The sequence below is a fragment of the Luteimonas sp. A537 genome (assembly GCF_054052065.1).
This window is the reverse complement of the sequence record NZ_JBSVRH010000004.1, coordinates 453,232-510,902: the sequence shown is the minus strand read 5'-3', so window position 1 is coordinate 510,902 and position 57,671 is coordinate 453,232. Positions and strand designations below refer to the sequence as shown.

The window sequence follows — 57,671 nt, the reverse complement described above, 5'->3', positions numbered from 1 at the left end:
GAGGCTCGCGTCAGTAGGTGTTGTTCCGCTTTCGGCCAGTAGGGGCTCCCTACCCCGATAACGCGCCCTAATCACTCCTTAGCCTAATACCCGTTTCGCGACCAAAGACGCGTGCGAACCACGTGTTGCTGCCAGTGCACAGGGAACTACCGCGAATGGTTGCCCCGACTATCACACCAACTGCATGCAGACGAAGTCAGGCGCTGCCGCCCGCGCCACATGATGTACCGTCTACCGAAACAGGAAAGGCGCAGAGCCCATGCCGACTCAAGCATTTGATTTCACCGGCGCGGATGGTCAACCGCTTTCGGGTGCACTGGATCTGCCCGATGGCCCCGTATCGTCTTACGCGCTGTTCGCGCATTGCTTCACCTGTACAAAAAGCTCGCTCGCGGCCGTCCGGCTGGGCAAGGCGCTGACGGCGCTGGGCTACGGAGTGCTCCGCTTCGACTTCACCGGCCTGGGCCAGAGCGGCGGCGAGTTCGCCGACAGCAGCTTCAGCGGCAGCATTGCCGACCTGATCGCCGCCGCCGATGCGATGCGTGAGGCCGGGCGGCCGCCTGCGCTGTTGATCGGCCACAGCCTCGGCGGCGCCGCGGTCCTGGCGGCGGCCGGCCAGATACCCGGGATCCAGGCAGTGGCGACGATCGGCGCGCCTTTCGATGTCGAACATGTCACGCATCTCTTCGCCGGAGGCCTCGATGAACTCCGTGAGAAAGGCGAGGCGGAAGTCCGGATCGGCGGTCGACCGTTCAAGCTCCGCCAGTCCTTCGTCGACGATCTTGCATCCCACGATCAGGGAGATCGGATCCGCGCGCTCAGGAAGCCCCTGCTGATCCTGCATTCGCCACAGGATTCAATCGTCGGCATCGACAACGCGACCGCGATCTACAAGGCGGCACTCCATCCCAAGAGCTTCATTTCGCTCGACGGCGCGGATCATCTGCTGACCGATCGCAAGGACGCGGACTTCGTCGCTACGATGATTGCTGCATGGTCATCACGCTCGCTGAAGAGCGCGATGCCGGCGCGGAGCGACGCGCAGTCCGGCGTGGTGACCGTCGCGGAAACCGGTGAAGGGGCCTTCCAGGTGGAGGTCAGTGCCGGCGGCGTCCATTTCCTCGCCGACGAGCCGCCCGAGGTGGGCGGGCTCGGGTCCGGCCCGACGCCCTACGATCTGCTTGCCGCCGGCCTCGGCGCGTGCACGGCCATGACGCTGCGCATGTATGCACAGCACAAGCAGCTTCCACTGGACCGGGTGACGGTGACGGTCGGCCATAGCCGCCGGCAAGGGAACGAGCCCGCGGACGTGTTCACGCGGCGCCTGCTGCTGGCGGGCGAGCTGTCGGACCATCAGAGGCAGCGGCTCGCGGAAATTGCCGACAAGTGCCCCGTGCACCGGACCCTGGAGCGGGGCGCTGCGGTGGAAACCGAACTCGGCGAGACGATGCCGGATGGCGCCGCCGAGAAGCCGGGCCAACACGCAAACGACATGGCCAGCGCCACCGACGCCGAACCGGCATAGCCCCCTCCCCCACCCGGCGCATTGGCGGCATGGGGAGGTCCCCGTCACTCACTCCGCCGGGGCTGGCTGCGGGGTTAGCCGTGAGGCTGGCAGCCTGGCAAGCAGGATCCGCTTGAGCACGGTGATGGTTTCCGGGAGGGTCTGCAGGTCATGGCCGCCACGGACGCGGTACTCGGCACCATCGGGCCATGAGGCGCTCTCCAGCGAGACGACGCCATCGCCGCGCGCCGCATCCTCCGGATCGAGTATGCCGATGATGGAGTGCACGCCTACGCCCGGCGCCGTCGGCAGTTCACTCGCCGCACGACTCACCGGCTGTGCTGGCGACAGCGTCGCCAGGCTGTCCGGCCCGCCGGCCAGGTAGTTGTCGCGCAGCTCGGGCTGGACCTGGTCGGGATGCCCGAGGGTCATCCGGACCAGGTAGTCGAGCACGTCCCGCGGACCACCGATGAACCTGCGGACCAGGCGCGCCATCATCCCTTCCGCCATCAGGCTGCCGCGGTGCGGTGCGGCGATCAGCACGATGTCGTCCACGCCCTCCAAGGGTTCGAACATGAAGAGTTCGCGGGCCGCCTGGATGTCGGCGGCATCGGCCTGCAAGGCATCCGGCGGCACGGTGAATGCCGCGTCCCACAGCGCCGTCCCCGAATCGGTGGCGAGCAGCCGCGTCAGCACGCCGCCCATCGAGTGGCCCACGATCACCATCGGCGGCTGCGGATGATAGGGCGACAGGCGCCCGCGTTCGCGAAAGTCCGTGATGGTGCCAGCCAGGCCCTGGCGGTTGACGAGGAAGGGCAGCCCGGTGGGATAGCGTGCGAGCCAGAACTGGTAGCGGTCGGAAACCCTCGGATCGCCAAGCAGCTCGTTGACCATGTTGGCCCAGGTCATCGGGCTGCTCGCGAAGCCGTGCACCAGCACGACGACGTCCTTGTGGTAATCGATCGGCGCCAGCAGCCTGATCTGGGGCTCGCCATCATCGTCCGGCGCACCGCGGAGCAGGCGCCACATGTCCAGTTCTTCTTCGAACGCGATCGCGGCGCTGGCATAGGCCGCACTCAGGTCGCGTGCAAGCGGGATGTCGCCGAAGACGGTCGCGACCGACTCTTCGCGCGAGGCGTCGGTGGCGAGCAGGCTGGCGTTGCCCTCCGCATCGACGATCAACTGCACCGTGACCGGCAGCGCGAAGGGTTGTGCCGGGAACGCACCCACCGCTTCTTCCGTGCGCCCGAACGCCACGGCAGGCGCACCGATGCCGTCCTTGATCTGGCGGGTGCGAAGCCCTTTCGGCCTCAGCGCCGCGGCCAGCTCGAGCCGCTCCACGGCCGACCGGGGGAAGCGTCGCTCGTCCACCCGCCATCGGATCGACTGGGGTCGGTCGGCAATGTCCTGCACCAGGCCCGAAGTGCAGGCGTTGTGCAGGCGCAGCGCCATCTGCGAGCGCGCATCCAGCGGACCGAAGCGCCCGGGCAGGTTGGGCCCGAAAAGATAGCGATGGGTCAGGACGCCGCAGCGGGTGAGCGCCTGCGTGCGCGCGTCAGCGGTCGCACCGCGGCCATGCAGGAACAGCACATCCGCGGCCGCGATCAGGCGGATTCCCGGGCGCATGGGGTCGGGCGAATCGAGGATCGCGTCCGCGCAGGCCGGGCCCGGGCTGCGGCACGCCTCTTCCAGCCCCAGCATCGAGATGACTTCGCGCGTGGTGGCCCAGGGGCGCGCCGGCAGGCGCAGGCCATCGATCGTGGTGGAGACCTGCAGGCGGGCGTCGCGGTCGAGTCCCAGGGACTGGCAGCCCGCGGCCAGAAGGCACGCGGCCAGGGCGGGCATCCAGGCCTTCCAGAATCGAATTGCCCTGCTCAACCTTCCTCCGGAGCCGCCGCGGTGCCGGGCCATGGTAGCGGCTCCAGTGCCTTCGTGAAGGCGTTCGCGGGGGCTCCGGATGCGCCCTGCCCTTCGCCAATGCAGGACCACAAGGGTCCTGCATCGTGCTTCCGGCAGCCTGGATCAGCCCGCGAGCTTGGTGGCGACCTCGGCCACGAGGCGGCCCTGGAACCGGGCACCCTCCAGCTCGTTCTCGCTCGGCTGGCGCGAGCCGTCGCCGCCGGCGATGGTGGAGGCACCGTAGGGTGCGCCGCCAGTCACCTCGTCGAGCCGCATCTGGCCCTGGAAGCTGTAAGGCAGCCCGACGCACACCATGCCGAAGTGCATCAGATTGGTATGGATGGCCATGAGCGTGGTTTCCTGGCCGCCATGCTGCGTGGCGGTGGAGGTGAACGCCGAGCCGACCTTGCCGTGCAGCGCACCACGTGCCCAGAGGCCGCCGGTCTGGTCGAGGAAATTCGCCATCTGCGAGGTCATGCGGCCGTAGCGCGTTCCCGTGCCAATGATGATCGCGTCGTAGTCGGGAAGTTCGTCCACCTTCGCGAGCGGTGCTCCCTGGTCCATCTTGTAGTGCGATGCGCGCGCGACCTCTTCGGGTACCAGTTCGGGCACGCGGCGGATGTCCACGGTCGCGCCGGCCTCGCGCGCGCCTTCGGCCACGGCCTGCGCCATCTGCTCGATATGGCCATAGGCCGAGTAATAGAGGACCAGAACCTTGCTCATCATCATCTCCGGAGTGCGAAACGTCCGACGCTAGACCTTGGAGACCGCCGCGAATAGTCGCGTCTTTGGAATCTCAATGTTTCCAAACTAGATACAAAGATTCGGTTCCTTGCGGGATACGTAAGAGTGTGGGAACAATGCCCAGCCGTGAATGGAGCTCCAGATGGACCGGATCGAATGCATGCGGGCCTTTGTCGAGGCGGTACGGGCTGAAAGCTTCGCCGCAGCGGCGCGAACGCTGGACGTTCCGCGGTCCAAGGTCAGCAAGCAGGTCCAGTCGCTGGAGGAGGCGCTCGGCGTCCAGCTCCTGATGAGGACCACGCGCAGCCTGCACCTGACCGAAGCCGGCGCCGCCTATTACGAAGATGCCCAGGATGTGCTCGCCGCCATCGATGAGGCGGAGGAGCGGGCCAGGGGAACCTCCGGCATCCGCGGCATTGTCAGGTGCAACGTGCCGGTCTCCTTCGGGATGCGAGTCGTCAGCGGGCTGGTTCCGCGATTTCTCGAGAAGTATCCGGACATCGAGCTTCAGCTGTCGCTGACCGACCACCTGATCGATCCGGTGCGGGGAGGCTTCGACGTCACCATCCGCATCGCCGACCTGGCCGACTCATCATTTGCTGCGCGGAAGATCATGCCGGCTGCCCGCAGCCTGGTGGCATCGCCCGACTATCTCGCGCGCCATGGAGTGCCGGACTCTCCCGATGGCTTGGCATCGCATGCCTTCCTCAATTACGGCTGCCTGCAGGGCGGCATCACCATCCAGCTGACCCGCGGGAAAGAGGTGCAGCGGGTGCGTACACGCGGGCCGGTCATTGCCGACAACGGTGACTTCCTTGCGGTCATGGCCGTTGCCGGGCTGGGCATCACGCTTGTTCCGGACTTCATTGCCCAGGACGATCTGGACACCGGACGACTGGTGCGCGTGCTCGAGGATTGGAGCGCCCCGCCGATCGCTGTGCATGCCCTGTTCGCGCAGTCTCGCAACATGCCGCTACGGCTGCGGCGGTTCGTGGACTTCCTGGTCAGTGAGCTCGGCGACGGTGACACCCCGCCGCCCTGAGACGTACCGGAATTGCGGCGAAACCTGGACGGTCTTACCGGCTTTTGCGGTTGTTCTTGTTGGATATGTTCCTTCAATACGCGGCCCGGTTGAGCCGCAATGACCTTGGAGATACGACCATGCTCGATTGGAACAGCTATCGCGATGAACTCAAGGGCCGCATCGGCGAGATCGGCAAGCTTTCTCCGGACACCGTGCGCGGCTATGCCACCCTCGCGGGCGCCGGCAACAAGACCCAACACCTCGATGCAAAGACACGTGAGTTGATCGGCCTGGCGGTCGCGGTCACCACGCGCTGTGACGGCTGCATCACCGTGCATGTGGACGCCGCGCTCAAGCATGGCGCGACCCGCGAGGAAATCGCGGAGGCACTCGGTGTTGCGGTCGCGCTCAACGCCGGGGCGGCACTGGTGTACTCGGCCCGCGTCATGGACGCGGTGGCCGCCCATCCCGGTTCGTGATTTCTGCCTCTTCAGGCCCGGATTGTATCGAATCCGGAATCAATGAAGTGGCGATCATCCGGTATCTGCGCGGCCCCCGGAGATCTACGCTTCGACCACGTGCTGCCAACGAATGAACTTTCGGGCGCTGGTGCACGGGCAACACGTCCGATGAGCTTGCTCCCGTCATCGTCATTCATTTCGAACGAGAGGCGACAACCATGAAACACTCGAATTTCTTCGGCAATCTCTTCCACACGGTGGCAATGGTCGCGGTGATGTCCATCCCGCTCGCCTATTCGCCCATGGCGAGTGCGCAGCAAGCCAGTTCGCAGGCGCCCATTGAAGGGCTTTCACGCCAGCCGACGCCGGCGGCACGTGCGGCGCTCTATGACCCCAACGATGCCGTTCTCCTCCTCCTGGACCATCAGACGGGTCTTTTCCAGACGGTGAAGGACATTCCGCTCGCCGAGCTGCGTGCGAACACGGTGGCCCTGGCAAAGATCGCCGTACAGGCGGGGATACCCGTGATCTACACGGCATCGGAACCGGGTGGTCCGAACGGTCCCATCATGGAAGAGCTGCTTGAGGCCGCGCCCGATGCGATCTACGTCGGCCGCACCGGCGAGGTCAGCGCATGGGACAACGCCGACTTCGTGAAGGCCGTCGAGGCCACCGGCCGCAAGACCCTGGTCATGGCCGGCGTGTGGACCAGCGTCTGCGTCGCCTTCCCGGCTCTCCAGGCCGAAGCTGATGGCTACAACGTGCTGGCGGTGATGGATGCCTCGGGCGACGTCAGCAAGCTCGCGTCGGACGCGGCCATGCTGCGCATGGCGAACGGCGGCGTCGTACCGGTCACCACCAACACCATCCTCAGCGAAACCCACCGCACCTGGAACCGCAAGGATGCCGCCGCGTGGGGCGCGCTCTACTCCGAGCTCGTGCCGAACTACCGTGCCGTTGCAGAGAGCTACCAGCGGGCCCAGGAAGCGGCGAAGTAAGACTCGCCGTCCGCGCTTCCCTCGGAAGCGAAGTGAACGCGGGGCCGGACCGACCGTCCGGCCCCCGCCATTGAAGGAGGCATCCATGCGGTACTTGATCTTGATCGGCGCGACGCTGATGGCGGCTGCGTGCTCGAATCCGGCGCAGCCACCTGCCACGGCACAGCAGTCCGGGACACAACAGCAAGCGGGCCAGGCCGACCTCATCGTGACGAACGCGAACGTCGTCACCATGGACGCGGAACGCCCCAGCGCCCGCGCGTTCGCGGTGGTGGACGGACGGATCGTGGCGGTCGGCGACGAGGCGGAAATCGCAGCCCGGCGCGGCGACAGCACCCGCGTCATCGACGCGGGCGGCAGGACCGTCATTCCCGGCCTGAACGACTCGCACACCCACGTGGTCCGCGGCGGACGCTTTTACAACCTTGAGCTCCGCTGGGATGGTGTCGGTTCGCTGGATCGCGCCCTGCAGATGGTGCGCGAGCAGGCAGAGCGGACGCCAGAAGGTCAGTGGGTCCGGGTCATCGGCGGCTGGTCGCCGTACCAGTTCCAAGAGAAGCGGATGCCGACGATCGCGGAATTGAACGCGGCGGCGCCTGATACGCCGACCGTTGTCGTATTCCTGTACAGCCAGGGCATGATCAATCGTGCAGCCGTGGAGGCTCTGGGCCTGACCCAAGACACCAAGGCGCCGGACGGCGGCAGGTACGAGTTTGTCGATGGCGGCGCGATCCTGCACGCCGAGCCGAATCCCGCCATCCTCTACGCAATGATCGCAAAGCCGCCGGCGCTCTCGGCCGACGACCAGGTCAACTCCACCCTGCACTTCTATCGCGAGCTCAACCGGCTGGGCATGACCAGCGCCGTTGATGCAGGTGGTGGCGGCCAGCTGTTTCCCGACGATTACGCCACCAGCCTGAAAATCGCGACCGACGGCAAGCTGCCCCTGCGCGTGAGCTATTACCTCTTTGCGCAGACCGCTGGCCAAGAGGCGGCCGATTTCCGCCGTTGGGCCGACGGTTACGGGTTGGACGACAACCAGCACGAAGCGCTCGAGCATGGCTACGAGCTGGAGGGTGCGGGTGAGTTCCTGGCGCACAGCGTTGGCGACTGGGAAAACTTCATGGCGGCAAAGCCCGACCTCGATGAGCGCAAGGCGCGCGGCATCGACTGGGACACCGATCTCCACGAAGTCGCTTCCATCCTGGTCGAGAAGCAGTGGCCGTTGCGGCAGCACGCCACCTACGGCGAGAGCGTGAGCCGGATCCTGGATGTCTTCGAGCGGGTGAAGGAAGAACAGGGCCGGTTCGTGCCGCGCTGGGCGATCGACCACGCGGAAACCGTGACCGACGAAGACCTGCAGCGGATCAAGGACATGGGCGGCGGCATCGCCATCCAGAACCGCATGGGCTTCGCGGGCGAATACTTCGCCGAACGCTATGGCAAGGAAGCGGCATTGAGCGCCCCACCGGTCCGCAAGATGCTCGATCTTGGAATTCCGGTCGGCGGCGGAACCGACGGCACGCGCGTGAGCAGCTACAACCCGTGGCCGGCCATCCATTGGCTGGTGACCGGAAAGACGATGGGCGGAACGCAACTGTTCGCTGACGAAAACCGGCTGTCGCGCGAAGAAGCCCTGCGACTGTTCACCGCGAACGCGGCGTGGTTCAGCCAGGAAGAGGACGTCAAGGGCCGGATCGCCCCCGGCCAGTACGCCGACTTCGCCATCCTGACCGAGGACTACCTGACCGTTCCGGAAGAGCGCATCAAGAACCTGCAGTCGCTGCTGACCGTCGTCGGTGGAAACGTGGTCTACGCGGCGGGACCGTTCGACGACATCGCGGTGCCGGAGCTTCCCCCCGTCAGCCCCGCCTGGTCGCCTGTTGCGCACTTCGGCGGCTACCAGAACGAAAACCCGTAACAGCTGCGGATGCAGCGGTGCCAAGCAACCTTGAGGAGACCTTCATGACCAACCCAAATGACAAGGACACGCCCCGCTCGACCATGAGCACCGGCGCACCCGCTCCCAGCGACCGCGACTCGCTCACGATCGGGCCGAACGGCCCGATCCTGCTCCACGACGTCCACTTCCTCGAGCAGATGGCGCACTTCAACCGCGAGAAGGTGCCGGAGCGCCAGCCGCACGCCAAGGGCGCAGGCGCGTTCGGCAGCTTTGAAACCACCCAGGACGTGTCGCGCTACACGAAGGCCGCGCTGTTCCAGCCGGGCGCGAAGACCGAAATGCTCGCGCGGTTCTCCACCGTGGCCGGCGAGATGGGCAGCCCCGACACCTGGCGCGACGTGCGCGGATTTTCGCTGAAATTCTATACCAGCGAGGGCAACTACGACCTAGTGGGCAACAACACGCCGATCTTCTTTGTGCGTGACCCGATGAAGTTCCCGCACTTCATCCGCAGCCAGAAGCGCCTGCCCGATTCCGGCCTGCGCGACAACCACATGCAGTGGGACTTCTGGACCAACAATCCCGAGTCCGCGCACCAGGTGACCTATCTGATGGGCCCGCGCGGCCTGCCGCGCACCTGGCGACACATGAACGGCTACGGCTCGCATACCTATATGTGGGTGAATGCCGCCGGCGAAAAGTTCTGGGTCAAGTACCACTTCCACACCCGCCAGGGGATGGCGTTCTTCAGCAACGCCGAAGCCCAGGCCATGGCCGGCAGCGACGCCGACTTCCACCGCCGCGACCTGTTCGACGCCATCGCCCGCGGCGAGCACCCGCGCTGGCGCCTGAGCGTGCAGGTCATGCCCTTCGAAGACGCGAAGACCTATCGCTTCAACCCATTCGACCTGACCAAGACCTGGCCGCACGCCGACTATCCGCTGATCGAGGTGGGCACGATGACCCTCGACCGCAATCCGGAGAACTTCTTCGCGCAGATCGAACAGGCCGCCTTCTCGCCCGGCAACACCGTGCCCGGCATCGGGCTGTCGCCGGACAAGATGCTGCTCGGTCGGGCCTTCGCCTACAACGACGCCCAGCGCCACCGCATCGGCGCCAACTTCCACCAGCTCCCGGTCAACCAGCCGAAGGTGCCGGTCAACACCTACATGTTCGACGGGCAGATGGCCTATCACCACAGCGGCGCCGCGCCGGTCTACGTGCCCAACAGCGGCGGCCGGCCGTGGGCGGAGTCGCCCGGCCAGGTGGATGACGGCTGGGAGGCGGACGGCACGATGGTGCGCAGCGCCTACACGCTGCGTTCGGACGATGACGACTTCACCCAGCCCGGCATCCTGGTGCGCGAGGTGTTCAACGATGCCGACCGCGATGCACTGGTGGAACAGGTCGCCGGCAGCCTGCTCGGCGGCGTGCGCAGCCCGGTGCTGGAACGCGCGTTCGAGTATTGGAAGAGCATCGACCAAGAGGTGGGCGCGCGCATCGAGGACAAGGTGCGGACAGGCGGCGCGCCGGAGCCGGCGGCGGGCATGGGCGAGAGCTGAGAGCTGAGTACGCCCCTCGGGCGCATGATCTGGTTCTGGCTGCCTGGAGGTACAGGCAGCCGCGGGCCTCATGTCCCGGATGGTCGATCCCTGCCCCACCGCCGATTGGCGATGAATCACCACGAATCCCGTGCGACGCCGAAGTGGGATCGTATCGTTTTAAGAAACAATGAAATGATCCTAGCCCGGTATTTGGCACGCAATTCGCGACATAGACTCAATCATCAAATCCCCTCCCCCAACAGGAGTACATCCCATGATTGAACGTCGCCCCTTCGCCAGCCTCGGTGGAGCCAACCACGGTTGGCTTGACGCCAAGCACCACTTTTCCTTCGCCGAGTACCACGACCCGAAGCGCGTTCATTGGGGCGCACTGCGGGTCTGGAACGACGACACCATCCAGGCGGGTACCGGCTTCCCTCCCCACGCCCACGCCGACATGGAAATCATCACCTACGTCCGCGAAGGCGCGATCACCCACGAGGACAACCTGGGCAACAAGGGACGCACCGAAGCCGGTGACGTCCAGGTCATGAGCGCTGGCAGCGGTGTCCGCCACTCCGAGTACAACCACGAACCGGGTACCACACGGATCTTCCAGATCTGGATCATCCCGAACCAGCAGGGGCGCCCTCCCTCCTGGGGCGCAAAGCCCTTTCCCAAGGGCGCGCGCTCGGGACGCTTCATCACCCTCGCCAGCGGCATCGAAGACGACGACGACGCACTGCCGATCCGCACCGACGCACGGGTGCTCGGCGCGACGCTCAAGGCCGGTGAAACCACCGAGTACCGCTTCGCAGGCCCCGGTCGCTTCGGCTACCTGGTGCCGGCCAAGGGCAAGGTCGAAGTCGACGGCGTGGTCCTTGACGCACGCGATGGCGCCGCGATCAGCGAGGTGGAAAGCATCCGGGTGACGGCCATCGAGGATGCCGAGCTCGTGCTGGTCGATACCGCGGCCTGACCGCCTCTCGACTTCGACCACGCATCTGTCAGTGCCAACCGTAACCGTGCCGTAAGCTGCAACGCGACCATCGTGGTCGCGTTGCAAACCAGGAGAGGATGATGAAGACATACAAAGTGGGCTATCTGATCGGAAGCCTTGCCGAAGGCTCGATCAACCGGAAACTTGCCCAGGCGCTGTTCAAGCTTGCGCCGCAGCAGCTCCAGTTCCACGAGATCTCCTTCAAGGACCTGCCGCTGTACAGCTACGACTACGACGCCGACTATCCGGAGGTCGGAAGCAAGTTCAAGAAAGCCATCGAAGGCTCCGATGCGATCCTGATCGTGACCCCGGAATACAACCGCTCGATCCCCGGCGGGCTCAAGAACGCCATCGACTGGGCCAGCCGCCCCTGGGGCACCAACTCCTTCGCCAACATCCCCTCGGGCGTGATCGGCACCTCGCCCGGCGCGATCGGCACCGCGGTGGGCCAGCAGCACCTGCGCAGCATCCTCGGCTTCCTCAACTCGCCGCAGATGAACTCGCCGGAGGCCTACATCCAGTTCAAGGACGGCTTCCTCAACGACGCCGGCGAGATCGCCGACGCATCGACCGCCGAGTTCCTGCGCGGCTATCTCAAGGAGTTCCACGAGTTCATCGCGCGTGTCCTGACGGTGCTTCCGCGCGGCGCGTGACGCGCCCGCGGAAGTGACCACGGCGGCATGGACCAATGATGGAGGCACTGGACGCACTGTTGTCGACCTATGGTCTGTGGCTGGTCTTCATCGTGGTCCTGCTCGACCAGGGCGGGATTCCGATTCCCGCGTGGCCGCCGCTCGTGGTCGCCAGCGCGCAGGCTGCGGAGCGCCTGGAACCCGTGTGGCCCATTCTGCTGGCGGCCACCGCGGCGGCGCTGCTGGCCGACATGTTGTGGTACCTCGCCGGGCGCCGACACGGCGCCCGCATGCTGCGCCTGATCTGCCGCGTCTCGCTCTCTCCCGACAGCTGCGTGTCCAGCACGCGCGCGATCTACGCGAAGTGGGGTCCGCCCTCGCTGATACTGGCCAAGTTCATCCCCGGCTTCGCCGCGGTCGGCACCACGCTGGCCGGCCACCAGCGCACGCCGCTGGGCCGCTTTGCGATCTATGACGGCACCGGGGCCATGCTTTGGGCCGGTGTCGCGATCGCGACGGGCGTGGTGTTCCACGACGCGGTCAACGAAGCACTGCTGACCCTGGAGTCTCTGGGACGCGTCGGGATCGGCCTGGTGCTGGTGGCATTGCTGGTGTTCGTCCTGCGCAAGGTCTGGAAGCGCCACCTGTTCCTGCGCGAGCTGCGCATGGAGCGCATCTCCGTACCCGAGCTGCATGCGTTGATGGCGCATCCCGAAAGGCCGCTCGTCGTGGATGTCCGCACCGACGCCGAACGTGCCGAGACCGGATGGATTCCCGGCGCGGTCCACGCGACCCGGGTGGCCGACCTGGTATCCAGCGTCAGCGGCGAAGTGGTGGTCTATTGCGACTGCCCGAACGAAGCTTCAGCCGCACGCGTGGCCAGCCAGCTCAAGCAGCTCGGCTTTGGCCGCGTACGACCGCTGGCGGGTGGGCTGGAAGCCTGGCGCTTGCACGGTCTGCCCATGGAGACCTGCCGGCTTCAACCCGGCGACGCGTAACCACCACCACATGCCATCGCTGCAATAGTCGCCCATTGCTGTTCGCCCACCCTGACAGGAGACTTCCCATGATCGAACTCATCATCCAGCAGCGCTGCCGCGACCTGGGCGCGTTCGAAGTCGGCCGCGTGCTGCCGTTCGCCAAGCGCCGCATGATCGGTCCCTACATCTTCTTCGACCGCATGGGCCCCAAGCAGATCGAGCGCGGACTGCCCCGCGAAGCCGATGTGCGACCCCATCCGCACATCGGCCTGTCGACGATCACCTATCTGTTCGACGGCGAGATCATGCATCGCGACAGCATCGGCTCTGAACAGCCCATCCGGCCGGGCGAGGTCAACTGGATGACCGCCGGGAGCGGCATCACCCACTCCGAGCGTTTTGAAGAGCTCCGTGCCAACGGCGGCCCGATGGATGGCATCCAGGCCTGGGTGGCGCTGCCGAACGAGCGCGAGGAGATGGATCCGGGCTTCTGGCATTACCCGAGCGAGGCGCTGCCGGTGTTCGACGGCGACGGCATCGTCGGGCGCCTGATCGCGGGGCGGCTGGCGGGCATCGAGTCACCGGTGAAGGTCGATTCGCCTCAGTTCTACGTGCACTGGCAGTTGCCGGCCGGGTCGCGAACGACACTGCCGGCGGAGTACAGCGAGCGGGCGGTCTACGTCGCCAGCGGCGATGTCGAAGTGGCCGGCCAGCGCCTGGAGGTCGGGAGCATGGCCGTCCTGGCGCCGGGCAAGACGGCGACGGTCATGGCGCGCAGCGACGCGGTCGTCATGGCGCTGGGCGGAGAGCCCGTGGGACCGCGCTACATCGACTGGAACTTCGTGTCTTCGTCCAGGGAGCGCATCGAACAGGCGCGCGCCGACTGGGCGGCGGGCCGGATGAAGCTGCCGGACCTGGACAACGACGAGTTCATCCCCCTGCCGCCCAAGATCGGGGCAGCGCCGGAACCGATGTCCTGAGCAGCGCTGGGCAGTTCAATCCCTGGTCGCCGTCGGCACTTCAACGACACCGTCGCGCTGCGCGGCGAGTACAGCCGCTTCGAGCTGGGCGATGTCGACGTTGACCTGGCGCAGGTGCAGGTGCGGTTCGACTTCTGATCGAGCTGCAAGTCAGCCCTTCACGAGGCCGGCCCCGAAACGGGTCGGCCTCGTGCTTTCCGGGGATGGCAGGCTCAGAACGGCTGCAGTGGCCCCAAGGGCACGACCCCGGTCGGATTGATGGTGGGGTGGCTCTCGTAGTAGTGCCGCTTGATGTGGTCGAAGTGGACCGTATCGCTGACCCCCGGAATCTTCATCATCCGCGCGGTGAACCCATGCAGTGCCGGATAGTCGGCGATCCGCCGGAGGTTGCATTTGAAGTGCCCGTGGTAAACCGGGTCGAAGCGCACCAGGGTCGTGAACAGGCGGATATCGACCTCCGTGAGCCGGTCGCCGACCAGCCAGTCCCGGGTGGAAAGGTGCTCCTCGAGCCAGTCGAGGGCTTCGAACAGCGGCAGCACCGCCGCCTCGTATGCTTCCTGCGTGGTGGCAAAGCCGGCCCGATACACCCCGTTGTTGACGGTCGCATAGACCCGCGCGTTGACCGCGTCGATCTCCTCGCGCAGTGGCGCCGGATAGTAGTCGCCCGGCTTCGCGCCCAGAACGTCATACGCCGCATTGAACATGCGGATGATCTCGGAAGACTCGTTGCTGACGATGGTGTCCGTGGCCTGGTCCCAGAGCAGCGGCACCGTCACCCGACCCGTCATCCCGGGTCGTGCCCGGGTGTAGAGCTGGTGCAGGTACTCCGCGCCCATCACCGGGTCAGGCGTGACCCCCGTGCCATTGGCGAAAGTCCAGCCGTGCTCGAGCATGCGCCAGTGCACGACAGACACCGGCACCAGCTCCTCGAGCCCTTTCAGGGCGCGCACGATCAGGGTGCGGTGCGCCCAGGGGCAGGCGTAGCTGACGTACAACCGGTAGCGACCGGGCTCGGCGCGGTGTCCACGCTGCCCATCCGGTCCGACGCCACCGTCGGCGCTAAGCCAATCTCGGAAGCTGGCCTCCTCGCGCCGGAATTGGCCGTCCTCAGCCGTGTCGTACCACTTGTCGCGCCATTTGCCTTCAATCAACAGGCCCACGGGATTCTCCTGCGTTGTGTGCAATCGTTGGAATGCGAACAGCTGCGTATGAAAGGACGCCCTGTTCGATGACGGGCGTGTCCTGTCGAAGCTGATCGGCCGGCCGACCACGTCGCTGAAGGACTCCGTGGCTGCCACGCCAGAACAGGTCTGATGCCGCTTTGACGAGGTTTGACCACGAAATTCCCGGAGTCAAACCTCGCCCTGCATGATTGGAAGGGTCAGCTTTCGGTCGCCGACGTTGCTTGCTCCGGCGTCAGCTTCAACAACCAACCCTCGCCCTGGCGGGTGCCGTCTTCAAGCAGCCAGATGGCGCCATCGGGGCCCTGTTCAACTTCGCGGATGCGCCGCTGCATGTCGAATCGCTGCGCTTCGCGTGCGCTGTCGCCATCGAACTCGATGCGCACCAGCGACTTCGACGACATGCCGCCGATGAAACCGTTGCCCTTCCACGCCGGGAACAGGTCACCGCTGTAAATCATGAAGCCAGCGGGCGAGATCACCGGATTCCAGCTCACCACCGGCGCGCGGAATTCCGGGCGGGTGTCGTGGTCGGGGATCACGGTGCCGTCGTAGTGGTCGCCATTGGAAATGATCGGGTAGCCATAGTTGGCGCCCTTCTCGATGCGGTTGAGTTCATCGCCGCCCATGGGCCCCATTTCCTGTGCCCACAGCTGGCCGCTGGCGTCGAAGGCCAGGCCGAGGATGTTGCGGTGGCCCAGCGTCCAGATCTGCGCGGTCACGCCGCCCTGGTCGGCGAATGGATTGCCCTCTGCAGGCGTGCCGTCGTCGTTGAGGCGCACGATCTTGCCCAGGTTGGTGCCCAGGTCCTGCGCCGGGTCAAACTCCTTGCGCTCGCTCGAACTGATGAACAGCTTGCCGTCGCTGCCGAAGGCGATGCGGTAGCCGAAGTGGCCGTCGCCGCTCTTCTTCGGGTCCTGGCGCCAGATCACCTCGAGGTTCTCGAGCGCGCCACCACCCTGACCATCGAGCATCAACTTGCCGCGCGCAACCGCGGCACCCATCAGGCCCCCGTCGCCGGGTTCGTTGAAGCTGAGGTAGACCAGTCCGTTCTCGGCGTACCCGGGATGCAGGACGACATCGCCCAGGCCGCCCTGGGCCACATGCTTCACCTCCGGTACCCCACTGATGTTGCCGGTCTTGCCGGTCGCCGGGTCGTAGAGGCGCAGCGTGCCCCCCATCTCGGTCACCAGCAGACTGCCGTCAGGCAGGAAAGTCATCGCCCAAGGGGTGTTGAACTTCGTTACTTCAGCAGTGGCGAAGCTGCTGGCCGCTGCGTTTTCAGGTGCGGGGGTTGTCGCCGGTGCGGTCTGCGCCGGCGTTACGACTGCGGCCTCTTCGCCGACATTGCTGCCACAGGCGGTCAGCACTCCGGCGATGGCAGCCACGATCAACATTTGTTTGAACTGGATCATTGTTTGTCCTCGGTGGATTGGAAGGAAACGCCCGGCATGAGTGATTACCCGGGTGATGACATGGCTCCGAGCAGAGCCAGCTTGTCAATCAACAGGCCCACGGGATGCTCCTATTTTGTGTGCAATCGTTGGAGTGCAAATAGCTGCATATGACAGGCTGCCAAGCTGCGGCTAACGCGTGTGGATTTCCGGATTCGACGGTGATTGCAGCCACGCTCGTAGGCGGGAGCTGGATTGAAGCTTGATGTCCATGCACCTGCTGACCGTTGCTTCGAGCGACCCCTGCGGGTTGCCGGCCGCGTGCCCATTGGCTGTCCTGCAAGCGGTTTCCGCCCCCGCAATCCTTCGGGAATGGACCCATTCATCCATGCTGAAGCCTCCGGCGCCGAGCACCGCGATCACGAACAGGACCATGGTGAACATGCCGGTGCCGGCGAACTCCAGGAATGCCGACGGTGAGATGAAATCCCAGGGCAGCCGGGCCAGCGCCGACAGTCCAAGCACTCCCAGCACGGCGGCGGCATATCGGGTCTTGAAGCCGACCATGAGGAGCGCGGCGCCGGACCAGTTGATGATGTTCGGATGCGATGGCTCGATCGAAACCAGTACCGCTGCCGCTAGCAGGCGTAGGAGCAGTGCATTGAAGTCGGTCATGGAGTGTTCCCAACGTTGGTGCCCACTGCAGGAGTGGCGGTCAGAGCGCCGGACGGAAGGTCACCCTTGTCGACACGGCGACGTTGTTCGGGATGAGTGAAAGATCGGCCCAGTCGCCCGCGCCCACACCAAAGTCCAGGCGCTTGACCGTGGCCGTGCCGGCCAACACGGGGCGATTGCCCGGGGTCCAGGTGATGGACAGGCTCACCGGCTTCTTGATCCCACTCAGCTCCAGCGTGCCGTCGGCGACGTAGCGGTCACCGCCCAAGCTGCGGAAGCCACTCGCGGTGTAGCGGGCAGTGGCGAACTGTCCCACGTTGAAGAAAGCCGCGGCCTTGAGCGTGCCGTCTCGGTCTGTGTTCTTCGTGTCGGCGGTCGCCAGCGGAATCGTCACGTCGAGCTTCGCGTCCTGTGGCGCGGCCGGGTCGAAGCTCAACCTGGCCTGGAATTCGGGGAAGAGGCCGACGAAGGTCTCGCCCTGGTACTCGCTGGCAAAGCTCAGCGCGCCCGAGGACTGGACGTAGTCTGCAGCGGCGACGGGAGCAGCGGTGGCGGCAAAGGCGGCGGCCAGCGCGAAGGGAAGGATGCGGTTACGAACGTTCATTTCAGTTCTCCAGAACGGGTGCGGTGGGCGCGGCAGCACGACGCAGGCTGGGGAGCATGCGGCGCAGGGTGTCGTCGCCCTGGAAGGAGTGGTGATAGAAGGCAGCGCCCGCGTGGGCCAGCACGAGCAGGATCAGCAGCCAGAAGCCGTACTCGTGCACCTGGATGGACAGCGCGGCCAGTTCTTCGCTGCGCTCGACAATCGACGGCAGGTTGAACTTCTTGAACCACTGCAGCGGATAGCCCGAGGCGGAGTTGAACACCCAGCCGCTGAGCGGAATCGCGAACAGCAGCACATAGAGCGCGATGTGGGTGGCGTCTGCAATGCGCGCCTGCCAGGTGGGCGTGCCGGCCACCGGCTTCGGCGCGCCGGCGAACAGTCGCCAAGCCAGGCGCAGCACAACCAGGGCGAGCAGGGTCAGGCCAAGCGACTTGTGCAGTGCATACGCGTTGATCTTTGCCGGCGTGGGCGGCATGTCGACCATGGTCAGGCCAAGCCAGGCGAGCCACACGATCATCACCAGGACGGCCCAGTGTAAAAGCTGGCTGATCACACCCCAGCGGGCCTTGGAATTGCAAAGTTGCATGGACGGCTCCGTTTTGATCGAGGCGGATGATCCGCGACGGAGCTATTCTCATTGTCACGACTGAGTCGATAAACTGGATGAAAGCGACTTCATTGTTTCTATATTAGCGACAATGCCGCCGACATATCCGCGGTTCGCTCTCTCTCTGTCTCTCTCACTCTCTCAAAAGCCGCCAAGGCATTGACTCTAATCCAGAGACATTCATGTCACGAAAAGCGGCTTTATCAACGAAATCAGAACGATATCCTTGTTCGTGTGGTCGGCGGCTGTTGCCCCTATGTATCGCCGCCCGTCTCAACTCACGCAACTGGAGCCTTCCATGAAGAACCGTCTTTCCTGCGGCATCCTCGCCGCTGTACTTCTCGCCTCTTCCGTCTACGCCTTCGCCGCCCCGGTGACCTACAAGATCGACCCGACCCACACCGACGTCATCGCGCAGTGGAACCATTTCGGATTCTCCAATCCGATCGCGCACTTCGGCCAGGTCGACGGGTCGATCACCTACGATCCGGACGATGTCGCCGCTTCCAACGTGGAAGTTGTGCTCCCGCTGGCCGGGCTGTCCTCGCACGTGGCCGCCTTCGACGACCACCTGCGCAGCGCGGACTTCTTCGACGCCGCGAACTTCCCTCAGGCGACCTTCAAGAGCACCTCTGTGAAGGCGAATGGTGACGGAAGGCTGGCCATCACCGGCGACCTGACCATCAAGGACATCACCAAGCCAGTGGTGCTGGTTGCCAGCATCAACCAGATCGCCGAGAACCCGATGAGCGGGCAGCCGACCGCGGGCTTCGACGCCGTTGCCACGATCAAGCGCACGGACTTCGATCTGGGCATGTTTGTTCCGAACGTCAGCGACGAAGTGCAGCTGCGCATCACAACCGAGGCTTCCGTTCCGAAGCCGGAAAACTGATTCCAGGCCGCACGAGGCAGGGCCTGCCGCTCCTCGGGAACGGTGGGCTCTTTGGCAATCAGTAACTCCTGGCCCAGCGCCCACACCATTGACGTCAAAGTACTCGGCCAAGTGAGGCTTGACGGGAGGCGCCAGTTCGAAGCTGTCTCTGCTCGACGGCACCGATCGCATACCGTGAAAGTCGACTTGGCTGTCGTCCGCCTTCCATGTGAGTCGTCTTTGAGCGCAACCACTCAAGCCTGCTGACATCGTCAGGTTGAACTCGTGGAACGCTGTGGGTTTCGAGTGGGAAGCTGCCTTCCCTACCCCCGATAATGCTCCCTAATCCGCTGCCCGGGCAGACATCCACTACCGGCAAAGAGCTAACAGCCCACCTCGTTCGGCTCAGGACGGCCAGAGGAGCGCTCCGCCCTTCTCGTCCTGTGGCCCTGACGTCTGCCAGGCTATGCGCACTCCTCTTTGATCGACCTGCGCGCAAGCGCCGCCCACCGCGCTGGAACGACGACGTATACCCGCGCAGGCGACGTCCTAGTTCCGAGCCGCCCTGGCGATCGTGCACCGGCAGGCTTCCGACTGGCCCCACCGATGCGCGCAGCGGACAATGGTCACCATGAAACCCCGCGACAGACCGGCCGAAGCCACGCCGGACCTGAGGAAATACGCCTGGCTGGCCATCGTGACCGCTGTGCTGACGGTCCTGCTCAAGGGCAGCGCCTGGGCCATCACCGGTTCGGTGGGCCTGCTGTCGGACGCCGCCGAATCGATGGTCAACCTGGTGGCTGCGATCGTCGCCCTGGTCTCGCTGACGATCGCCGCCCGGCCGGCCGACGACGACCACCACTTCGGCCACAGCAAGGCGGAGTATTTCTCGGCCGCGCTGGAAGGCATCATGATCTTCGTCGCCGCGGCCTCGATCATCTACCTGGGCATCGATCGCCTGTTCAACCCGCGGCCGCTGGGGTCGCTCGGCCTCGGCCTCGCCATTTCGATCGTGGCCGCTGTCCTCAACGGCGTCGTCGGGCGAATCCTGATAAAGGTCGGCACGCGACACCGCTCCATCACTCTGCGCGCCGACGGCAAGCACCTGATGACCGACGTGTACACCTCGGTCGGGGTCGTGGTGGGCCTGGGGCTGGCGTGGCTGACGGGCTGGAACTGGCTGGATCCGGTGATCGCGATCCTGGTGGGCGTGAACATCCTGGTCACCGGCTACCGGCTGATGTCCGAATCCGCCTCCGGCCTGATGGACGCGACCCTGTCCGCGGAAGACAACGCCAGGATCCATGCCATCCTGAACGCGCACGCCGAACCGGGTCGGATCGAATTCCATGCCGTGCGCACGCGCGAGTCCGGCGCCCGCCAGTTCATGGAGATGCACATGCTGGTGCCCGGCGACTGGACGGTGCTGCGCGGGCATGACGCCATGGAAGACCTGGTGGAGAAGATCGTGGCGGAGTTCCCGGCCATGCGCGTGACCGGGCACCTGGAACCGGTCTCCGATCCCCGCAGCTACGAAGACATGACCCTGTAGCCTGTCATGGGGCCGGCTGCGGAAGCCACAGCTCCACGGCGTGCTGCGCATGGTCGTCGCGCAGTGGAACGACCAGCCCGGGCTGCTCCATGCCGTCGACCAGCAATCGCGGCGACATGCCTTTCCCGGCTTCCTGGCGCACGTGGATGCGGTAGACCGTGTCGCGGTAGCGATAGCGCACGCGGTAACCGGGCCAGTCGGGTGGGATGCAGGGCGACAGCCGCAGGGTGTCACCCTCGAGCCGCAGGCCCAGCAGGGATTCGACGACCAGCCGGTACATCCAGCCGGCCGAGCCGGTGTACCAGGTCCAGCCGCCGCGGCCGACGTGCGGTTCGACCGCGTACACGTCGGCGGCGACCACGTAGGGTTCCACCTTGTAGGTCGCGATGCGTTCTGCGGTGCCGCCGTGGTGGATCGGGTTGATCATGCGGAACAGTTCCCACGCGCGCGCATGGTCGCCGAGCTCGGCGAAGGCTATCGTCGCCCACACCGCCGCGTGGGTGTACTGGCCGCCGTTCTCGCGCACGCCGGGCACGTAACCGCGGATGTAGCCGGGGTCCTGCCCGGTCTTGTCGAATGGAGGGTCGAGCAGCTGCACCAGGCCTGCATCGCGCCGCACCAGGCGCTGGTCCAGCGACTCCATCGCCTGCCTTGCGCGCACCGGATCGGCAGCGCCCGACAGCACCGACCAGCTCTGCGAGATCGAATCGATCGTGCACTCGTCGCTCTGCGCCGAGCCCAGCGGCATCCCGTTGTCGAACCACGCGCGCCGGTACCACGCGCCATCCCAGGCATGGTCTTCCAGTGCCTGGCGCAGCTGCGTCGCGCGTTCGAGGCAGCGTTCGGCGAACAGCAGGTCGCCGCGGTCGCGCGCCAGTCCGTTGAAGCGGTTGAGCACGTCGTACAGGAAGAACCCCAGCCACACGCTCTCGCCGCGGCCGCCCTCCCCCACCCGGTTCATGCCGTCGTTCCAGTCGCCGGTGCCGATCAGCGGGAGGCCACGTTCGCCGAACAGGTCGAGCGCGCGCTGCAGGCCGCGCACGCAGTGCTGGTACAGCGTTTCGCGCAGGCCGGAGCGCGAAGGCAGGTCGTAATAGGACTCCTCGTCGGGGTCGACCTGGCGACCTTCGACGTAGGTCATGCGTTCGTTGAGCACGTCACGGTCGCCGGTGGCCTCGACGTAGCGGCAGGTGGCCAGCGGCAGCCACAGGTAGTCGTCGGAGCACCGCGTGCGCACGCCGCGGTCCAGCGGCGGGTGCCACCAGTGCTGCACGTCGCCTTCCATGAACTGGTGCTCGGCGCACAGCAACAGGTGGTCGCGCGCGAGCTTCGGATCGGCGTGCAGCATCGCCATGATGTCCTGCAGCTGGTCGCGGAAGCCGAACGCGCCGCCGGATTGGTAGTAGCCGCTGCGCGCGAAGTAACGGCAGCCGATGGTCTGGTAGAGCAACCAGCCGTTGGCGAGCAGGTCGACGGCCGGTTCGGGTGTTTCCACCTGTACCGCACCGAGCGTGCGCAGCCAGCCGACGCGGACCTCGTCGAGGGCGTCCCAGGCCGCGTCGCGCCCGCGCGTCTCCTGCAGCGTCGCCAGCGCCTCGGCGCGCGTACGCCCTGCGCCGAGGCGGAATATCACGTCGCGCGACTGCCCGGGCGCCAGGTCCAGCGGCACCTGGATCGCGGCGCAGGGATCGAGTCCGGCGCCAAGTCGCCCGGACAGGCGTTCGCGCGTCATCGCCGCCGGCGAGCGCAGGCTGCCGTTGCGGCCGATGAACTCGTTGCGATCGCCGCTGATGCTGCGGCGCGCCTCCTCGCCGTGCCATCCCCCGGTTGCGACGTCGGCGGCGAAGAACGCGGCCCGGCCGCTGAATTCGGTGTTGTAGGCATTGCGCGCGAGCACCGCGGCGTGTTCCGTGGCGGACTCGGTGACCACGTGCATGTGCGTGCGTGCGTGCAGGTCGCCGAGGATCCATTCCACGTAGCCGGTGGCACTGAGCCGGCGCGTGCGGTCGCCGGTGTTGCGCACGCGCAGCACGCTGAACTTGACGGCCGCGTCGCGCGCCACGTAGACCCACAGTTCGCTGGCGACATCGTCCTGCTCGTGCTCGTAGACGCTGTAGCCGAAGCCATGCCGCACCCGGTACGCACCCTCGCCGCGGCAGGGCAGCGGCGTCGGCGACCAGAACCGCCCGGTCTGCTCGTCGCGCAGGTAGAACGCCTCACCGTTGCTGTCTCCCACCGGATCGTTGTGCCACGGCGTGAGGCGGAACTCGTGCGCGTTCTCCGCCCAGGTGTAGCCGGTGCCGGATTCGCTCACCACGCAGCCGAACTGCGGGTTGGCGAGCACGTTCGACCACGGCGCGGGCGTGTTGTCGCCCGGCTGCAGGTCGATCACGTATTCGCGACCGTCGGCCGAGAAGGCTCCGATGCCGTTGCCATCGCGCAGCGGTCCGGTGCCTTGGTCAAACGGCCACGGGTCGAAGGCCGCGTCGCCGCCGCGGCCGGCGCTGGCGTGCTCGTCGGCGGTGGGCATCGGCATCAGCTCGTACTGGGTGGGCTGCGGCTGCAGCGGCGGCATCACCGCCTCCGGCGGCCGCCGATGCGCGATCTGTTCGGCCAGCGTGCCGTGCGCGTCGCTCACGATCACGCGTGCCACCGATTGCAGCAGGATGCGGTCCTCCTGCGGCAGCTGGTGTGCGGGTCGGACGAAGATGCCGCCGGGGCGGTCGATCACGTGGGCTTCCACGCCGGCCGTTATCAGGCCCATGATCTGGTCGTGCAACTGCTGGCGATAGCCGCCCTGCTCGTCGTTCCAGATCACCAGGTCGACGGTCAGGCCCTTGAGTCGCCAGTACGCGTAGGCCTGCACCATCTGCCGCACCAGTTCGATGTTTTCCGCGCCCTCGATCTGTACCAGCACGATCGGGTGGTCACCGGAGATCGCCTGCCCCCACAGCCCCGACTGGCCGCGGCGGTTCTGCAGCAGCACGGATGGCCCTGCGCGCAGCGCCGGGTTCCCGTGCAGCACCAGCCCGGCCAGGCGCTCGTACAGCTGCGCGTCGGCCTGCGAGGCGTCGATCTGGCGACGCACCACCTGGCTGTGGGTCCAGGCCAGGTCGAACACGCGGTCGGCCAGCCGGCGGTCCCGGTATTTGTCGACCAGCACCCGGCAATCGTCGCGCGCCGCCGCCAAGCCGGTGACCATGTCGATGGTCGCGGTCTGGTCCGGCGCCAGGGTGATCCGGGAGCGGATCGCGACGACCGGGTCGAGCACCGAGCCCTGGCTGTTCGACAACGGCGCCGGCTCGAGCATGGCGCGCGGCGCGCGCGCGTCGTGGCCGCGACCGATGAACCGCGAGCGGTCGGTCTCGTAGGAGATTTCCACGATGTCGGCGTCGTGCACCGCGACCAGATGGAACATCCACGGCGGCACCTCATCGTGCGCGCGCGGGCGTCGTGTGCACAGGATCGCCTGCCGCTCGGGCACCAGTTCGGTCTGCACGAACAGATTGCTGAAGGCCGGATGCAGTTCGTCCGAGATCGCCGGCGCCAGTACCACCTCGGCGTAGGTGGTGACTTCGATCGTGCGCGCCGTGCGCGACTGGTTGGTCACGTGCAGCCGGCGCAGTTCGATGTCGTCCTCGGGCGACACGGCGATCTCAAGGTGGGTTTCGAAGCCCTGCTTGCGGCCGCGGAACTCGGCCTTGGCGTCGGAGAAGATCGCCTCGTAGCCGGACACCTCCACGGCCGTGGGCTGGTACGAAGCCGACCAGAACTCGCTGCTGTCCACGTCGCGCAGATAGCACCAGTTCCCCCAGGGATCACGCGTGCCGTCCTCGCGCCAGCGCGTCACCGCCATGTCATGCAGGCGGCTGTAGCCACCGCCGGCGGTGGTCAACATCAGGTGGTAGCGGCCGTTGGACAGCATCTGGATCGCCGGCCGCGGCGAGGAGGCGTTGCGGAAGATGCGCAGGCGGGTTTCGGCGGGATCGGACATCACGGCCGCGCCGGCGACTTCGGTCGTGTGCGGATGGAAGGCGCCGGTGCGCGGGATGCGCTCCTGCAGCAGCAGCAGCGTGGCCATGAATTCGGGGTCGGCCACGAACCGGCGCTGCATCGGCTGGTCGTGGAGCAGGTAGTCCAGCGCCAACAGCCCCATGCCCTGGTGGTGGGCCATGAACGAGCGCACCAGCGCGTGCGGCTGTCCGCGCGGCAAGCGCGCAGGTGTGTAGTCGATCGCCTCGTACATGCCGTAGCGTCCCGCGCAGCCGGCGGCGGCCATATGCTGCAGGTTCCGGCAGGCCTCCATTGGCGCGACCATCAACGCCATCATGCTGGCGTAGGGCGCGATCACCAGGTCCTGCGCCAACCCGCGCCGCAGGCCGAGTCCCGGCACGCCGAAGGCGCGGTACTGGTAGTTCATGCGCGCGTCGACGGCGTTGTATCCGGATTCGGAAATACCCCACGGAACGTCGCGCTGGCGTCCGTACTCGATCTGCCTGGCCACGCTCACCTGCGCGGTCTGGTCGAGCAGCGAGCCCTCGTAGCTGGGCATCACCAGCTGCGGCATGAGGTATTCGAACATCGAGCCGCTCCACGACAGCAGCGCCGGGTCGCCGTCGATGTCGGTCAGCAGCCGGCTCAGCGCGAACCACGCGTCCTGCGGCAGCTGGCCCCGGGCAATGCCGATGAAGCTGGCCAGGCGCGCTTCGGACGCCAGCAGGTCGTAGTAGCCTGGGTCGCTGCGGTGCTCGTCGACGTTGTAGCCGATGGTGAGCAGGTGGCGGCTGCGGTCGTAGAGGAAATCGAGTTCGTTCTGCGCGCACTGGCCGGCGACGTGGGCCAGGCGCTCGAACTCCGCGATGTGGGCCCTTGCGATGGCCTGCACCTGCTCGTCGGGCGAGGTGCGCTCAAGTTCCCGCAGGGTCGGGATCGCCGACGTCGACAGCGCGGGCGGTAGCCACGCCAGTGCGGCGCTCGCGGCACGGCACTGCGCCAGCAGCTTCCGCCCCCAGTACGACGCCTCCGTCGACACATCCGCATCGGAATCCGCGCCGCCCGGTGCGTCGTGCCCGACCAGTGGTTCCGCCAGCACCGTGAGTTCGGCAAGCGCCAGCACGGCTTCGCCGCAGGTAGCCGGCGATGCGGCGAGCAGCGCATCGATCCTCCCGCGGAAGGCCTCGGGTACGCCGACGCCGGCTTCTTCCAATACCCCCGCGGCATCGCGCAAGCCTTGCCAGGTAGCGGGTGCCAGCACCGCCGAATCGGGCTGTGCCAGCAGTCCCTGGCGCAGGGTCAGCAGATGTCCGGAGAGGTTGCCGCTGTCGACGGTGGACACGTACAGCGGCGGCAGCGGGCGCAGCGTTTCGGTGTCGTACCAGTTGTAGTAATGGCCGCGATGCCGCGGCAGCAGCTCCAGTGTCGCAAGGGTGTTGCCGACGCGTTTGGCCATGGCATCGGCCTGCTGGTAGCCGAAGTCGTGCGCGGACAGGTTGGCGAGCAGCGACAGGCCGATGTTGGTCGGTGACGTGCGCCGCGCAACCAGCGGCGCGCGACGCTCCTGGATGTTGTCGGGCGGCAGCCAATGGTCGGCGGCAGTCACGAAATCCTCGAAGTACGCCCACGTGCGCCGCGACAACCGGCCGAGGAACCTGCCCTGCTCCACCGACAGTCCGTGCGCCGCGCGCGCGCGCGGCCGCCCGGTCCACCAGGCCAGCCAGGGCGACAGCAGCCACAGCCCGAGCAGCGGCGCGGCCACGGGCAACGCCATCGGCTGCAGGCGGAAGAGCGCGGCCGCCACCACAAGCGCGAACGCGGGCGCGAACCACATCGAACGCAGTGACGCCGCCAGGCCGTCGCCCAGTGTCTTCTCGACTTCGCTGGAGGGACTCCACTGCAGCATGCGCCGGCGCGACACCAGCACCCGCCACAGTGTCCGCACGATGGCGTCGAGGCTGTAGAACGCTTCGTACGGCAGGAACGCCGCGCCCAGGACGACCCTCGCAAGATCGTGCCCCGCCGCCTGCACGCGATGCAGCAGGTGCGCGCGCAGCGGCAGCTCGTCCGGCTTGTCGAGCAGCGCGGTCATGGCCGTCACCAGCGGCGCCAGCAGCAGCGTCGACAGCACCCACAGCGTCCAGCGCAGCGGGTGAGGCGCGAGCAGCCAGCCAAGCACGAACAGCGACACCGTCGCCACGGGCACGAGGCTGCGGCGCAGGTTGTCGAGCAGCTTGCCGCGCGAGAGCATCGACAACGGGTTGCGTTCGCGGCGGCCTTCGCCCCCCGGCACCCACGGCAGCAGCCACGGCAACAGCTGCCAGTCGCCGCGGATCCAGCGGTGCCGGCGCTTGACGTCGAGTGCGTAGCGCGACGGATAGTCCTCGTACAGCTGCACGTCGCTGACCAGTCCGGCACGCGCGTAGCAGCCTTCGAGCAGGTCGTGGCTGAGGATCCGGTTGTCGGGGAAGCGCGCGTCCAGCGCCTGCCCGAACGCCGCCACGTCGTAGATGCCCTTGCCGACGAACGAACCCTCGCCGAACAGGTCCTGGTACACGTCCGAAACGGTGCGCGTGTACGGGTCGATTCCCGGCTCGCTGCCATACAGGCGCACGTACCACGAACGGCGTTCACCGCCCATGCGGGTGCCGACGCGCGGCTGCAGGATGCCGTAACCCCCTTCCACCACGCGCCGCCGCGGATCCAGCCGCGCCCGGTTGAGTGGATGCGCGAGCGTGCCGACCAGTTCGCGCGCGGCGTCGCGCGGCAGGTGGGTGTCGGTGTCGAGCGTGATCACGTAGCGCACGCCACGCAGCACGCCCGGCTCGCCGGCGATCATCGAGAACGCGCTGGCATCGCCTTCGTGCAACAGCGAATTGAGCGCGGCGAGCTTGCCGCGCTTGCGTTCGTGGCCCATCCATCTGTGTTCACGCGGGTTCCAGGTGCGCGGCCTGTGCAGGATGAAGAAGATGTCGTCGCCGCCGCTGGCATGGCGCCGGTTGAGCGCTTCGATGTCGTTGCGCGCCGTCGCCAGCGCTTCGGCATCCTGTGGCAGTGCCTGCTCGTCGGCATCGAGAAAGTCCGTCAACAGGGCGAAGTGCAGGTTGCGGTCGCGGTTGGCGAGGAACCTCACCTCCAGGGCGTCCACCAGCGGGCCCACCGTCGACGCGTCCCCGATCATGGTCGGCACCGCCACCAGCGTGCGCGCATCGTTCGGAATGCCCGCGGAGAAATCCAGTCGCGGCAGCGCCCGCGGCAACACCAGCAGCGTCGCGAACCAGTTGACCAGGACCACGCCCAGCTCGCTGAAGGCAATCACGCACAGCACGCCCACCAGCCACAGCACGTCGCGCGCGCCAAGGATCGCCTGCGCGTCATGCACCAGCCCGGAGGTGAACAGCGCGACGATTGCGATGATCGGCACCAGATACGCCGGCAGCGGCACGTGTCGGGTTCCGCGACGCAGCGAAGCCAGCGGCCTGCCCTGCAGGGACAGCGCCCGTTCCAGCTGCGTGCGCCCGGCATCGATCAGGTAGTAACCCACGTGCGCGCTGCAGTCGTCGCTGCCCGTTTGCTCCGCGCCTGCGCGCGCCAGTTCCAGCACGGCCGATGCGACTTCGGTCTCGGGCAGTTTGCCGCGACGGGCGATGTACTCGACCACATGGCGGTAGCGGTCGCGGGTGGCGAAGTCCATCCGCCCGTACGTACCGGCGGGGTCGTCGCGCAACGTGGCCTCGACCATGCTCACGGTTTCGACGAACTCGCGCCAGTCGGTCATCGCCAGCAGACGCAGGCTGCCGATGCTGTTGCTGATCGACACCTGGTCGGCGGCCTGCTGCTGGCTCTCGACCTGCACCAGCTGCGCGATGCCCTGCTCGTGGTCGGCCAGCCACTGCTCGATCCAGGTCAGCGGCAGGCCCAGCGCCGCGCCTTGCCCCTGCAGGCGGCGCACGATCTCGGCGACGAACGCGCCGCTCGACGGCGGCCGGGAGCGCGCCATGTCGGCGATCACCAGCACCACGCTCTTGGGATCCGACTCTGCCATCGCCGAGAAGCGGTCGGCCCAGAAGTCGGCAAGGTCGCGGTCGATGCGGCCGGCAATGACCTGCGCGCTGACCCGGCGCAAATTTTCGATCAGCGCAAGCCGCAACATGATCGGGACTGCCCACAGCTCGCCAAGCGTGAGCGGCGTGACCGACTGGTAGGCGGCGATGAAGCGGTCCAGGCCTTCGACATCGACGCGACCATCACCGTGCGAAATCGCGTTGAGGGCGATGTCGTAGACCCGCGGGAGCTGATCGGACGGGCCGCCTTCCAGCCGCGGCAATTCGCGGCTGTACCCCTTGGGCAGGTGGCGGCGGGCGAGGCGGACCTGTTCCTCCACCAGGTACAGGTTGTCGAGCAGCCAGTCGCCAGCAGGCGTCAGCCTGCGCTTGGCCTGCGCGGCCTCGCCGAGCAGCTTGCTGGCGCGGTCGATCACAGTCTCGTTGGCGCTCAGCCGCGCCAGCAGGAGGTCGGCGCCGCGGTGCCCGCTCAGCCGGTGCGCCTGTGCGAGCACGCGGCCGTGCCGCTCCATCTGTTCGGCGCTGAACAGCTGCGCGCGCAAGGGCTGCTCGTGAACCGCGATCAACGGCCCAACTCGATGGCCACGCGGTGCGATTGGCCGTCGTCGCGCAGCGGGATCAGGCAGGGATCAACGTCCAGGATCCCGCCGTCGAGTTCGCAGCGTGCGATGCCGCGACATGCACCATTCGGGTTGGCGACCTCGATCAGATAGCGGCTGCCGCCGTGGCGGTACTCGATCGAGAAGCCCGGCCACCCCCGTGGAATGCAGGGATCCAGGCGCAGATGCGCGCCCTGCAGATGGAAGCCCAGGACCGCTTCCAGCCCTGCGCGGTACAGCCAGGCGCCGGATCCGGTGTACCAGGTCCAGCCGCCGCGGCCGACGTGCGGTTCGACCGAGTACACGTCGGCGACCGCGACATAAGGCTCGACCTTGTAGCGGTCCACGCCTTCGGGCGTGGATGCATGGTGGACGGGGTTGATCAGCGAGAAGAGCTCGAATGCGCGGTCGCCGTCGCCCATCTTCGCGAAGGCGAAGATCGACCACTGCGCGCCGTGCGTGTACTGGCCGCCGTTTTCGCGCAGGCCCGGTGGATAGGCCTTGATGTAGCCGGGGTCGTGGTCGGTGTGCTGGAACGGCGGGGTGAACAGCAGCGCGACCTTCTCGTCGCGCAGGATCAGCTGCCGGTGGACCTGCTCCATCGCCGACTTCGCATGCGCCGGATCGCCGCCACCGGCGATCACGCTCCACGACTGGGCGATGGTGTCGATGCGGCATTCGTCGCTTTCGTGCGAGCCGAGCGGCGTACCGTCGTCGTAGTAGCCGCGACGGTACCACTGACCGTCCCAGCCGCCGTCGTCCAGGCCCTTGCGCACCGTGCTCGCGACATCTTCCCAGCGCGCTGCGCGCTCGTGTTCGCCGCGCGCCTTCGCGTGTGGCGCGAACGCATCGATGGTGGCGCACAGGAACCAGCCCAGCCAGGAACTCTCGCCCCTGCCCTCCTCGCCGACGCGGTTCATGCCGTCGTTCCAGTCGCCGGTGCCGAACAGCGGCAGGTCGTGCGTGCCCAGCGACAGGCTCACGTCGATGGCGCGTGCGCAGTGTTCGTACAGGCTGGCATCGCTGTCCGCAGTCGTGGGCCGGAAGTAGGCTTCGTCCTGCCCGGGCTCGAGCTGCGGGCCTTCGATGAAGGACTGGCGCGTATCGAGCACGTCGGTGTCGCCGGTGGCATCCATGTAGTGACAGGCGACGAACGGCAGCCACAGGCGGTCGTCGGTCATGCGCGTGCGGATGCCCTCGCCGCTCGGCGGCAGCCACCAGTGCTGCACGTCGCCTTGCTCGAACTGGCGGCCCGCGGCACGCAGCAGCTGCGCGCGCGCTTCCCCGGGGCGTGCGATGCAGGTGGCCATCACGTCCTGCAGCTGGTCGCGGAAGCCGTAGGCGCCGCTGGCCTGGTAATACCCGGTGCGCGCCCAGACCCTGCAGCACAGCGCCTGGTACAGCAGCCAGCGGTTGAGCAGCAGGTCCATCGCCCGGTCGGGCGTGCGCACCTGCACGGTGCCGAGGATGTCGTCCCACTGCGCGACGGCTGCCTGCAGGACGGCGTCGAGGTCCGCCTCGCGGTAGCGGCGCACCAGCTCGCGCGCGGCGCCGGCGTTGATCGCGTCGCCGAGCAGGAGCACGATCTCCTCTTCGCCATCGGCGGACAGTTCGAAGCGGGTTTGCAGCGCGCCGCAGGGATCCAGCCCGGCACCGGTGCGTCCGGACAGCGCTTCGCCTCCCTGGAGTGCCGCCGGCGCGGCCAGGTTTCCCCGCCGGCCGAGGAATTCGAGGCGATCGCCGCTGTGCGCGTGCTGGCGGCCACGCAGGTCCATGAACGCCACGCGTTCGCCAAACTCCGCGCGCCAGGCGTTGGCGGCGAACAGCGCGCCGGTGTCCCGGTCCAGAGAGGTCGCGACGAACGGCGCCGGCTGCGAGCCGTTCGGCCCCAGCGCCCACTGTACGAAGGCGGTCACCGACAGCCTGCGCGTGCGTCCCGAGCGGTTGCGCAGCCGCAGGCGCGAGATCTTCAGGCCGTCGTCGACCGGCACGTACTGCAGCAGGTCGAGCTCGATGCCATGTTCGGCGTGCTCGAAGCGGCTGTAGCCGTGGCCGTGGCGCGCGACGTACTCGCCGTCGTCGCCGCAGCGCGGCAGCGCCGTGGCGGTGAACAGCCGGCCATCCTCGTCGTCACGCACGTAGAGCACGTCCTGCGGCGGATCGGAGACCGGATCGTTTGTCCACGGCGTGATCGGGTTGCGCTGGCTGTTGCGCGACCACGCGTAGCCACCGCCGGCCTCGGTGGCGGTGAAGCCGAAGTCCGGATTGGCGACGACGTTGAGCCATGGCATCGGTGGCAGCGCGCCGTTGCGGATGATCGTGACGTATTCGCGCCCGTCTTCGGCGAAGCCGCCGTGGCCGTTGAAGAACTCCAGGGTCGCCTCGATGCCGCCGCCCGATCCCCGCGACGGCGACCCGGCGGCCGCAGTCGGCTGGCGGGCGGCATTGTGCGGCAGGTCTGTCCCTGTCGCGGCCGGCAGCGCATCGACCTGTGCCGCGAGGCCACCGTCGCGCTGGTCGAGGGCAATCGCGGCCGCCGTCGCCAGCCCGGCAAGCAGTGCATCTGGCGCCTCGTCGGCGCGGAGTACGAACAGGTTCTGCCTGCCGCCCGGCGGCGGATTCCGCGTCGCGTGCCCCGTGAAGCGATCCTGCAGCGTGTCGTACGCCGCCGCCGACCCGGCGACGGCCACAAGGTCGGCCTCGAGATCGTGCGCGCGCCAGTACGCTTCGGCGCGCAGGACGTCATCCGCGAGCGCCAGCCCGGTCTCGTCGGTGATGCGCAGCAGCACGATCGGACGATCGCCGGAAATGCCGCCGGCCCAGAGCGTGGGCGCACCGCCCTCCCCGTTCCCCAGCGCCGCGGGCGGGGTGCGCAGCATCGGATCCGGGTACAGCAGTGCGGCCGCGAGACGCTGGAAGCGCCGCGCCTGCGCCGCATCGAGGCCCAGGCGCGACAGCAGCGCGTGCGCACGCTTCGACGCCTCCCCGGACGCCTGCGCGAAGGCATCCACGCCGCGGAACCGATCGACCAGCGCGAGCGCCTCGTCGCGGCCAGCGGCCGCCACCGTCCACAGCTGCAGCGTGGCGGTTTCCCCGGGCGCGATGCGCACCCGGCGCCGCAGGCTGAACACCGGATCAAGCACGGTGCCGACCGTCCCCGAAAGCGTCTCCGATTCGAGCGCCACCGGGGCGCGCGCGTCGCGGCCGCGGCCGATGAAGCGCGCACGGTCGGTCTCCCACTGCGGTTCGCCGCCGTCGTCGCCTTCGACCTGCAGCCACTGCGCGGCACAGATCGACGGATCGCCTGGCGTGCGCACGCGACGCGTGGCAAGCAGCACGCGACGGTCGGCCAACCACTCCGTGCGCACGAACATTTTCGAAAACGCGGGGTGCGCGGCATCGCCCTGCTGCGGCGCAAGCACCAGTTCGGCGTGGCTGGTCAGTTCGATGATGCGCTCGCGGTCGCCGCTGTTGCGCAGGCTGACGCGCCGGACCTCCGCATCGGCATTGCCGGCGACGACGACCTCGGTGGTGGTTTCAATGTCGCCGTCACGGCGGCGGATGCCTGCGCGGCCATCGATGAATTCCAGCGCATAGGTATCGGGCTCGGCCCCGGTGGGCTGCAACCCGACCGACCAGGTCGCGCCGCTGTCGACGTCACGCAGGTAGAGCCAGCAGCCGTGGTTGTCGCCTGTCGGATCGGCGCGCCATCGGGTGATCGCGCAGTTTCCGAGATGGCTGTAGCCGGAGCCGGCGGCGGTCAGCATCACGGTGTAGCACCCGTTCGACAGCAGCTGCAGTCGGGGCGTTTGAAGGAGGAGGCCGGGCGGCGTGCTTCCGGATGCCTGGTCTTGCATGGAACGAGGACTCCGGAAGGTGTCTTCCCCTTATTGCACGTTGGCGGTCACGGTGGGGTCAACGTCATGACCTGCTAACACCGCGGACCCTAGACTGCAGCCAACGTGCCGAAGACGATACAAAACAGCATCGCGGAGGCTGGCGAACCCTTGCTGGAGCACTACCAGCGCGCCGCCTTCGGCTACTTCCTGCGGCACCGCAACCCGGTCAACGGCCTGTACGCCGACACCTCGCGCGAATGGTCGCCGGTCAGCATCGCGGTCGTCGGGTTCGCGCTGTCGACCTACCCGGTCGCGGTCGAACGCGGCTGGATCGGGCGGGCCGAAGCGGTCGAACATTGCGCCGCCGCGCTGCGCTTCTTCCGCGACAGCAACCAGGACGGCAGTCCAGGTTCCACGGGACACAAGGGCTTCTACTTCCACTTCCTCGACCGCGACACCGGCACCCGCGTCTGGCGCTGCGAGCTGTCGATGATCGACACTGCACTGCTGATCATCGGGGCGCTCATGGCCAGCCGCTACTTCGATGCCGACACGCCCGACGAGGCGGAGCTGCGCACCATTGCCGACGGGTTGTACCGCCGCATCGACTGGCGCTGGGCGCAAGACGGCGGCGAAACGATCATGCAGGGCTGGAAGCCCGAGTGCGGCTTCCTTCACTACGGCTGGGAAGGCTACAGCGAGGCGATCGTGCTGTACGTGCTTGCCCTGGGTTCGCCCACCTACCCTATCGGCGAGGACTGCTACCGGGCCTGGACCAGCACCTACCAGTGGGAGAATCTCTATGGCCACGGCTTCCTGTACGCCGGCCCGCTGTTCATCCACCAGTTCTCGCACGCGTGGATCGACTTCCGCGGCATCCGCGACAGCTTCATGCGCCAGAAGGCCTGCGACTATTTCGAGAACAGCCGTCGCGCCATCCATGTGCAGCGCGCCTATGCCTGCATCAACCCGCGCGGCCACCGGGGCTACGGGCAGGATTGCTGGGGCCTGAGCGCCTGCGAGGGACCGACCGACGAAGTACAGGGAGTGGATGCGGAGCCGCGACACCTGTTCGGCTATGCCGCGCGCGGCGTGCCCTACGGGCCGGACGACGGCACCCTGTCGCCGCCGGCGGTGCTGGCGAGCGTGCCGTTCGAACCGGAACTTGCGCTCGAGGCCATCGGCACGATGAGCCGACGCCATCCGGAGATCGTCCACGAACACGGCTTCACCAGCGGCTTCAACGCCGACCTGCGCGACAAGGCCGGAAAGGCGTGGGTATCGCCCGGCCTGTTCGGGCTCGACCAGGGCATCATCGTGTTGATGCTGGAAAACCATCGGACCGGCCTGCCCTGGGCGCTGATGCGCCGCTGCCGGTACGTGGTCGACGGGCTGCGCCGCGCGGGCTTCGAAGGCGGCTGGCTCGATATCGCCGCGTGCGACGGGGAGCGAGGCTGATGCACCACCGCGACTCCGGCATCGGCATCGGCACCGTGGTCGACCCGTTCGTCCGTGACGAACTGCACGACAATCTACGCCCGGCCCGATGGCGCAATCCCGAGCCGGCCGAACGCTACGGGCTGGTCGTCGTCGGTGCTGGCGCCGCCGGCCTGGCGGCCGCGCAGGATGCTGCCGCCACCGGCGCGCGCGTTGCGCTGGTGGAGCGCGACCTGCTCGGCGGTGACCGCCTCAGCTTCGGCTGCCAGCCCTCCAAGGCCCTGGTACGCACCGCTCGTGTGTACGCGGAAATGCGCGATGCCCGGAAATACGGCGCCATCGTACCGCCACGGGTCGAGGTGGATTTCCACGCCGCGATGGAGCGCGTGCTGCGGCTGCGCGCGCGCATGAGCCGCGCCAGCTCGCCGCGGATGCTGCGCGAAGCCGGCATCGACCTGTTCTTCGGCCATGCCATGTTCAAGGCCACGGACCGGTTGGAACTGGACGGCGTGCAGCTGCGGTTCGACAAGGCCTTGATCGCGACCGGTGCCGAGCCCGACGTGCCCGACATCCCAGGCCTGCGCGACGTGGGCTACCTGACCAACGAAACGATCTTCGGCATCGCCGCCCTGCCCCGGCGGCTGCTGGTCATCGGCGGCGGCCCCCTGGGCTGCGAACTGGCGCAGGTGTTTCGCCGCTTCGGCAGTCGCGTGATCATCGTCCAGGACATGCCGCTGTTCCTGCCCCACGAAGAGCGCGATGCGGCGCAGATCCTGTCGGTGGCGTTCGCTCGCGACGGGATTGAGGTGCGCCTGAATACCGAGGTGACCGCCGTGCGTCGCGTCGGCGACGGGATCCACGCCGACCTGCGCACCGACGACTACGTGACGAGCGTGGTTGCCGATGCCGTGCTGGTCGGCACCGGGCGGCTGCCGCGCATCGACGACATGGGCCTGGAGGCGGCAGGTGTCGGACATGATGCGGTCGAAGGCATCCGGGTGGACGATCACCTGTGCACGGCGAACCCCACGATCTACGCGGCCGGCGATGTCTGCATGGCCCACCGATTCACCCATGTCGCCGTGGCCACCGGGCGCATGGCGGTGGCCAATGCCCTGCGCGGTGAACGGCAGCGCCTGGGCGATCTGGTGATTCCGTGGTGTACGTATACCGATCCGGAGATCGCACACGTGGGCCTGTACGTGCGCGAGGCAATGCTGCGCGGAATCCCCATCTCCACCAGCACGATCCCGCTGCACGCGGTGGACCGGGCGGTGCTCGACGGCGACGAGATTGGCTTCATCAAGCTGCACATCGCCGACGGCTCCGACCGCATCCTGGGAGCGACGATCGTGTCCCGCCGCGCCGGCGAGCTGATCGGTCAGGTGACCCAGGCGATGGTCAACGGCACCGGCGTGCGCGGGCTGGCGCGGGTCATCCACCCTTACCCGACCGAGTCGTCCGCGATCGGCGCGGCGGCGCGGGCCTGGTGCCTCGAGCATCCTGTGTCGCCAGGGGCGTGACGAGCAGCGCGGTTGCACAACGAGGAGGAAGACATGGAACTTGGCATGATCGGCTTGGGCAAGATGGGCGCGAACATGGCGCAGCGCCTGGTGCGCGGCGGCCACCGCGTGGTCGGTTTCGACCCGAAACCCGAGGCGCGTTCACTGGCCGAGGGCTTCGGCGCGGAGTCCGCCACCTCGCTGGAGGAGCTCGTCGGCAAGCTGTCGTCGCCACGCGTGGCCTGGATGATGGTGCCGGCCGGGGCCATCACCGGCAGCACGGTGGATGCGCTCGTCGAGCTGCTGGCGGCAGGGGACACCATCGTCGACGGCGGCAATTCCAACTACAAGGACACCGTGGATCGCGCCAGGGCCGTCGCCGGCAAAGGCCTGCACTACGTCGATTGCGGCACCAGCGGCGGCGTGTGGGGTCTTGCCGAGGGCTACAGCATGATGGTCGGCGGCGAAACCGATGCGGTCGAGCGACTGCGGCCGGTGTTCGAGACGCTGGCGCCGGGCAAGGACCAGGGCTGGGGCCACGTCGGGCCGTCCGGGTCGGGGCACTTCACCAAGATGGTCCACAACGGCATCGAGTACGGACTGATGCAGGCCTATGCGGAAGGCTTCTCGATCCTCGGGCACAAGCAGGAATTCGGCCTCGACCTGCACCAGGTGGCCGAGATCTGGCGCACTGGCAGCGTCGTGCGCTCCTGGCTGCTGGACCTGACCGCTGACGCGCTGGGCAAGAACCCGACGATGGACGGTATCGCGCCGTTCGTGCCCGACTCGGGCGAAGGCCGCTGGACCGTGGCCGAGGCGATCGACCTCAACGTGCCGGCGCCGGTGATCACCCAGTCCCTGATCGCCCGCCTGCGCTCGCGCGACGGCGAATCGTTCGCCGACCGGCTGCTGTCGGCGATGCGCAACGAGTTCGGTGGGCATGCGATGAAGAAGGAATAGGCGCACCCGCCATCAGCTTGGCTCCGTTCCGAGCAGCGCACGGGCGCGCGCGCATACGTTGTCAACGGTGAACCCGTAGCGCTCCAGCATCTCGCTGCCCGGTGCCGAAGCACCGAAGCGGTCGACGCCGAGCACGTCGCCGTGGTCGCCGACGTAGCGGTGCCAGCCCTGCGGCGACCCCGCTTCCACCGCCAGTCGCGCAGGCACGGACGACGGCAGCACGGATTCACGGAATTCCTGCGGCTGTTCGTCGAACAGCTCCCAGCACGGCATCGACACCGCGCGCGCGGCGACGCCTTCGCCCTGCAGTTTCTCCACGGCGGCCAGCGCGAGACCGGTTTCCGCGCCGGTGCCGATCACGATGACGTCGGGTTTGCCGCCTTCCGCATCGAGCAATACATAGGCGCCCTTGCGCAGGCCATCGGCCGATGCGTACTTGTCGCGATCAAGCGTGGGCACTTTCTGCCGCGAAAGCGCCAGCGTGACCGGCCGGTCGCGTGCTTCGATGGCAACGCGCCAGGCGACGGCCGTTTCGTTCGCATCCGCGGGCCGGATCACCAGCAGCCCCGGCACCGAACGCAGGCCTGAAAGCTGCTCCACCGGCTGGTGCGTCGGACCGTCCTCGCCCAGCGCGATGCTGTCGTGGGTGAACACGTGCACCACGTGCAGGCGCATCAACGCGGCCAGGCGCATCGGCGGGCGCATGTAGTCGGAGAAGATCAGGAAGGTCGCGTCGTAGGGAATGATGCCGCCGTGCGCGGCCAGCCCGTTGCAGATGGCGCCCATCGCGTGCTCGCGAACGCCGAAGTGCAGGTTGCGGCCCGAATAACTCCAGCCGCCGCCGGCCGAGCCCTGCTCGTCCTCGCCCGGCGTGGCGCGCGGGTCGAAGTCGCCCAGGCCCTTCACCGCGGTGTAGGTCGAAGGATCGAGGTCCGCCGAACCGCCGGTCAGCGCCGGCAGCTTCGGCGCGATCGCTGACAGCACCTTGCCGCCGGCTTCGCGCGTGGCCATGCCCTTGGCGTCCGCGGGGAACACCGGAATGTCCGCGTCCCAGCCGTCGGGCAAAGTCGCTTCGAGGCTGGTGCGGAGCTCGCGCGCGTCATCGGCATAGGCATCGGCGTAGGTATCTAAACGTTGCTGCCACGCGTCCTGCCCGCGCTTGCCGCGGTCGAGCGCGGAGCGGAAGTGCGCCATCGCGTCGTCGGGCAGCAGGAACGCCGGCTGCTCGGGCCAGCCGAGCTTGCGCTTGGTCGCCGCCACGCCCTCCTCGCCCAGCGGCGAGCCGTGGGCCTTGTAGCTGTCCTGCTCCGGCGAGCCATAGCCGATGTGGGTGCGCACCAGCACCAGCGACGGCCGCGCGGTTTCGTCGTGCGCCCGCTGCAGTGCCCGTTCGATCGCGGCGACATCGTTGCCGTCGTCTACGGCTTCCACGTGCCAGTCGTAGGCGAAAAATCGTGCGGCGCGATCCTCGGTGAAGGTGATGTCGGTGCCGGCGGCCAAGGTCACGCTGTTGTCGTCGTAGAGCACGTTGAGCTTGCCCAGCTTCAGGTGCCCGGCAAGCGATGCGGCCTCGGAGGCGACGCCTTCCATCAGGTCGCCGTCGCTGGCGATGACCCAAGTGCGGTGGTCGACGACGACGTGGCCCCGGCGGTTGTAGCGCGCCGCCAACTGCGCCTCGGCCATCGCCATGCCCACGGCGTTGGCGAAGCCCTGCCCCAGCGGCCCGGTGGTGACTTCCACGCCCGGCGTGTGGCCGCGCTCGGGGTGTCCGGGGGCCTTGCTGCCCCACTGCCGGAACTGCTTGATGTCGTCGAGCGTCAGGTCGTAGCCGGTGACGTGCAGCAGGCTGTACAGCAGCGCCGAGCCGTGGCCGGCGGAGAGCACGAATCGGTCCCGGTCCGACCACAGCGGATTGGCCGGGTTGTACTTCAGGAATCGCTGCCACAGCACGTAGGCCATCGGCGCGGCGCCAAGCGGCAGGCCGGGATGGCCGCTGTCGGCCTTCTGCACCATGTCGACGGAAAGGAAGCGCAGCGTGTCGATGCAGCGCTGGTCGAGGGAGGCGGATGCTTGTTGGGGGGCCATGATCCTGCTCCGTTGTGGGGGGGGGGGGGCGGCCAGGCCTGGGCTTTACAGAAGATCGCGGCCATGCCCGCTCCCAGAAGGAACGGGTTCTTCAGTTCTTGGCGAGCGCCGCATCGACGATGCCCTGCGCCTCGGCGAGGATCGCTTGCAGGTGATCGGGGCTCTCGAAGCTCTCGCCGTAGATCTTGTAGATGTCCTCGGTGCCCGACGGCCGTGCGGCGAACCAGCCATTGTCGGCGACGACCTTGATGCCGCCGATCGGCGCGTCGTTGCCAGGCGCCTTGTCCAGTACCTGGCGGATGTCGGCGCCCGCGAGCTTGTCGGCCTTCAGCTGGCCGGGTGAAAGCTTCGCCAGCACGTTCTTCTGCTGTGCGCTGGCCGACGCCTCAACGCGGTCAGAGAAGACCTCGCCGAAGGCCTCGCACAGCCCGCGGTAGTGTTCGGCCGGGTCGTGCCCATGGCGCGCGGTGAGTTCGGCGGCGAACAGCGCCGGTGCGATGCCGTCCTTGTCTGTGGTCCAGGCCGTGCCGTCCCGGCGCAGGAAGCTGGCGCCCGCGCTTTCCTCGCCGCCCAGACCCAGCGAACCGTCGAACAGGCCGTCGGCGAACCATTTGAAGCCTACCGGCGTTTCGTACAGCCTGCGCCCGAGTTGCTTGGCGACGCGGTCGATCATGCTGCTGCTGACCACGGTCTTGCCCACGGCGGCATTCGCGTCCCACTGCGGGCGGTGGCGGAACAGGTCGTCGACCATCGCGGCCATGTAGTGGTTCGACGGCAGCAGGCCCGCCTTCGTCACCACGCCGTGGCGATCATGGTCGGTGTCGCAGGCGAAGGCGACGTCATAGCGGTCCTTCATCCCGATCAGCCGCTGCATCGCGTACGACGATGACGGGTCCATGCGGATCTTGCCGTCCCAGTCGCGGGTCATGAAGGCGAACGTGGGGTCGACCTGCTCGCTGACGACATCGAGATCCAGCCGATAGCGCTCGGCGATGCGCGCCCAGTAGTGCACGCCGGCACCGCCCAGCGGATCGACGCCCATGCGCACGCCGGAGCCGCGGATCAGGTCGAAGTCGAGGACGTTGCCGAGGTCGGCGACGTAGTGATCGAGGAAATCGTGTTCGCGCGTGGTATTCGCGGCGTGCGCCTGCGCCAGCGGCACGCGCGCCACGCCCTTGAGGCCCGCTTCTAGCAGCGCGTTGGCGCGGTCCTGCACCTGACGGGTGATCGCGGTGTCGGCCGGCCCGCCGTTGGCCGGGTTGTACTTGAAGCCGCCGTCGCCAGGCGGATTGTGCGAAGGCGTGACGACGATGCCGTCGGCCAGGTGCGAGTCACGGTCGCGGTTGTGGACGAGGATCGCATGCGAAACCGCGGGCGTGGGCGTGAACTCGTCGCCCTGCGCGATCCGCACTTCCACGCCGTTCGCGGCCAGCACCTCCAGCGCGCTGTCGCGCGCGGGTGCGGACAGCGCGTGGGTGTCGATGCCGAGGAACAGCGGCCCGTCGACGCCCTGCGCCTTGCGGTATTCGCAGATCGCCTGGGTGATGGCAAGCACATGGTGCTCGTTGAAGCTGCCGTCCAGCGAACTGCCGCGGTGGCCGGAGGTACCAAACGCCACGCGCTGCGCGGCGACCGACGGATCCGGCGTCACGTCGAAATAGGCGGCAAGCAGCTTGTCGATGTCGACGAGCTGCGCGGGCTGCGCCGGCTTGCCGGCCATCGGGCTGATGTTCGTGTCCATGGCCACCTTGCTCAGCGGCCGCCGGCCAGCGACCGCGCCTTGTCGGCGATGCGCTGCAGCAGCTGGTTCCAGGACTTGACGAAGGCGTCGGCGCCGTCGCGCTGCAGCTGCGCGGCCAGCGCGTCGATGTCGACTCCGGCCGCGGCGATCTTCGCAAGCGTGGTGGCGAAGTCGCCGCCATCGTCGGCCAGCGCGCCGCGCACCTTGCCGTGGTCGGCGAAGGCATGCAGCGTCTTCTCGGGCACCGTGTTGATCGTGTCGGGTGCGGCCAGCGCTTCGACGTAGAGCGTGTCGGACGCCTTCGGGTCCTTGGTGCCGGTGCTTGCCCACAGCAGGCGCTGGGGCCGCGCGCCTGCCGCGGCGAGCTTTTTCCAGCGATCCGAAGCCAGCAGATCGCGATAGGCGCGATAGGTCTGCTGCCCCACCGCGATGCCCAGGCGGTTGTGCAGCTCTTCCGGCAGTTGCTCCGCGCTGGCCCTGTCCCAGCGGCTGATGAACAGCGAAGCGACCGAGCCCACCACCGGGTCCAGGCCGGCCTCGATGCGCCGCTCGATGCCGCGCATGTACGCGTCTGCCGCCGCGACATACTGCTGCATGGAGAACAGCAGGGTCACGTTGATCGGCACGCCGGCGAAGATCGATTCCTCGATCGCCGACACGCCTTCCGGCGTGCCCGGGATCTTTACGTACAGGTTGTCGCGCCCGGCCTGCGCGTGGATGCGCCTGGCGGCCTCGATGCTGCCGGTGGTGTCTGCGGCCAGCAGCGGCGAGAGCTCCATCGACACCCAGCCGTCGACGCCGCCGGTGGCATCGAACACGGGGCGGAACAGGTCCGCCGCCCGGCGCAGGTCCTCCAGCGCCAGCTCGACGAACAGCTCGGCGTCGCGCTTGCCGGCGGCGGATTTCTTGCCGATGCCGGCATCGTAGGCGTCGCTGTCGCCGATCGCCTGGTCGAAGATCGTTGGATTCGAAGTCAGGCCGGTGATCGCGTACTCGTCGATGTAGCGCTGCAGCGTGCCGTCGTCGAGGATCTCGCGGGTGATGTTGTCCAGCCACAGGCTCTGGCCGAGCTCGCGCAGGGATTGCAGGTGGTTCATGACGACTCCTGTCGTGTCGATACGGATTCAGCGGTGGCGGGTTCAGGGGTGGCGGGCTCGCGGTCTAGCACGGCTCGCTCGTCTCGGGCTGCGGGTCGTGCCAGCCTTCGTCGTTGACAACGATTCCGGTCGCCGACGCCGGCCCCCAGCTGCCCGGCTCGTAAGACTCGACCGGCGCGTGTTCCTGCAGCACCGGATCCACGACTCGCCAGGCGGCCTCCACCGCTTCGTCGCTGGTGAACAGGCCGGCGTCGCCGCGCACCGCATCGCCGAGCAGGCGTTCGTACGGCGACTTTTCGTCGACGTGCTGGTGGCGCGCGGTCAGTTCGACGGCCTCGCCGCGCATCTGGTCCCCGGCGCGCTTGACCCGCACACCGGTCGAGATCACCACTTCCGGGCTCAGGCGCAGGCGGAAATAGTTTGAATGCGCCGGCTGGCTCTCGTCGAAGATCGACAGCGGCGGGCACTTGAGGTCCACCATCACCTGGGTCGAGGTGATCGGCAGGCACTTGCCTGCGCGGATGTAGAACGGCACCCCCGCCCAGCGCCAGGTGTCGATGTACAGGCGCAGCGCGGCGAAGGTCTCCACGTCCGAATCCTTCGCCACCCCCGGCTCGTCGCGATAGCCGCGGAACTGGCCGCGCACCAGCTCGCCGGGCTCCAGTGGGCGCATGGCGCGGAACAGGCGCAGCTTCTCCGCCCGGATCGACTCGGGATCGCCGCCGATCGGCGCGTCCATCGCCAGCAGCGCGACCACTTGCAGGAGGTGGTTCTGGATCACGTCGCGGATCGCGCCGACGCCGTCGTAGAAGCCGCCGCGGCCCTGCACGCCAAAGGCCTCGGCCATGGTGATCTGCACGTTGTCGACGTACTCCCGGTTCCACAGCGGTTCGAGAAAGGCGTTGGCGAAGCGGAAGTACAGCAGGTTCTGTACTGCTTCCTTGCCCAGGTAGTGGTCGATGCGGAAGAGCGAGGATTCCGGGAACACCTCGTGCAGGGTGGCGTTGAGCACCCGGGACGAGGCCAGGTCGCGGCCGAAGGGCTTCTCGACCACCACCCGCGCGCCCCGTGCGCAACCGCTGGCGCCCAGCGCGCGGACCACGGTCCCGAACAGGCCCGGCGGGATGGCCAGGTAGTGCAGCGGCCGCTGCGCGGCCCCGAGTTCCCTGCGCAGGCGCTCGAAGGTGCCGGCGTCGGTGTAGTCGCCGTCGATGTAGCGCAGCTGTGCGGCAAGCCGGGCGAAGGCGGCTTCATCCACACCGCCGTTGTGCACCAGGCTCTCGCGGGCACGTTCGCGCAGCTGGTCGACCGTCCAGCCGGCGCGGGCCACGCCGATCACCGGCATGTCGAAGCGGCCGCGCGCGACCAGCGCCTGCAATGCCGGAAAGATCTTCTTGTAGGCAAGGTCGCCGGTGGCGCCGAAAAGCACGAATGCGTCGGAAACGGAAGTCAAGTGGACTCCTGTCCTGGGTGCGGTGCGCCCGCCATGCTAATGGGCCCCGGGTTAATGCCGGGTCATCGCCGGGGCGTCCGCCCAGGGCCGCAGCCTCATGCGCCGGAGTTCGGCCAAGGTCAACTCCGGCACCGACGCAGTCGGCCTGGTACATCGCACCGCTCAGACAGGGGCGGTTTCCGGCACCAGCGACGCCTGATCCAAGAAGCGCGACGCAGATCGCGCACATTTGAAGGGCCTTCACGGAGATCTCCCGCTTGCGGGACTACTTTTGCATGACCTTTCTCGGTGCCGGGCACGAACCACAAATCATGTCCCGCAAACCGATCAATGACTTGCCGCGCGCAACCCAGCTGGTGCCCCCCACCCGTGACCCGGATCGACTGATGATCATCGAGGGATCGGATCAGGTTCCGCGCGCAACCCTGCTCAAGCGTTTTCCAGTACCGCGCAATATGGGGGTAGCTCCGGAATCGCGTATCAAGAACGGCAAGACGTGGCCGGTGCCTGTCGGGGCGACGCGAACCAAACGGTTCCAGATCTACCGCTACGATCCAGATTCCACGGCCAATCCGCGCCTGGATACGTTTGAAGTCGATCTCGACGACTGCGGCCCAATGACGTTGGACGCACTTTTCTGGATCAAGAACAAGGTCGATCCAACCCTTACGTTCCGACGCTCATGCCGCGAAGGCATCTGCGGCTCCTGCGCCATGACCATGGATGGCACGAACTGGCTCGCCTGCATGCGATTCATCACCGACCTGGCTTCGCCAGCAACCATCTATCCACTGGCGAACATGCCGGTCGTCAAAGATCTTGTTCCGGACCTCACGCATGTGTTCGCGCAATACACCGCGATCGAGCCATGGCTCAAGTCCAGAACGCCAGAACCCGAGCGCGAACGACTTCAATCGGTGGAGGAGCGTCGCAAGCTCGATGGTTTTTACGAGTGCATTCTATGTTTCTGCTGCACGTCGGGCTGCCCCAGTCATTGGTGGAATGGCGACCGTTTCCTGGGCCCTGCGGTACTGCTCCAAGCTTGGCGTTGGCTTGCCGACAGTCGTGACGACGCAGCGGATGAACGGCTCGACGCACTCGAAGACCCCTTCCGCCTTTACCGATGCCACACCATCCTCAACTGCACCCGGACGTGTCCGAAGGGCCTGAACCCGGGCAAGGCCATCGCGGAGATCAAGCGGCAGATGATCGAGCGCAGGGGCTGACGGCGGACCTCATGGAAAAACCGTCAAATCCTGTGCGGAAACGGCCGATGCCCCGATCTCCCAATATCCAGATCTATCGCCCGCAGCTGACTTCGGTCCTGTCGATCGTCAATCGCATCACCGGCGTCATGCTGAGCGTGTGTGCCATCGTGTTGGTGCTCTGGTTGCTCGCTGCCGCATCAGGGCCGGGCCCCTATGGCCTCGTACAAAGCGTTATCGGCTCTTGGGTCGGTCAAGCCCTGCTGGTGGCAGCCACTCCGGCGTTCTTCTTGCATCTTTGCGGAGGCATCCGCCATCTGTTCTTCGATGCCGTGCAGGGATTCGAGCTGCGTTCCATTTATTTGTCTGGCTGGGCAGTGGTGGTGGCGAGTGTGGTGTTGACCGTGTTGGCCTGGGTGCTCGCCATGCTCTTGAGAGCGAGTTAGGACATGGGCAGTCACGACATGCGATCCCCCGTGGCCCGTGCGGCCGGGCTCGGATCGGCGAAGGCGGGCGTCGAACACTGGTGGGCCCAGCGCGTTTCAGCCGTTGCGCTCATCCCGCTCACGCTCTGGTTCGTCGCGTCGCTCATCGCGCATACCCACAGTGACCACGCCACCTTCCTGACGTGGTTGAGAGCACCATTGAATGCCGTTGCGATGATCCTGTTGCTGCTGGCGTTGTTCCATCACACGGCACTCGGCCTGCAGGTGGTCATTGAGGATTACATGCACTCACCTGCCAGGTTCGCGGTGCTGGTAGCGATGCGCCTGGCCTGTGTCGCATTGGCCGTTGCCGGTGCCATGGCTACCCTGCAAACAGCCTTCAAATGAACGCGAGCGTGAACCCGGAGGAGCACCATGATATTCATTGAAGCATCGCTGCCTGTAGCGCGCGAGCGGCTCGTCATGCTTGCCGACGACGCGCAACTCATCGAGGCCGCCAAACTCTTGCGCAATACCGGGACCGACCTTGTGGTGATTTGCGACGTGAATGGTGTGCTGGTGGGCGTCGTGACCAAGACCAACGTCGTCGACCAGATCAGTCGATGCCAAGGATGCGGCTGCACCACCGCGGTTTCATCTGTAATGGTGCGCGATGTTCTTGCTTGTCGGCCCGGAGATCGGATGGACGAGGTGTGGTCGAAGATGAAAACGCGTGGCTTGAAGAACGTTCCGGTGACAGACGAGGATTCCCGGCCAATGGGAGTGCTCAATGCCCGCGATGCGCTGCAAGCGCTCATGCAGGAAGTCGAGTACGAGGAATCGCTGCTTCGAGACTATGTGATGACCGTCGGTTACCACTGAATCCAGTGTGCGAGCCTTGCTGCTTCGGAGCTTTTTATGCCTGACGAAGACCTGCAATTCCCGACCCCGTTGCAGCTTCGCGCGAAAGCACTTGCAAGCTGGGAAAACGAGGGCGGCGCGATCCGTAGCGTACATGTGGGGGGATTGCCATACGAGCGCGCGGAGCCGCCACAGTGGGCGGAAGCAAACAGGCCGGGCCTTCCGTCAAAGCAGCGTCACTGCGGCGTCCGCGCCTCGTTACCCCCGGGCAGCGCATAGGCGACCACGTAGTCACCCCGGTCCGGCGACATGCGTGCGCCGCCCGCGGTGATTACCACGTACTGCCGGCCGGTGCGCGGCGAGACGTAGCTGGCCGGGCCACCCTGGCTGCCGACCGGCAGCCGGCCCTTCCACAGCTCCTTGCCGGTGCGCGCGTCGAGCGCGCGCAGGTAGTAGTCCTGGGTGCCGGCGAAGAACACGAGCCCGGATGCGGTGGCCAGCGAGGGGCCGAGGGTCGGCATCCCGATCGGGATCGGGAGCCCGATCTTGATCCCGAGCGGGCCGGTATCGCGCACGGTGCCCATCGGTACCTGCCACAGCACCTTGCGGCCAACCAGGTCGATCGCGGTCATGGTGCCGAACGGCGGCTTCTGGCACGGCACGCCGAGCTGCGACATGTAGCGCTCACGCATCGCGCCGTAGGGCGTGCCCTCCATCGGCACGATGCCCATCTCGATGCCGCTGGCGGACGTGGGCACGTCCGCGCGCCTGACCATGTAGTTGGCCAGTCCCAGGCGCATGTCGTTGATGAAAAGCGTGTGCGTGGCCGGGTCGACCGACGCACCGCCCCAGTTCATCCCGCCGAGCGAGCCGGGCATCTGCAGCGAACGGTCGAGCCCGGGCGGGGTGTACACGCCCTCGTGGCGCATGGCCTTGAACTGGATCCGGCACAGCAGCTGGTCGAGTGGCGTGGCGCCCCACATGTCCGACTCGGTGAGCGTCGCATTGCCGATCGACGGCATGCCCACCGAAAACGGCTGGGTGCGTGCGTAGCGCTCGCCGGGCAGGCTCCCCTGCGGCACGGGCTTTTCCACGACCCGGGTGATCGGCACGCCGCTGCGGCGGTCGAGCACGAAGATCTCGCCCTGCTTGGTGATCTGCACCAGCGCGGGCATGGTGCCGCCCGCGCCATCTGGCAGGTCGTAGAGCAGCGGCTGCGCGGGGATGTCGAAGTCCCACAGGTCGCGATGGGTCATCTGGAAATGCCAGCGCGGACGGCCGGTGGCGGCGTCGAGTGCGACCACGGCCGACGAATACTTCTCGTCCAGTTGACTGCGGTGGCCGGACCAGAAGTCGGGCGTTGCGTTCCCGGTGGGCGCGTAGATCAGGCCGAGCGCGGGGTCATACGACATCGACGCCCAGACGTTCGGGGTGCCGCGGGTGTAGGTCTCGCCCGCCGGCGGCATTCCGGTGGTAGCAGGATTGCCGGGGTCCCAGGCCCAGACCAGCGCGCCGGTGATGGCATCGAACGCGCGCACCACGCCGGGCGGTTCGTCGACGGCGAAGTTGTCGGCGACGCGGCCGCCGACCACGACCAGGTTGCCCGCGACCAGCGGGGTCGAGGTCTGCTGGTAGTAGCCGGGTTTGATCTCGCCCATGCCGATGGAGAGATCGACGGTGCCGCCAGTGCCGAAGCCGGCGCAGGGCAGTCCGCTGTCGGCATCGAGCGCAATCAGGCGGGCGTCGAGGGTCGGCAGGAACAGCCGGCGCGGGCACATCGTTGTGGGCTGCGACTCGGCGGAGACCCCTTCAGCGGCCCGCGCGGCGGTCGCCTCGTGATAGCCGAGTCCACGGCAGCGCTGCCAGTTCGGCGCAGTGGCCTTCGGATTGAAGCGCCACCGCTCCCGGCCGGTATCGACATCAAGCGCCAGGACGGTGCCGTAGGCGGTGCAGACGAACAGGTCGCTGCCGATCTGCAGCGGGGTGTTCTGGTCTTCGGCGCCGGAGCCGGTGCTTTCGGGGATGTCGCCGGTGCGCGCGGTCCAGGCCACTTCCAGCCGGCCGACGTTGTCGCGGGTGATCTGGTCCGGCGTAGCGAAATGCATGCCGGTAATGTCGTTGCCCTGCCAGCGTCCGTCACCGATGGGCGTCGCGGGCGCGGGCATCGGGGTCGAGTCGGCATCGGCCTGGACCGGCACCACCGGTCGGAACATGAGCACAACGCCGGCCGCCAAGCCCAGGGCAAGCACGCCGGCGAGCGCGTACGGTGCCGCGCGCCGCGCCGGCCGCCCGTCCATCCGCGCCAACCACGGGTAGGCCAGCGCCACCAGCACGCTGAGCACGCCGAATGCGAACAGCCGCGAGATCAGTGGCCAGGTCTCCAGTCCTGCATCCCACAGCGCCCAGCCCAGCGTGGCCAGCATCGTCGCTGCGTAGATCCACGCGCCGAGGCGACGACCGCGGAACATCAGCACCGCGGACACCGTCAGCGCGAGGCCGGCGAGCACGAAGTACGCGCTGCCCCCCAGCAGCACCAGGCGCGCACCGCCGACGGTCATGAACAGGCCGACGGCGAGAACGAGGAGGCTTGCGACCCGGACGGGCCAGCGTGTTGTGCGCACAGCGATGCGGTTGTTCATCACGAGCTCCGGCGACAGGTGGACCGGCCAGAACTCCACAGACACTCACTGGCCGCTTTGCGCATAGCGCCGCTCGAACTCTACCGGTGGAACATCGCCAGCGGAACGATTCCGACGAAGCCACCCCTGCACCCGCGCCCTGCCGGCGCATCAGCGAGCCCGCCGGTGAGGGCCGGCACGGATCCGTGCCGGCCTGCCCGCCTGTTACTTCCAGATCGCCGCAAAGCCGTTCGGGTGCTGGCCCGGATTGGCGTAGGAGAAGGCCTCGAGCTGGCTGGCGGTCATGGTGGTGATCCCGGGGCGCGCGGGGTCGCCGACGATGAAGTTGCCGTTGCCATCGATGCCGGCCACATAGATGAAGTGCCCGCCACCGCCGGGCAAACCGCCGTTGAGGATCACGGTCTGGCCTGATTCGAGCGCGCCGCGCACGGATGCCGCGGAGCCGCTGGGGTTGAAGCTGGCCTGCAGGCCGGCGTTGCGCGCGCCCTGGGCGATCAGCGAGGCGTTGCCCGGCACGCCCTCACCCCAGTTCTGCCCGATCAGGCCGACCGCCTCGTTGCGGGTGGCGATGGTGTTCGGGCGCACGCCCCAGGCGGCCAGCGCCATGGTCAGCGAGGTCGGGCCGCAGGACCAGCCATCGGGCTGGGCCAGGAAGAAGCTGCTGCGATCGGTGCTGGCACCGCCGGGACCCGGCACCGGATTCGGCACCGGTGCCACATCGCCGTTGCCGGGCACGGTCAGCGTCTGGCCGACGTGGATCAGGTTCGGATTGGCCAGGCCGTTGAGCTGTGCCAGCGTCTGCCAGCTGGTGTTGAACTGGCCGGCGATGCCCGACAGCGTCTCCCCCGCCCGCACGGTATGCATGCCGGTCTCCGGGACCGGTGCCGGCGTCGGCGTGGGTGCCGGCGCGTCGCCGCCACCCGGCGTCCTCAGCACCTGCCCCGGGAAGATCAGGTTGGGATTGCTCAGGCCGTTGAGCCGGGCCAGCGTCTGCCAGTCGGTGCCGCGTGCCTCGGCGATCGTCGACAGGCTCTCGCCGGACTGCACGGTATGCGTGCCCGTGGCCGGCGCGGTATCGCCGCCACCCGGCGTCCGCAGCACCTGGCCCGGATAGATCATGTTCGGATCGCCCAGGCTGTTCAGCCGTGACAGCGTCTGCCAGTCGGTCCCCAATCCGCTGGCAATGCCCGAGAGCGTGTCGCCGGCGCGGACGGTATAGGAGCCCGGATCGGCCTGGCCGCCACCGCCCGGAAGCTGCAGTACCTGGCCGGGATGGATGGTGTTGGCGTCGCGCAGGCCGTTGAGCTGGGCCAGGGTCTGCCAGTCGGTGTTGTTGGCATTGGCGATCGCCCACAGCGAGTCACCCGCTCGCACGGTGTAGGTGCCGCCGGATGGCGCCGGCGTGGGCGTTGGAGTGGGAGTCGGTGCCGGGCCCGGATCGGGCGTGGGCCCCGGGTTGGAGACGTTGCCACCCGGCGGCGGCAGCTCCGTCGTGGCCTGCTGGCGCACGCGGCTGGTCGCCTCGCCGGAGGTGATGCGGCCGTCGCGGTTGGCGTCCAGGCCGGCGTTCTGGGTATAGGCCTTGCCGTCGCCCCTGTCGAACAACGTGGCGCCCGGGTCGGAGACCGGATGCCCGTAAAGCACGGTGGTGTACAGGCCTTCCAGCGTGCCCAGCCGTTCACCCTTGTAGGTGCCGAAGTACTTCTCGACATAGTCCAGCTGTTCGATCGCGCTCATCTGTGAAAGCGCGTAGGTCGAGGTGCCCAGGCCCTGCGCGGTCGGCGGAATGAACTGGATCAGCCCGGTGGCGCCGCTGAGCGGGTTCACCACGTCCGGCCGGAAGCTCTGCCCCGACTCGAAGCTCATCACCGCCATCAGGTACTCGGGCTTGGTGCCGATGCGCGCCGCGATGGCTTCCACCTTGTCGATGAAAGCCTGGGTCACGTGCGGACTGCCGCGCACGCCCATGATGTCGTTGTAGTCATAGCCGCTGGGGCTGATGAAATCGCCGGGCCGGTCGACGAACGCAGCGTTGGCGGCGTGGGACGGGGATGCGGCAATGGAATCGAAGGTCATGGGCGGTGCTTCCTTTCGGCAATACCGTGACAGTCCTGCAACCGGCGCCGCGCGACAACCTAGGGACCCCCCTAAGCCATTGTCCGGCTTCACATTTCTGGACCATGCAGGGCTTGTGTAAGCTGCCCGCGATGATTGCCGCCGAACTCCAGGGGTCCCCCGAATTCCACCGCACCCTGGTGCTGGTACTGGACCTGTGCGGCACCTTTGCGTTCGCCGTCAGCGGCGCGACCGCTGGCGTGCGCCAGCGCCTGGACCTGTTCGGCGTGCTGGTGCTGTCCTTCGCGGCCTCGACCTTCGGGGGAATCAGCCGGGATGTGTTGATCGGCGCGACGCCGCCGGCCGCGTTCCAGGACTGGCGCTACCTGGCGGTCGCCATGGCGGCGGGCGTGATCGCGTTCTACTGGTCGACGCTGGTCGAGCGCTTGCGCAATCCGGTGCGGATGCTTGATGCGGTCGGCCTGGCCTTTTTCGCCGTCGCCGGCACCCACAAGGCACTGGTGTTCGGGCTCAGCCCGGTGATGGCGGCGCTGATGGGCATGCTGACCGGCATCGGCGGCGGCATGGCGCGGGACATCCTGCTGGCCGAGGTCCCGGCAGTGCTGCGCTCGGACCTTTACGCGGTTGCCGCGCTGGCAGGGGCGGCCATCGTCGTTGCCGGCAACCTGCTGGAAGCGCCCGTGCTGGTGTCCGCGGCCATCGGCGGGCTGGTCTGCTTCGGCCTGCGGATGGCGGCCCTGCGCTGGGGGTGGCAGCTGCCCATGGCGCGCGGCTCGCAGCCGTCCGGCGGGGACGGGACGCGCTAGACTGGCGGCACTGTGCGCGCGTATGCCCTGCCCCTGCAGATCCTGCTTGCCCTGGCCCTGGTCCTGAACGGGATCGGCGGTGCGGTGGCGGGCGTGCTGGCCGGGCTGCCTCCGCCTGTCGTGGCGCCGGCCGCGACCGTCGCGGACAACGCCCTGTCGGCCATGCCCGGCGACTGCGCCGGCCATGCCGATGCCGATGCCGTGGCCAACGCGGCCGGGCCCGGGACCGTCGCGCCCGATCCCGCGGCAGACTGCCACTCCACCGGCGGCTCCGATTGCGGCTCCGATTGCGGCAACACCCCGCAGTGCCGCCAGGCCTGCATGCACGCGTCGCTGGCGGTGGCGGTGGCGCCGTCCCCCATGGTCGGCGTGGCGCGGCCGCGGACGGATGCGAGCCTGCACCGGCTGGCCGCCGGCCATCCGGCCCCGCCGCTGACGAGTCCCATCCGCCCTCCGATCGCCTGACCGCGGCGCCACCAGGCGCCGGTTTTCGGCTGTCGCCCGGCACTGTCCGGGTGGTGATCCATCGAAGCTCGATGTCGCGGCACGGCCCGCGGCGTTGCAGCGTGATCCGGAGATTCCATGCACCACCCTCCCCCGCGCCCTGGCGCGAACTTCCCCCGACGTCGTTTCGTCCAGGGCCTGGCCGCTGGCGGCGCGATGGCCGCACTGGGCATCGCCCCCCGGGCCGGCCTTGCCGCGCCGCATCCGCAGGTGCCCGTGCTCCGCGGCAGCCGGTTCGATCTGTCGATCGGCCGGTCTGCGGTCGACTTCACCGGGCGCCCGCGCCTGGCGACCACCGTCAACGGCAGCCTGCCCGGCCCCATCCTTCGCTTCCGCGAAGGCGACACGGTCACCCTGCGGGTGGCGAACCGCCTGCGTGACGCCTGGTCATCGATCCACTGGCACGGCCTGATCCTGCCGGCGAACATGGACGGCGTGCCGGGCCTGAGCTTCGACGGCATCGCGCCCGGCGAGACCTGGCAGTACCGCTTCCAAGTCAACCAGTCGGGCACGTACTGGTACCACAGCCACTCGATGTTCCAGGAGCAGGCCGGGCTGTACGGCGCGATCGTCATCGATCCGCGCGAGCCGCCTCCCTACCACTACGACCGCGAGCACGTGCTGCTGCTGTCGGACTGGACGGACATGGATCCGGAGGCGCTGTTCCGGCGGATGAAGAAGGATTCCGCCTACGACAACTACTATCAGCGAACCGTTGGCGATTTCATCCGCGACTCGCGTGCCGATGGCTTCGGTCCCACGCTGCGCGACCGCGCCATGTGGGGCCGGATGCGGATGACGCCGACCGACATCTCCGACATCAACGGCCACACCTACACCTACCTGCTCAACGGCGCCGCGCCGGCGGGCAACTGGACCGGCCTGTTCCAACCCGGCGAGAAGGTGCTGCTGCGCTTCATCAATGGTTCGGCAATGACCTACTTCGACGTGCGCATTCCGGGGTTGAAGATGACCGTGGTCGCGGCCGATGGCCAGTACATCCATCCGGTCACGGTGGACGAGTTCCGGATCGCGACCGCCGAGACCTTCGACGTGCTGGTCGAACCGGGCGGCCAGGATGCGTACGCCATCTTCGCCCAGGACAGCGGCCGCACCGGCTATGCCCGCGGCACGCTGGCCGTGCGCCACGGCCTGGCGCCGCCGGTACCGGCGCTGGACCCGCGCCCGCTGCTGACCATGGACGACATGGGCCACGGCGGGATGGATCATGGCGGGATGGATCATGGCGCGATGAACCACGCGGCCATGGACCACTCCGGGCACGGCGCGCACGGCGGCCACGGCGCGCAGCCGATGGCGGGAATGGACCATGGGCCGGGCGGCATGCAGCAGCACCCGGCCAGCGAGGACGGCAATCCGCTGATCGACATGCAGGCGATGTCGCTGGCGCCGAAGCTGGATGATCCCGGCGTCGGTCTGCGCGGCAACGGCCGCACCGTGCTGACCTATGGCGCGATGCGCAGCCTGTTCGACGATCCCGATGGCCGTGATCCCGGCCGCGAGGTGGAGCTGCACCTGACCGGGCACATGGAGAAGTTCGCCTGGTCGTTCAACGGTGAAGCGTTCATGGACGCCGAACCGCTGCGCATGACCTACGGAGAGCGCCTGCGGATCGTGCTGGTCAACGACACCATGATGTCCCACCCGATCCATCTGCACGGGATGTGGAGCGACATCGAAGGCGCGGACGGGGATTTCCAGCTGCGGAAGCACACCGTGGACATGCCGCCGGGCACGAAGCGCAGCTTCCGCGTGCGCGCCGATGCGCTCGGCCGCTGGGCCTTCCACTGCCACCTCCTGTACCACATGGAGGCGGGCATGATGCGCGAAGTGCGTGTGGAGGAGCAGGCATGAGCGGCACGCACGCCACGCTGCTCGCGCTGGCCACCATGCTGGCGGGAGTCGCAGCTGGCCAGGTCCAGGCGCAGGACCATTCAAAGATGCACCATTCGACGGGGGACCACTCCGGTCATGCCAGGCCGTCGGACTCCCCGGCCCCCATCACGCCAATCCCGGTACTCACCGACGCCGATCGCGCAGCCGCCTTCCCGGAGCTCGAACAACACATGCAGCACGCCCCGGCGGTCAACAGCTATCTGTTGTTCAACCGCTTGGAGGCCCGGGATGCCGACCCCGGCAGCGGCCTGGCCTGGGAAGCGCAAGGCTGGCTCGGCACCGACCTGCATCGGCTGTGGCTGCGCACCGAGGGCGAGCGCAGCGGAGGCACGACCGAGTCGGCCGAGCTCGAGCTGCTCTACGGGCGCAGCGTCTCGGCATGGTGGGACGTGGTCGCAGGAGTGAAGCACGAGTTCGCCCCCGGCGACGCGCAGACCTGGGCGGCGTTCGGCGTGCAGGGGCTCGCCCCCCATATGTTCGAGGTCTCGGTGACCGGCTATGTCGCGGAATCCGGCCGTACGGCGCTGGTCGCGGAAGTCGAGTACGAACTGTTGCTCACCAACCGCCTGATCCTGCAGCCCGTGGTGGAAGCCACCTTCTTCGGCAAGGACGACCCGGTCCGTGGTGTCGGCTCGGGACTGTCCTCGGTGGAAACGGGCCTGCGCCTGCGCTACGCGTTCAATCGCCACTTCGCGCCGTACATCGGCGTGGTCCACGAACGGACGTTCGGCAACACCAGTCGGTTGCGTCGGGGCGACGGCGGGTCGATCCGCGACACGAGCGCTGTTCTCGGCCTTAGATTCTGGTTTTAAACAGCTACTTACAGGATATTTATGATGAATGACATCAACAAGGGTTTGGCAATGGTGTTGGCGGGTGTCTTCGGTGTGCTCGCGGCCTGCACGGCCGACAGCAGCGCCCCCGCCGCGCCCGCGCTCCGGTCGCCCGTGCCTGCGCACACTCCCGTCGCGCCGGCGAACACTCCCGGGTCGTCACTGCTGGTGGTGCACAAAAACCCGACCTGCGGCTGCTGCGTCGCCTGGATCGAGCACATGCGCGGCGCCGGCTTCGCTGTCGAAGTCCACGACCACGACGACATGGGGCCGGTGAAAGACCGCGTGGGCGTGCCCTACGCCAAGGGCTCCTGCCATACCGCCGAGATCGAAGGCTATTTCGTCGAAGGCCACGTGCCAGCGGACGATGTAAAGCGCCTGTTGGCCGAGCGCCCGGATGCGCGCGGACTTGCCGTGCCCGGAATGCCGGCGGGATCACCGGGGATGGAGCTCCCCGACGGCACGGTCCATTCCTATGCGGTCGAGCTTGTCCAACGCGATGGCAGCACGATCGAGTACGCCCGCCACGGCGACTGACCGGATGCGGGCGCCCGGTCCCGGGCGCCCCTTTCCGGGCCGCTGCCGGATCAGTTCCGGCGGGGTTTGATCTGGCCGACGACACCCCTGAGCTCGTCGAAGCTGTCCACGTTGCCGCTCGCCTCGATCTTGAAGTGGTTGGTCCCGGTGACGCTGTACGTGCCGTACTTCCGGGCACTGTTCCATTCTTCGCTGAAGAGCTGGCCGTCGCGGCTGTAGGTACGCTCGAAGCCGTCGCTGGTCTCGGTGCTCTCCTCGACGCCAAAGGCACTGGCCATCGCCATCATCGAGCCCATGGCGGCAAGGTCGACGATCTCGACCTGGATCTCGCCGGAACCGTCGTCCGACGCATAGGTGGCGGATGCCTGGCTGATCTCCATGCCCATGCCGCTGTTGCGACTCGCGGAAATGCTGGTCCGGGTCCTGTTGCCGAGCCTGTCGGGCAACAGCGCGCGGAGCTCTTCGGGCGCAAGTGCCGGCACGGGCTCGCCGTCCGCGCCCGTGCTGCCGGACATGGCGCCCATCATCGCGCCAAGCGCCCTGGCCTGCGCATTGCCGTCACCACTCGCCTTGGCCGCTTCGACGTCGCGGGCGGCGTCTTCCATGCGCTTGCCCATCCGCTCCAGCTTGCCGAGCCGGCTGTCCTCGTCGAAGGTCACGCCGCTGCCGCTGCCGCTGCCGCCCAGCGCACCGCTGGCGAGCGCGCCCGCGCCGGTGATTCCGGCCAGGATCGCGCCCAGGATCAGGCTCAGTACGAAGGTAATGACCACGCTGACCGCCGTGTAGCCCAGCGACTTCTCCGGCGGGCACTTCATGGTGTGCGGCAAGCCGAGGTACAGCAGATAGATGCTGTACGCGGCACCGGCCAGCGCGACCAGCCAGCCGAGCCAGGGGATGACCACCCCGATGCCGGCCACCCATGCCGCCGTCCATGCGTAGCCGACCGCCTTGAGTGCCTGCACCTGGTCCTTCTGGCCGCCGAACGACGGCGCCAGCGCGTTGACGCTCATCGCCACGACGTACAGCACCACGAGACCCAGCACGTAGCCGAGCACCATGCCGAACAGGCCGATCAGGATCGGCGTGCTCACGTTGATGCCGAGCATGCTGTGCCCGATCAGGCTGCCCTTGATGAAGCCGAACACCGCCGGGATGGCGGCAAGGATCATGATGTAGCGCGTGTAGAGGTCCTTGATGCCCGCGTCTTCAGCGGCGATCACCGGCCACTCCGTGTGCGGCGACGTCAGGATCGCCTGGACCCTGGCGACCAGGGATGCGGAGTCGATCGAGGGGCGGCTGGGGAACTGCGGGTCGGTATCCATGCGGGGATCCTTTGAAAGCACAGGGCGATGATTGTCCCCATGATGTACGCCGCCCGCCTGCTGCACAGGACATCCGAGGGCAACGCGATGACATGTGTTGACGGAACGATTTCCCGCCCCTACAATTTCGGGCTCAGCAACGTGGGGCCATAGCTCAGCTGGGAGAGCGCCTGCATGGCATGCAGGAGGTCGGCGGTTCGATCCCGCCTGGCTCCACCACTCATCGACCCGGGCCGGTCATGAGTGCGGACGGTTTCAAGTCCCCATCGTCTAGAGGCCTAGGACACCACCCTTTCACGGTGGACACCGGGGTTCGAATCCCCGTGGGGACGCCAACACGGAAAAAGCCCGCCTTCATGGCGGGCTTTTTCTTTTGCGGGCCTGCCCTGCCGGCCCGCTCAGCCAGTACTGCCGCCTTCGCGCGCGGCGATCTCCGGCCAGTCGATTTCAACGCCCTTTCGATGCCCCTTTTCGACCAGTTTCAAGCCCGTCGGGTCGATGGTCAGGGTGTATGCCTTGTCGCCGATCTGCACTTCGCGCTTGAGCGGTTTGTCGAGCTTCGTCGTCATGGGTTCACCTTTTGCTGTCGGGGGAACTGCTTTTCGAAGATAGCATCGCCACCGCCGCGGGGCATGAAGGCACGGGCGCCAGCGTGGCCACGCCATGCCCGCTTTCAGCCAGGTACTGCAGCCACTTGCCGAGGAAGGTGTTCATCCGCATCCGGTGCCCGAGCAGCTGCGCCGGCGGCGGGAACATTCCGATCGCGTCCTGCCAGCGGCGCCCGACGTAGCAATGGGTCGCCTCCACCTGGCGTGCGTCGCGATACAGCTTCAGGAACGCTGATGGATCGGGCTGGCCGGTGACCGGATCGGGCAAGGCCACGTAGGCCATGCGCAGCTCGCTGGTGTAGGCGTGGCGCTCGACCACGTCGAGGCGCAGGTCGAGGCCGTCTCCGATGCTGGAGACGTATCCGCCGACCGCCAGGTCGCCGGCTTCGAACAGGCGCACCAGCCGCGAGTGGTTTTCCGCGTACAGCGCCATAAGCCAGCCGAGGCGGCTGAGGCCGGGGACATGCAGGCGGCGGGCGACGAGTTGCGACATGCCTTCGATGCTACACGGTCACCTAGAACATGCCGCGGCGGATGCCCAGGGTCGACATCACCTTGCTGGAGATCTCCTCGATCGAGGTGTGGGTGGTGCTCAGCACCGGGATCCGCTCGGCA

At 67.5% G+C, this 57,671-nt stretch carries 43 protein-coding genes and 2 tRNA genes (1 of these 45 running past the window's edge); 26 read left to right on the top strand and 19 right to left on the bottom strand.

Annotated features, from left to right (window positions below):
• Nucleotides 1–259: 259 nt before the first annotated feature.
• Nucleotides 260–1,525, top strand: a complete 1,266-nt coding sequence (locus ACW7GZ_RS13045; protein WP_457002691.1) for a bifunctional alpha/beta hydrolase/OsmC family protein — start codon at nucleotides 260–262, stop codon at nucleotides 1,523–1,525.
• A gap of 48 nt (nucleotides 1,526–1,573) precedes the next feature.
• Here the strand turns inward: ACW7GZ_RS13045 and ACW7GZ_RS13040 are convergent, their stop codons facing one another.
• Nucleotides 1,574–3,349 (bottom strand): esterase/lipase family protein, encoded by a 1,776-nt coding sequence (locus ACW7GZ_RS13040; protein ID WP_457002689.1) that lies wholly within the window; start codon nucleotides 3,347–3,349, stop codon nucleotides 1,574–1,576.
• A gap of 177 nt (nucleotides 3,350–3,526) precedes the next feature.
• Nucleotides 3,527–4,126, bottom strand: coding sequence for an NAD(P)H:quinone oxidoreductase (wrbA, locus tag ACW7GZ_RS13035; protein ID WP_457002687.1), 600 nt, complete (start codon nucleotides 4,124–4,126; stop codon nucleotides 3,527–3,529).
• Between the two features lie 163 nt (nucleotides 4,127–4,289).
• Here wrbA and ACW7GZ_RS13030 point away from each other — a divergent pair, with 163 nt between their 5' ends.
• The 9 genes from ACW7GZ_RS13030 to ACW7GZ_RS12990 all read left to right on the top strand — a co-directional run bounded on the left by ACW7GZ_RS13030 (nucleotide 4,290) and on the right by ACW7GZ_RS12990 (nucleotide 13,669).
• Nucleotides 4,290–5,189, top strand: coding sequence for a LysR substrate-binding domain-containing protein (locus tag ACW7GZ_RS13030; RefSeq protein WP_457002685.1), 900 nt, complete (start codon nucleotides 4,290–4,292; stop codon nucleotides 5,187–5,189).
• 119 nt (nucleotides 5,190–5,308) lie between these two features.
• Nucleotides 5,309–5,650, top strand: coding sequence for a carboxymuconolactone decarboxylase family protein (locus tag ACW7GZ_RS13025; protein WP_457002907.1), 342 nt, complete (start codon nucleotides 5,309–5,311; stop codon nucleotides 5,648–5,650).
• A gap of 200 nt (nucleotides 5,651–5,850) precedes the next feature.
• Nucleotides 5,851–6,630, top strand: coding sequence for an isochorismatase family protein (locus ACW7GZ_RS13020; RefSeq protein WP_457002683.1), 780 nt, complete (start codon nucleotides 5,851–5,853; stop codon nucleotides 6,628–6,630).
• Between the two features lie 85 nt (nucleotides 6,631–6,715).
• Nucleotides 6,716–8,551, top strand: coding sequence for an amidohydrolase (locus ACW7GZ_RS13015; protein WP_457002681.1), 1,836 nt, complete (start codon nucleotides 6,716–6,718; stop codon nucleotides 8,549–8,551).
• 44 nt (nucleotides 8,552–8,595) lie between these two features.
• Nucleotides 8,596–10,095 carry a catalase gene (locus tag ACW7GZ_RS13010; protein WP_457009592.1) on the top strand — a complete coding sequence of 500 codons (1,500 nt, stop codon included), beginning with the start codon at nucleotides 8,596–8,598 and terminating at the stop codon, nucleotides 10,093–10,095.
• A gap of 256 nt (nucleotides 10,096–10,351) precedes the next feature.
• Nucleotides 10,352–11,056, top strand: coding sequence for a pirin family protein (locus tag ACW7GZ_RS13005; RefSeq protein WP_457002678.1), 705 nt, complete (start codon nucleotides 10,352–10,354; stop codon nucleotides 11,054–11,056).
• 101 nt (nucleotides 11,057–11,157) lie between these two features.
• On the top strand, nucleotides 11,158–11,730 hold the full coding sequence (locus tag ACW7GZ_RS13000; RefSeq protein ID WP_457002676.1) for an NADPH-dependent FMN reductase: 573 nt from the start codon (nucleotides 11,158–11,160) through the stop codon (nucleotides 11,728–11,730).
• A 38-nt stretch (nucleotides 11,731–11,768) separates the two neighbouring features.
• The gene (locus tag ACW7GZ_RS12995; protein WP_457002675.1) at nucleotides 11,769–12,707 is read left to right on the top strand and encodes a rhodanese-like domain-containing protein; all 939 of its coding nucleotides are present in this window, start codon (nucleotides 11,769–11,771) and stop codon (nucleotides 12,705–12,707) included.
• 68 nt (nucleotides 12,708–12,775) lie between these two features.
• Complete coding sequence (locus ACW7GZ_RS12990; protein WP_457002673.1) at nucleotides 12,776–13,669, top strand: pirin family protein; 894 nt, start codon at nucleotides 12,776–12,778, stop codon at nucleotides 13,667–13,669.
• Between the two features lie 212 nt (nucleotides 13,670–13,881).
• Here the strand turns inward: ACW7GZ_RS12990 and ACW7GZ_RS12985 are convergent, their stop codons facing one another.
• From ACW7GZ_RS12985 to ACW7GZ_RS12965, 5 genes are all read right to left on the bottom strand, one after another.
• On the bottom strand, nucleotides 13,882–14,829 hold the full coding sequence (locus ACW7GZ_RS12985) for a glutathione S-transferase family protein (RefSeq protein ID WP_457002671.1): 948 nt from the start codon (nucleotides 14,827–14,829) through the stop codon (nucleotides 13,882–13,884).
• Nucleotides 14,830–15,050: 221 nt separating this feature from the next.
• A complete protein-coding gene (locus ACW7GZ_RS12980; RefSeq protein WP_457002906.1) occupies nucleotides 15,051–16,262 on the bottom strand; it encodes a PQQ-dependent sugar dehydrogenase in 1,212 nt (403 codons plus the stop codon).
• A gap of 174 nt (nucleotides 16,263–16,436) precedes the next feature.
• Nucleotides 16,437–16,919, bottom strand: coding sequence for a DoxX family protein (locus tag ACW7GZ_RS12975; protein WP_457002670.1), 483 nt, complete (start codon nucleotides 16,917–16,919; stop codon nucleotides 16,437–16,439).
• 40 nt (nucleotides 16,920–16,959) lie between these two features.
• Nucleotides 16,960–17,523, bottom strand: coding sequence for a YceI family protein (locus ACW7GZ_RS12970; protein ID WP_457002668.1), 564 nt, complete (start codon nucleotides 17,521–17,523; stop codon nucleotides 16,960–16,962).
• A gap of 1 nt (nucleotide 17,524) precedes the next feature.
• Nucleotides 17,525–18,109 carry a cytochrome b gene (locus ACW7GZ_RS12965; protein WP_457002666.1) on the bottom strand — a complete coding sequence of 195 codons (585 nt, stop codon included), beginning with the start codon at nucleotides 18,107–18,109 and terminating at the stop codon, nucleotides 17,525–17,527.
• 319 nt (nucleotides 18,110–18,428) lie between these two features.
• Between ACW7GZ_RS12965 and ACW7GZ_RS12960 the strand changes: the two genes are divergently transcribed.
• Together ACW7GZ_RS12960 and ACW7GZ_RS12955 are read left to right on the top strand one after the other, a co-directional pair.
• Nucleotides 18,429–19,022 carry a YceI family protein gene (locus ACW7GZ_RS12960; RefSeq protein WP_457002664.1) on the top strand — a complete coding sequence of 198 codons (594 nt, stop codon included), beginning with the start codon at nucleotides 18,429–18,431 and terminating at the stop codon, nucleotides 19,020–19,022.
• Nucleotides 19,023–19,632: 610 nt separating this feature from the next.
• The gene (locus ACW7GZ_RS12955; RefSeq protein ID WP_457009590.1) at nucleotides 19,633–20,553 is read left to right on the top strand and encodes a cation diffusion facilitator family transporter; all 921 of its coding nucleotides are present in this window, start codon (nucleotides 19,633–19,635) and stop codon (nucleotides 20,551–20,553) included.
• Between the two features lie 4 nt (nucleotides 20,554–20,557).
• On the opposite strand, the gene ACW7GZ_RS12950 is transcribed toward ACW7GZ_RS12955, so the two are convergent.
• Nucleotides 20,558–29,122, bottom strand: coding sequence for a GH36-type glycosyl hydrolase domain-containing protein (locus ACW7GZ_RS12950; RefSeq protein ID WP_457009634.1), 8,565 nt, complete (start codon nucleotides 29,120–29,122; stop codon nucleotides 20,558–20,560).
• 50 nt (nucleotides 29,123–29,172) lie between these two features.
• Nucleotides 29,173–33,066, bottom strand: a complete 3,894-nt coding sequence (locus ACW7GZ_RS12945; RefSeq protein ID WP_457009588.1) for a GH36-type glycosyl hydrolase domain-containing protein — start codon at nucleotides 33,064–33,066, stop codon at nucleotides 29,173–29,175.
• 105 nt (nucleotides 33,067–33,171) lie between these two features.
• Between ACW7GZ_RS12945 and ACW7GZ_RS12940 the strand changes: the two genes are divergently transcribed.
• The 3 genes from ACW7GZ_RS12940 to gnd are packed head-to-tail and all read left to right on the top strand — an operon-like array spanning nucleotide 33,172 to nucleotide 36,947.
• Complete coding sequence (locus ACW7GZ_RS12940) at nucleotides 33,172–34,506, top strand: glucoamylase family protein (RefSeq protein WP_457009586.1); 1,335 nt, start codon at nucleotides 33,172–33,174, stop codon at nucleotides 34,504–34,506.
• Entirely contained in the window at nucleotides 34,506–36,008 is a 1,503-nt protein-coding gene (locus tag ACW7GZ_RS12935) for a mercuric reductase (protein ID WP_457009584.1), read from the top strand. Before ACW7GZ_RS12940 ends, ACW7GZ_RS12935 begins: the two co-directional genes overlap by 1 nt.
• A 33-nt stretch (nucleotides 36,009–36,041) precedes the next feature.
• Nucleotides 36,042–36,947 (top strand): phosphogluconate dehydrogenase (NAD(+)-dependent, decarboxylating), encoded by a 906-nt coding sequence (gnd, locus tag ACW7GZ_RS12930; protein WP_457009582.1) that lies wholly within the window; start codon nucleotides 36,042–36,044, stop codon nucleotides 36,945–36,947.
• Between the two features lie 12 nt (nucleotides 36,948–36,959).
• On the opposite strand, the gene tkt is transcribed toward gnd, so the two are convergent.
• From tkt to zwf, 4 genes are all read right to left on the bottom strand, one after another.
• The gene (gene tkt / locus ACW7GZ_RS12925; protein WP_457009580.1) at nucleotides 36,960–39,032 is read right to left on the bottom strand and encodes a transketolase; all 2,073 of its coding nucleotides are present in this window, start codon (nucleotides 39,030–39,032) and stop codon (nucleotides 36,960–36,962) included.
• Between the two features lie 91 nt (nucleotides 39,033–39,123).
• Nucleotides 39,124–40,773, bottom strand: a complete 1,650-nt coding sequence (pgm, locus tag ACW7GZ_RS12920) for a phosphoglucomutase (alpha-D-glucose-1,6-bisphosphate-dependent) (protein WP_457009578.1) — start codon at nucleotides 40,771–40,773, stop codon at nucleotides 39,124–39,126.
• An 11-nt stretch (nucleotides 40,774–40,784) separates the two neighbouring features.
• Nucleotides 40,785–41,870, bottom strand: coding sequence for a transaldolase (gene tal / locus ACW7GZ_RS12915; protein WP_457009576.1), 1,086 nt, complete (start codon nucleotides 41,868–41,870; stop codon nucleotides 40,785–40,787).
• A 64-nt stretch (nucleotides 41,871–41,934) separates the two neighbouring features.
• Complete coding sequence (gene zwf / locus ACW7GZ_RS12910) at nucleotides 41,935–43,323, bottom strand: glucose-6-phosphate dehydrogenase (protein WP_457009574.1); 1,389 nt, start codon at nucleotides 43,321–43,323, stop codon at nucleotides 41,935–41,937.
• A 386-nt stretch (nucleotides 43,324–43,709) separates the two neighbouring features.
• Here zwf and ACW7GZ_RS12905 point away from each other — a divergent pair, with 386 nt between their 5' ends.
• From ACW7GZ_RS12905 to ACW7GZ_RS12890, 4 genes are read left to right on the top strand one after another with little or no spacing between them, the layout of a single operon-like run.
• On the top strand, nucleotides 43,710–44,549 hold the full coding sequence (locus ACW7GZ_RS12905; protein WP_457009632.1) for a succinate dehydrogenase iron-sulfur subunit: 840 nt from the start codon (nucleotides 43,710–43,712) through the stop codon (nucleotides 44,547–44,549).
• A gap of 47 nt (nucleotides 44,550–44,596) precedes the next feature.
• On the top strand, nucleotides 44,597–44,974 hold the full coding sequence (sdhC, locus tag ACW7GZ_RS12900; protein ID WP_457009572.1) for a succinate dehydrogenase, cytochrome b556 subunit: 378 nt from the start codon (nucleotides 44,597–44,599) through the stop codon (nucleotides 44,972–44,974).
• 3 nt (nucleotides 44,975–44,977) lie between these two features.
• On the top strand, nucleotides 44,978–45,361 hold the full coding sequence (gene sdhD, locus ACW7GZ_RS12895) for a succinate dehydrogenase, hydrophobic membrane anchor protein (RefSeq protein ID WP_457009570.1): 384 nt from the start codon (nucleotides 44,978–44,980) through the stop codon (nucleotides 45,359–45,361).
• A 27-nt stretch (nucleotides 45,362–45,388) separates the two neighbouring features.
• Entirely contained in the window at nucleotides 45,389–45,835 is a 447-nt protein-coding gene (locus ACW7GZ_RS12890; RefSeq protein ID WP_457002648.1) for a CBS domain-containing protein, read from the top strand.
• Nucleotides 45,836–46,050: 215 nt separating this feature from the next.
• On the opposite strand, the gene ACW7GZ_RS12885 is transcribed toward ACW7GZ_RS12890, so the two are convergent.
• Together ACW7GZ_RS12885 and ACW7GZ_RS12880 are read right to left on the bottom strand one after the other, a co-directional pair.
• The gene (locus ACW7GZ_RS12885) at nucleotides 46,051–48,453 is read right to left on the bottom strand and encodes a membrane-bound PQQ-dependent dehydrogenase, glucose/quinate/shikimate family (RefSeq protein ID WP_457002646.1); all 2,403 of its coding nucleotides are present in this window, start codon (nucleotides 48,451–48,453) and stop codon (nucleotides 46,051–46,053) included.
• Between the two features lie 204 nt (nucleotides 48,454–48,657).
• On the bottom strand, nucleotides 48,658–50,529 hold the full coding sequence (locus tag ACW7GZ_RS12880) for a LysM peptidoglycan-binding domain-containing protein (RefSeq protein ID WP_457009568.1): 1,872 nt from the start codon (nucleotides 50,527–50,529) through the stop codon (nucleotides 48,658–48,660).
• A 131-nt stretch (nucleotides 50,530–50,660) separates the two neighbouring features.
• Here ACW7GZ_RS12880 and ACW7GZ_RS12875 point away from each other — a divergent pair, with 131 nt between their 5' ends.
• The 5 genes from ACW7GZ_RS12875 (at nucleotide 50,661) to ACW7GZ_RS12855 (ending at nucleotide 55,126) form a co-directional block, all read left to right on the top strand.
• Nucleotides 50,661–51,335, top strand: a complete 675-nt coding sequence (locus ACW7GZ_RS12875; RefSeq protein ID WP_457002901.1) for a trimeric intracellular cation channel family protein — start codon at nucleotides 50,661–50,663, stop codon at nucleotides 51,333–51,335.
• A 12-nt stretch (nucleotides 51,336–51,347) separates the two neighbouring features.
• The gene (locus ACW7GZ_RS12870) at nucleotides 51,348–51,800 is read left to right on the top strand and encodes a CopL family metal-binding regulatory protein (RefSeq protein WP_457009566.1); all 453 of its coding nucleotides are present in this window, start codon (nucleotides 51,348–51,350) and stop codon (nucleotides 51,798–51,800) included.
• Nucleotides 51,801–51,917: 117 nt separating this feature from the next.
• Complete coding sequence (locus tag ACW7GZ_RS12865; RefSeq protein ID WP_457009564.1) at nucleotides 51,918–53,714, top strand: copper resistance system multicopper oxidase; 1,797 nt, start codon at nucleotides 51,918–51,920, stop codon at nucleotides 53,712–53,714.
• Nucleotides 53,711–54,568 carry a copper resistance protein B gene (locus ACW7GZ_RS12860; RefSeq protein WP_457002638.1) on the top strand — a complete coding sequence of 286 codons (858 nt, stop codon included), beginning with the start codon at nucleotides 53,711–53,713 and terminating at the stop codon, nucleotides 54,566–54,568. The genes ACW7GZ_RS12865 and ACW7GZ_RS12860 overlap by 4 nt, the downstream gene beginning before the upstream one ends.
• A 24-nt stretch (nucleotides 54,569–54,592) precedes the next feature.
• Nucleotides 54,593–55,126 (top strand): DUF411 domain-containing protein, encoded by a 534-nt coding sequence (locus tag ACW7GZ_RS12855; RefSeq protein WP_457009562.1) that lies wholly within the window; start codon nucleotides 54,593–54,595, stop codon nucleotides 55,124–55,126.
• Between the two features lie 50 nt (nucleotides 55,127–55,176).
• Here ACW7GZ_RS12855 and ACW7GZ_RS12850 read toward each other — a convergent pair whose 3' ends face one another.
• Nucleotides 55,177–56,448 (bottom strand): Yip1 family protein, encoded by a 1,272-nt coding sequence (locus tag ACW7GZ_RS12850; protein ID WP_457009560.1) that lies wholly within the window; start codon nucleotides 56,446–56,448, stop codon nucleotides 55,177–55,179.
• A gap of 143 nt (nucleotides 56,449–56,591) precedes the next feature.
• Here ACW7GZ_RS12850 and ACW7GZ_RS12845 point away from each other — a divergent pair.
• A tRNA-Ala gene (locus ACW7GZ_RS12845) sits at nucleotides 56,592–56,667 on the top strand.
• Nucleotides 56,668–56,707: 40 nt separating this feature from the next.
• Nucleotides 56,708–56,783 (top strand) — tRNA-Glu (locus tag ACW7GZ_RS12840).
• A gap of 63 nt (nucleotides 56,784–56,846) precedes the next feature.
• Here the strand turns inward: ACW7GZ_RS12840 and ACW7GZ_RS12835 are convergent.
• The 3 genes in view from ACW7GZ_RS12835 to ppsR are tightly spaced (at most 22 nt apart) and all read right to left on the bottom strand, a layout consistent with a single transcriptional unit that may run on beyond the window.
• Nucleotides 56,847–57,017, bottom strand: coding sequence for a hypothetical protein (locus ACW7GZ_RS12835; RefSeq protein WP_457002634.1), 171 nt, complete (start codon nucleotides 57,015–57,017; stop codon nucleotides 56,847–56,849).
• A 4-nt stretch (nucleotides 57,018–57,021) separates the two neighbouring features.
• Nucleotides 57,022–57,549 carry a DUF1249 domain-containing protein gene (locus tag ACW7GZ_RS12830; protein ID WP_457002632.1) on the bottom strand — a complete coding sequence of 176 codons (528 nt, stop codon included), beginning with the start codon at nucleotides 57,547–57,549 and terminating at the stop codon, nucleotides 57,022–57,024.
• Nucleotides 57,550–57,571: 22 nt separating this feature from the next.
• Nucleotides 57,572–57,671, bottom strand: partial view of a posphoenolpyruvate synthetase regulatory kinase/phosphorylase PpsR gene (gene ppsR / locus ACW7GZ_RS12825; protein ID WP_457009558.1) — the final stretch only. The gene runs 722 nt beyond the window's last position; the window shows 100 of its 822 coding nt (coding positions 723–822); its start codon lies off the right edge, out of view; its stop codon occupies nucleotides 57,572–57,574.

What these genes read in the sequence shown, in the direction of transcription:
- ACW7GZ_RS12830 (WP_457002632.1), bottom strand. Translation starts at nt 57,549, where the DNA reads ATGTCGCAACTCGTCGCCCGCCGCCTGCATGTCCCCGGCCTCAGCCGC.
- sdhC (WP_457009572.1), top strand. Translation starts at nt 44,597, where the DNA reads ATGCCCCGATCTCCCAATATCCAGATCTATCGCCCGCAGCTGACTTCG.
- ACW7GZ_RS12850 (WP_457009560.1), bottom strand. Translation starts at nt 56,448, where the DNA reads ATGGATACCGACCCGCAGTTCCCCAGCCGCCCCTCGATCGACTCCGCA.
- pgm (WP_457009578.1), bottom strand. Translation starts at nt 40,773, where the DNA reads ATGGACACGAACATCAGCCCGATGGCCGGCAAGCCGGCGCAGCCCGCG.
- ACW7GZ_RS12855 (WP_457009562.1), top strand. Translation starts at nt 54,593, where the DNA reads ATGAATGACATCAACAAGGGTTTGGCAATGGTGTTGGCGGGTGTCTTC.
- ACW7GZ_RS12990 (WP_457002673.1), top strand. Translation starts at nt 12,776, where the DNA reads ATGATCGAACTCATCATCCAGCAGCGCTGCCGCGACCTGGGCGCGTTC.
- gnd (WP_457009582.1), top strand. Translation starts at nt 36,042, where the DNA reads ATGGAACTTGGCATGATCGGCTTGGGCAAGATGGGCGCGAACATGGCG.
- ACW7GZ_RS12970 (WP_457002668.1), bottom strand. Translation starts at nt 17,523, where the DNA reads ATGAACGTTCGTAACCGCATCCTTCCCTTCGCGCTGGCCGCCGCCTTT.
- ACW7GZ_RS12865 (WP_457009564.1), top strand. Translation starts at nt 51,918, where the DNA reads ATGCACCACCCTCCCCCGCGCCCTGGCGCGAACTTCCCCCGACGTCGT.
- ACW7GZ_RS12880 (WP_457009568.1), bottom strand. Translation starts at nt 50,529, where the DNA reads ATGACCTTCGATTCCATTGCCGCATCCCCGTCCCACGCCGCCAACGCT.
- ACW7GZ_RS12975 (WP_457002670.1), bottom strand. Translation starts at nt 16,919, where the DNA reads ATGACCGACTTCAATGCACTGCTCCTACGCCTGCTAGCGGCAGCGGTA.
- tal (WP_457009576.1), bottom strand. Translation starts at nt 41,870, where the DNA reads ATGAACCACCTGCAATCCCTGCGCGAGCTCGGCCAGAGCCTGTGGCTG.
- ACW7GZ_RS13045 (WP_457002691.1), top strand. Translation starts at nt 260, where the DNA reads ATGCCGACTCAAGCATTTGATTTCACCGGCGCGGATGGTCAACCGCTT.
- ACW7GZ_RS13040 (WP_457002689.1), bottom strand. Translation starts at nt 3,349, where the DNA reads ATGCCCGCCCTGGCCGCGTGCCTTCTGGCCGCGGGCTGCCAGTCCCTG.
- ACW7GZ_RS12945 (WP_457009588.1), bottom strand. Translation starts at nt 33,066, where the DNA reads ATGCAAGACCAGGCATCCGGAAGCACGCCGCCCGGCCTCCTCCTTCAA.
- ACW7GZ_RS12885 (WP_457002646.1), bottom strand. Translation starts at nt 48,453, where the DNA reads ATGAACAACCGCATCGCTGTGCGCACAACACGCTGGCCCGTCCGGGTC.
- ACW7GZ_RS12835 (WP_457002634.1), bottom strand. Translation starts at nt 57,017, where the DNA reads ATGACGACGAAGCTCGACAAACCGCTCAAGCGCGAAGTGCAGATCGGC.
- ACW7GZ_RS12905 (WP_457009632.1), top strand. Translation starts at nt 43,710, where the DNA reads ATGATCATCGAGGGATCGGATCAGGTTCCGCGCGCAACCCTGCTCAAG.
- ACW7GZ_RS13000 (WP_457002676.1), top strand. Translation starts at nt 11,158, where the DNA reads ATGAAGACATACAAAGTGGGCTATCTGATCGGAAGCCTTGCCGAAGGC.
- ACW7GZ_RS12995 (WP_457002675.1), top strand. Translation starts at nt 11,769, where the DNA reads ATGGAGGCACTGGACGCACTGTTGTCGACCTATGGTCTGTGGCTGGTC.
- ACW7GZ_RS12890 (WP_457002648.1), top strand. Translation starts at nt 45,389, where the DNA reads ATGATATTCATTGAAGCATCGCTGCCTGTAGCGCGCGAGCGGCTCGTC.
- wrbA (WP_457002687.1), bottom strand. Translation starts at nt 4,126, where the DNA reads ATGAGCAAGGTTCTGGTCCTCTATTACTCGGCCTATGGCCATATCGAG.
- ACW7GZ_RS13025 (WP_457002907.1), top strand. Translation starts at nt 5,309, where the DNA reads ATGCTCGATTGGAACAGCTATCGCGATGAACTCAAGGGCCGCATCGGC.
- ACW7GZ_RS12965 (WP_457002666.1), bottom strand. Translation starts at nt 18,109, where the DNA reads ATGCAACTTTGCAATTCCAAGGCCCGCTGGGGTGTGATCAGCCAGCTT.
- ACW7GZ_RS12955 (WP_457009590.1), top strand. Translation starts at nt 19,633, where the DNA reads ATGAAACCCCGCGACAGACCGGCCGAAGCCACGCCGGACCTGAGGAAA.
- ACW7GZ_RS12860 (WP_457002638.1), top strand. Translation starts at nt 53,711, where the DNA reads ATGAGCGGCACGCACGCCACGCTGCTCGCGCTGGCCACCATGCTGGCG.
- ACW7GZ_RS12960 (WP_457002664.1), top strand. Translation starts at nt 18,429, where the DNA reads ATGAAGAACCGTCTTTCCTGCGGCATCCTCGCCGCTGTACTTCTCGCC.
- ACW7GZ_RS13010 (WP_457009592.1), top strand. Translation starts at nt 8,596, where the DNA reads ATGACCAACCCAAATGACAAGGACACGCCCCGCTCGACCATGAGCACC.
- ACW7GZ_RS12935 (WP_457009584.1), top strand. Translation starts at nt 34,506, where the DNA reads ATGCACCACCGCGACTCCGGCATCGGCATCGGCACCGTGGTCGACCCG.
- ACW7GZ_RS13030 (WP_457002685.1), top strand. Translation starts at nt 4,290, where the DNA reads ATGGACCGGATCGAATGCATGCGGGCCTTTGTCGAGGCGGTACGGGCT.
- ACW7GZ_RS13015 (WP_457002681.1), top strand. Translation starts at nt 6,716, where the DNA reads ATGCGGTACTTGATCTTGATCGGCGCGACGCTGATGGCGGCTGCGTGC.
- ACW7GZ_RS13020 (WP_457002683.1), top strand. Translation starts at nt 5,851, where the DNA reads ATGAAACACTCGAATTTCTTCGGCAATCTCTTCCACACGGTGGCAATG.
- ACW7GZ_RS13005 (WP_457002678.1), top strand. Translation starts at nt 10,352, where the DNA reads ATGATTGAACGTCGCCCCTTCGCCAGCCTCGGTGGAGCCAACCACGGT.
- ACW7GZ_RS12950 (WP_457009634.1), bottom strand. Translation starts at nt 29,122, where the DNA reads ATGGAGCGGCACGGCCGCGTGCTCGCACAGGCGCACCGGCTGAGCGGG.
- ACW7GZ_RS12875 (WP_457002901.1), top strand. Translation starts at nt 50,661, where the DNA reads ATGATTGCCGCCGAACTCCAGGGGTCCCCCGAATTCCACCGCACCCTG.
- sdhD (WP_457009570.1), top strand. Translation starts at nt 44,978, where the DNA reads ATGGGCAGTCACGACATGCGATCCCCCGTGGCCCGTGCGGCCGGGCTC.
- tkt (WP_457009580.1), bottom strand. Translation starts at nt 39,032, where the DNA reads ATGGCCCCCCAACAAGCATCCGCCTCCCTCGACCAGCGCTGCATCGAC.